The sequence below is a fragment of the Natrialba sp. INN-245 genome (genome assembly GCF_009807105.1).
Classification (GTDB): domain Archaea; phylum Halobacteriota; class Halobacteria; order Halobacteriales; family Natrialbaceae; genus Natrarchaeobius; species Natrarchaeobius swarupiae.
In genome coordinates, this window is sequence record NZ_WUBV01000002.1 from 1 (window position 1) to 46376 (window position 46376).

At 64.5% G+C, this 46376-nt stretch carries 39 protein-coding genes, 1 tRNA gene and 1 pseudogene; 19 read left to right on the plus strand and 22 right to left on the minus strand.

The window, feature by feature from the left end; translation table 11 throughout:
• Window positions 1-91: 91 nt before the first annotated feature.
• From GRS80_RS00385 to GRS80_RS00400, 4 genes are all read right to left on the minus strand, one after another.
• Entirely contained in the window at window positions 92-1369 is a 1278-nt protein-coding gene (locus GRS80_RS00385; protein WP_343161390.1) for a transposase, read from the minus strand.
• A gap of 52 nt (window positions 1370-1421) precedes the next feature.
• Complete coding sequence (gene tnpA, locus GRS80_RS00390; protein ID WP_160045820.1) at window positions 1422-1856, minus strand: IS200/IS605 family transposase; 435 nt, start codon at window positions 1854-1856, stop codon at window positions 1422-1424.
• A 191-nt stretch (window positions 1857-2047) separates the two neighbouring features.
• Entirely contained in the window at window positions 2048-2524 is a 477-nt protein-coding gene (locus GRS80_RS00395) for a hypothetical protein (protein WP_149081142.1), read from the minus strand.
• 438 nt (window positions 2525-2962) lie between these two features.
• Window positions 2963-3958 (minus strand): radical SAM protein, encoded by a 996-nt coding sequence (locus GRS80_RS00400; protein WP_160045821.1) that lies wholly within the window; start codon window positions 3956-3958, stop codon window positions 2963-2965.
• Window positions 3959-4113: 155 nt separating this feature from the next.
• Here GRS80_RS00400 and GRS80_RS00405 point away from each other — a divergent pair, with 155 nt between their 5' ends.
• Window positions 4114-5226: a DUF373 family protein gene (locus GRS80_RS00405; RefSeq protein WP_160045856.1), complete on the plus strand. Its 1113-nt coding sequence runs from the start codon at window positions 4114-4116 to the stop codon at window positions 5224-5226.
• A gap of 3 nt (window positions 5227-5229) precedes the next feature.
• Here the strand turns inward: GRS80_RS00405 and GRS80_RS00410 are convergent, their stop codons facing one another.
• The 5 genes from GRS80_RS00410 to GRS80_RS00430 all read right to left on the minus strand — a co-directional run bounded on the left by GRS80_RS00410 (window position 5230) and on the right by GRS80_RS00430 (window position 11888).
• On the minus strand, window positions 5230-6072 hold the full coding sequence (locus tag GRS80_RS00410; RefSeq protein WP_160045822.1) for a polyprenyl synthetase family protein: 843 nt from the start codon (window positions 6070-6072) through the stop codon (window positions 5230-5232).
• 49 nt (window positions 6073-6121) lie between these two features.
• Window positions 6122-8572 carry a methyl-accepting chemotaxis protein gene (locus GRS80_RS00415; RefSeq protein ID WP_160045823.1) on the minus strand — a complete coding sequence of 817 codons (2451 nt, stop codon included), beginning with the start codon at window positions 8570-8572 and terminating at the stop codon, window positions 6122-6124.
• 1 nt (window position 8573) lies between these two features.
• The gene (locus GRS80_RS00420) at window positions 8574-9845 is read right to left on the minus strand and encodes an ABC transporter substrate-binding protein (protein ID WP_160045824.1); all 1272 of its coding nucleotides are present in this window, start codon (window positions 9843-9845) and stop codon (window positions 8574-8576) included.
• Window positions 9846-10152: 307 nt separating this feature from the next.
• Window positions 10153-11106 (minus strand): electron transfer flavoprotein subunit alpha/FixB family protein, encoded by a 954-nt coding sequence (locus GRS80_RS00425; RefSeq protein WP_160045825.1) that lies wholly within the window; start codon window positions 11104-11106, stop codon window positions 10153-10155.
• Window positions 11103-11888, minus strand: coding sequence for an electron transfer flavoprotein subunit beta/FixA family protein (locus tag GRS80_RS00430; protein WP_160045826.1), 786 nt, complete (start codon window positions 11886-11888; stop codon window positions 11103-11105). Before GRS80_RS00430 ends, GRS80_RS00425 begins: the two co-directional genes overlap by 4 nt.
• Before the next feature lie 270 nt (window positions 11889-12158).
• Here GRS80_RS00430 and GRS80_RS00435 point away from each other — a divergent pair, with 270 nt between their 5' ends.
• From GRS80_RS00435 to GRS80_RS00455, 5 genes are all read left to right on the plus strand, one after another.
• Window positions 12159-12614, plus strand: a complete 456-nt coding sequence (locus GRS80_RS00435) for a TRAM domain-containing protein (protein WP_149081149.1) — start codon at window positions 12159-12161, stop codon at window positions 12612-12614.
• A gap of 134 nt (window positions 12615-12748) precedes the next feature.
• Window positions 12749-14614 (plus strand): DUF4129 domain-containing protein, encoded by a 1866-nt coding sequence (locus GRS80_RS00440; RefSeq protein WP_160045827.1) that lies wholly within the window; start codon window positions 12749-12751, stop codon window positions 14612-14614.
• Window positions 14611-15402 (plus strand): hypothetical protein, encoded by a 792-nt coding sequence (locus GRS80_RS00445; RefSeq protein WP_160045828.1) that lies wholly within the window; start codon window positions 14611-14613, stop codon window positions 15400-15402. The genes GRS80_RS00440 and GRS80_RS00445 overlap by 4 nt, the downstream gene beginning before the upstream one ends.
• On the plus strand, window positions 15399-16811 hold the full coding sequence (locus tag GRS80_RS00450) for a DUF58 domain-containing protein (protein WP_160045829.1): 1413 nt from the start codon (window positions 15399-15401) through the stop codon (window positions 16809-16811). The genes GRS80_RS00445 and GRS80_RS00450 overlap by 4 nt, the downstream gene beginning before the upstream one ends.
• Window positions 16808-18409 (plus strand): hypothetical protein, encoded by a 1602-nt coding sequence (locus GRS80_RS00455; protein ID WP_160045830.1) that lies wholly within the window; start codon window positions 16808-16810, stop codon window positions 18407-18409. The genes GRS80_RS00450 and GRS80_RS00455 overlap by 4 nt, the downstream gene beginning before the upstream one ends.
• A gap of 105 nt (window positions 18410-18514) precedes the next feature.
• Here the strand turns inward: GRS80_RS00455 and GRS80_RS00460 are convergent, their stop codons facing one another.
• Complete coding sequence (locus GRS80_RS00460; RefSeq protein ID WP_160045831.1) at window positions 18515-19468, minus strand: AAA family ATPase; 954 nt, start codon at window positions 19466-19468, stop codon at window positions 18515-18517.
• A gap of 238 nt (window positions 19469-19706) precedes the next feature.
• On the opposite strand from GRS80_RS00460, the gene GRS80_RS00465 reads away from it, so the two are divergent.
• Window positions 19707-20207 carry a gamma carbonic anhydrase family protein gene (locus GRS80_RS00465; protein WP_160045832.1) on the plus strand — a complete coding sequence of 167 codons (501 nt, stop codon included), beginning with the start codon at window positions 19707-19709 and terminating at the stop codon, window positions 20205-20207.
• A gap of 61 nt (window positions 20208-20268) precedes the next feature.
• On the opposite strand, the gene GRS80_RS00470 is transcribed toward GRS80_RS00465, so the two are convergent.
• On the minus strand, window positions 20269-21132 hold the full coding sequence (locus GRS80_RS00470) for a hypothetical protein (RefSeq protein ID WP_160045833.1): 864 nt from the start codon (window positions 21130-21132) through the stop codon (window positions 20269-20271).
• Window positions 21133-21257: 125 nt separating this feature from the next.
• Here GRS80_RS00470 and GRS80_RS00475 point away from each other — a divergent pair, with 125 nt between their 5' ends.
• Window positions 21258-21710, plus strand: coding sequence for a DUF5799 family protein (locus GRS80_RS00475; protein ID WP_149081161.1), 453 nt, complete (start codon window positions 21258-21260; stop codon window positions 21708-21710).
• A gap of 122 nt (window positions 21711-21832) precedes the next feature.
• Window positions 21833-22120: a hypothetical protein gene (locus tag GRS80_RS00480; protein WP_149081162.1), complete on the plus strand. Its 288-nt coding sequence runs from the start codon at window positions 21833-21835 to the stop codon at window positions 22118-22120.
• A 51-nt stretch (window positions 22121-22171) separates the two neighbouring features.
• On the opposite strand, the gene GRS80_RS00485 is transcribed toward GRS80_RS00480, so the two are convergent.
• The gene (locus GRS80_RS00485) at window positions 22172-26467 is read right to left on the minus strand and encodes a CARDB domain-containing protein (RefSeq protein ID WP_160045834.1); all 4296 of its coding nucleotides are present in this window, start codon (window positions 26465-26467) and stop codon (window positions 22172-22174) included.
• Between the two features lie 449 nt (window positions 26468-26916).
• Here GRS80_RS00485 and GRS80_RS00490 point away from each other — a divergent pair, with 449 nt between their 5' ends.
• Genes GRS80_RS00490 through GRS80_RS00500 form a run of 3 tightly spaced genes read left to right on the plus strand, consistent with a single transcriptional unit; the run spans window position 26917 to window position 28912 of the window.
• Window positions 26917-27501, plus strand: coding sequence for a biotin transporter BioY (locus GRS80_RS00490; RefSeq protein WP_160045835.1), 585 nt, complete (start codon window positions 26917-26919; stop codon window positions 27499-27501).
• A gap of 8 nt (window positions 27502-27509) precedes the next feature.
• The gene (locus GRS80_RS00495; protein WP_160045836.1) at window positions 27510-28208 is read left to right on the plus strand and encodes an ABC transporter ATP-binding protein; all 699 of its coding nucleotides are present in this window, start codon (window positions 27510-27512) and stop codon (window positions 28206-28208) included.
• Complete coding sequence (locus GRS80_RS00500) at window positions 28208-28912, plus strand: energy-coupling factor transporter transmembrane component T (RefSeq protein WP_160045837.1); 705 nt, start codon at window positions 28208-28210, stop codon at window positions 28910-28912. Before GRS80_RS00495 ends, GRS80_RS00500 begins: the two co-directional genes overlap by 1 nt.
• A 72-nt stretch (window positions 28913-28984) precedes the next feature.
• Here GRS80_RS00500 and GRS80_RS00505 read toward each other — a convergent pair whose 3' ends face one another.
• The 3 genes from GRS80_RS00505 to GRS80_RS00515 all read right to left on the minus strand — a co-directional run bounded on the left by GRS80_RS00505 (window position 28985) and on the right by GRS80_RS00515 (window position 31317).
• Window positions 28985-29161, minus strand: coding sequence for a hypothetical protein (locus tag GRS80_RS00505; protein ID WP_160045838.1), 177 nt, complete (start codon window positions 29159-29161; stop codon window positions 28985-28987).
• A 924-nt stretch (window positions 29162-30085) separates the two neighbouring features.
• Window positions 30086-30159, minus strand: a tRNA-Thr gene (locus GRS80_RS00510).
• Window positions 30160-30333: 174 nt separating this feature from the next.
• Window positions 30334-31317, minus strand: coding sequence for a class I SAM-dependent methyltransferase family protein (locus GRS80_RS00515; RefSeq protein ID WP_160045839.1), 984 nt, complete (start codon window positions 31315-31317; stop codon window positions 30334-30336).
• A gap of 137 nt (window positions 31318-31454) precedes the next feature.
• Here GRS80_RS00515 and GRS80_RS00520 point away from each other — a divergent pair, with 137 nt between their 5' ends.
• Both GRS80_RS00520 and GRS80_RS00525 read left to right on the plus strand, forming a co-directional pair.
• Entirely contained in the window at window positions 31455-31883 is a 429-nt protein-coding gene (locus tag GRS80_RS00520; protein ID WP_160045840.1) for a Rieske 2Fe-2S domain-containing protein, read from the plus strand.
• 34 nt (window positions 31884-31917) lie between these two features.
• Window positions 31918-32316 (plus strand): RidA family protein, encoded by a 399-nt coding sequence (locus GRS80_RS00525; RefSeq protein ID WP_160045841.1) that lies wholly within the window; start codon window positions 31918-31920, stop codon window positions 32314-32316.
• Window positions 32317-32961: 645 nt separating this feature from the next.
• Here the strand turns inward: GRS80_RS00525 and GRS80_RS00530 are convergent.
• The 5 genes and pseudogenes from GRS80_RS00530 to GRS80_RS00555 form a co-directional block, all read right to left on the minus strand.
• A pseudogene (locus tag GRS80_RS00530) lies at window positions 32962-33201 on the minus strand (metal ABC transporter permease); the annotation flags it as partial.
• Between the two features lie 331 nt (window positions 33202-33532).
• Complete coding sequence (locus GRS80_RS00540) at window positions 33533-34498, minus strand: metal ABC transporter permease (protein ID WP_160045843.1); 966 nt, start codon at window positions 34496-34498, stop codon at window positions 33533-33535.
• A gap of 1 nt (window position 34499) precedes the next feature.
• A complete protein-coding gene (locus tag GRS80_RS00545) occupies window positions 34500-35252 on the minus strand; it encodes a metal ABC transporter ATP-binding protein (RefSeq protein ID WP_160045857.1) in 753 nt (250 codons plus the stop codon).
• Between the two features lie 69 nt (window positions 35253-35321).
• Entirely contained in the window at window positions 35322-36338 is a 1017-nt protein-coding gene (locus GRS80_RS00550; RefSeq protein ID WP_160045844.1) for a metal ABC transporter substrate-binding protein, read from the minus strand.
• Window positions 36339-36406: 68 nt separating this feature from the next.
• The gene (locus tag GRS80_RS00555; RefSeq protein ID WP_160045845.1) at window positions 36407-37087 is read right to left on the minus strand and encodes a metal-dependent transcriptional regulator; all 681 of its coding nucleotides are present in this window, start codon (window positions 37085-37087) and stop codon (window positions 36407-36409) included.
• A 386-nt stretch (window positions 37088-37473) separates the two neighbouring features.
• On the opposite strand from GRS80_RS00555, the gene dph5 reads away from it, so the two are divergent.
• The 3 genes from dph5 (at window position 37474) to gnd (ending at window position 39987) form a co-directional block, all read left to right on the plus strand.
• Entirely contained in the window at window positions 37474-38313 is an 840-nt protein-coding gene (gene dph5 / locus GRS80_RS00560) for a diphthine synthase (RefSeq protein ID WP_160045846.1), read from the plus strand.
• A 209-nt stretch (window positions 38314-38522) separates the two neighbouring features.
• Entirely contained in the window at window positions 38523-38960 is a 438-nt protein-coding gene (locus GRS80_RS00565) for a hypothetical protein (RefSeq protein WP_160045847.1), read from the plus strand.
• Between the two features lie 130 nt (window positions 38961-39090).
• Entirely contained in the window at window positions 39091-39987 is an 897-nt protein-coding gene (gnd, locus tag GRS80_RS00570; RefSeq protein ID WP_160045848.1) for a phosphogluconate dehydrogenase (NAD(+)-dependent, decarboxylating), read from the plus strand.
• An 84-nt stretch (window positions 39988-40071) separates the two neighbouring features.
• On the opposite strand, the gene GRS80_RS00575 is transcribed toward gnd, so the two are convergent.
• Both GRS80_RS00575 and GRS80_RS00580 read right to left on the minus strand, forming a co-directional pair.
• Window positions 40072-41754: an ATP-binding protein gene (locus GRS80_RS00575; protein WP_160045849.1), complete on the minus strand. Its 1683-nt coding sequence runs from the start codon at window positions 41752-41754 to the stop codon at window positions 40072-40074.
• Between the two features lie 188 nt (window positions 41755-41942).
• Entirely contained in the window at window positions 41943-42446 is a 504-nt protein-coding gene (locus tag GRS80_RS00580) for a hypothetical protein (protein ID WP_160045850.1), read from the minus strand.
• A gap of 200 nt (window positions 42447-42646) precedes the next feature.
• On the opposite strand from GRS80_RS00580, the gene uvrA reads away from it, so the two are divergent.
• Both uvrA and GRS80_RS00590 read left to right on the plus strand, forming a co-directional pair.
• Window positions 42647-45607 carry an excinuclease ABC subunit UvrA gene (gene uvrA / locus GRS80_RS00585; protein ID WP_160045851.1) on the plus strand — a complete coding sequence of 987 codons (2961 nt, stop codon included), beginning with the start codon at window positions 42647-42649 and terminating at the stop codon, window positions 45605-45607.
• A 237-nt stretch (window positions 45608-45844) separates the two neighbouring features.
• Entirely contained in the window at window positions 45845-46258 is a 414-nt protein-coding gene (locus tag GRS80_RS00590; protein ID WP_160045852.1) for a hypothetical protein, read from the plus strand.
• The last annotated feature ends 118 nt before the right edge of the window (window positions 46259-46376 follow it).

A 46376-nucleotide genomic window follows, 5' to 3' on the forward strand; every position in this document is an offset into this window, starting at 1 on the left:
GATCGTCCTCACTGAGGTGACGGACGATCTCTTTTTCTTGTCCCGCCATTACCCTACCAACTCAAAGCATACCTAAATCTTCTGTGAACCACTATCGCGCCTTTCGTGATGACGAGAGAGCTCCGCTCTCTCGAACCACCCCATCCGTAGCCGAGTCATCGTCACCAGCCTTCTGCCGGTAAATCCGGTCGCTTCGGCGGTGACTCTCTCCACTACGGTAGCGGTCTGCAATGTTTATTGCCCCGTTCACGTCGGCTTGATACTCACCGAGCCAGCAGTCGTCGTTCGAGCATCTGAACGTCGCCTGTCGTGGCCGGTAGCCGTGTTCACCGCACGCGTGGCACGCCTTCGACGTGTTCCGGGGATTCACCGTCTCGACAGGAATCCCCTTCTCGGCGGCTTTGTAGCGAATCTGTGCGTGGAGCTTGGCAAAGCCCCACCCGTGCAACCGCCGATTCATGTACTCGCCGTAGTCCATGTTCTCGCGGATGTACGTCAGGTCTTCCAGCACCAACACTGGGTTCTCGACAAACTCGGCGTACTCGACGACCTCGCTGGTCACACGGTGGAACACATCGTCAATCTGGTCCCACAGCGCGTCACCGTAGGACTCTGCGATTCGCTCACTGCCACGCTTCTGAAGGCGTCTCTTGGCGCTGAAGTAGGTTTTGCGGAGCCGCCGAACGGCTTTGCCGTCGTCGGCCCACAGTCGGGGGCGAACCGGAGAACCGCTCTCGTCGCGGTGACACACCGTGACGAGACTCGCTTCTCCGATGTCCACACCAACCGGCGTCCTGTCGAGCCCGGCGAGACAGGGCTCGTCAGACTCGTCTGGCGGCGTCCGCTCGTCGGCGGACGCCTCAGATTTGTCCTCCACGTCGCGGGTAGCGGTGACGTGGAGATACCACGCCCCGTCCCGCTCAAACAGCCGACTTTCACCCATCTCGGCGTCGTCTGCGTCTAACGCTTCGAGCCAATCCCGCTGGTCGGGATTGGCGCATGCCGGTATCCAGAGGTGGTAATCCTCGTGGTGCGGGATTTTGGCGTACCACTCGATAGCGTTCTGTGGCTGGTGGTCGAGTTGCAGTCCCTCGTTGGTGAACCGCACCGGGTGGTCGTCGTGAAGCTCGCCGGCGTCGTAGCTGTTTCCACAGAGTTGTGGGACGTACTTCTTGAGGGCGTTTTTGGCGTAGCCACTCAGGTCGTACTTGACAACCACGTCGTTGGCCGCTGACTGTGTGTCACAGCCAGCGGCGAAGGCGGCTTGTAGTGCCTGCTGGTAGGCGTCCTGCGTCTCACGAAGCTTCTGACGCTTGTGGACGTTCGGGTCCACAAGCTTCAGTTCAAGCGTTTTTGTGAGTTCGGTCACGCTTCGGCCTCCTTGTGTCGTCGCCAGATTACATCTGGCGGGCTGCCAGAACTCATGAGTTCTGACAACGGTCGATGTAGTTCTCGACAGTTTCGGTGGAGACGTGCCCGGCTGTTCCGGCGTAGTAGCCGCGTGCCCACCGGATTTTCTCGCCGTCGTGGTCGGCATGGCGGTGGTTGTACTTCCGCGAGGAAATGCCCTTGAACCAGTTGGTAAGCAGTGCCGGACTGTGCTTGGGCGGGCTACTGACGAACAGGTGAACGTGGTCGGGCTGAGCAGTCAGGTTTTGAATTTCTAACCCCTTCTCGTCGGCAATTTCGTGGAGGATGGATTCCACACGGTCGGCAACCTCTCCCGTCAGTACCGCGTTGCGGTATTGAGCGGACCCTTGGTCCGCGATATCCGCAGAACCGTCGGTTCTGCGAGACTTCGCGAGCCACACGAGGTGGTAATTGAGGTTGTAGGTTGCGTGCCGTGTGGTCTTCATCCGTGCTACACACTATGATCATGTAATGGCAAATATATTGCGAAATCGGTGGGAAATCCAGCCTTGCAATAGAACTGTGGATTATCACACTATCTGTCTGCTCGACCCCCGCCTGTTCGTTCCTCGGTTCCGACAGAGCGTCGGAACAATCGTCACTCACGGGAAGGCGGGGGTATGCGCTCGTATCTCTATCACGTGAACGTCGCGAGGACGACACTCCCGACGACGAGAACCAGATACAGACCGAGAACTGTCCGCGAGGACGGATAGACGTCGAAGCGCCTCTCGAGTCGTCGACGGATTGCTGGAATCGCCACGATGCCAGCCGCGGTCCACGAAACTCCGATAATCCACCCACCGAGGAGCAACGTTCCATAGTGGAAGCCACCGAGTACCAGCAACGACGACCCTCCGAGAAACGTGAGCGTGCCCACGACGTATGCGAGCACGCCCAGCCCCGTGATCCCGCGGTTGGCATCGCGGACGATCTGCCACGACTCTCGCTCGTCGATCTCCTGGCTGTCCGCGACGTCCTCGACCGCCGACAAACGCATCGAGCCACAGTCGTTACACGGTGGATTGTTCCGGTTGTGGACCCGACCGCAGTCCTCGCAGACGAACGAAACGCTCGTCGCACTCTCGACCTCCACTTCCTCAGCGAGACTCACACAGACCTCCTGACCGGTTTCGTATCAGACATCTATACGCACCCACTAGAATTAATGTTTTAACGGAAGATAATAATTTATCGATTCCATCAAATGATAAATCACTCGTCGTTCGACTCTGCTGACTCGAGACAGAACGACAAAACACCCCTCACTCGCTTCGCTCGCTCGCGGTCGAACCACTAGGCCAACGGCGTCCGCTTGACCACTTGCCACGTGCACCTTTTTCCGCTCCGGTTCGTTCCCGCCGGTCACTCACCCCTCGCACAACAATCTGCACCAAAAAGGCCGCTCGCTTCGCTCGCGGCACTTATGCTAGTGGCGTCCGCTCGACCACTTGCCACGTGCACCTTTTTCCGCTCCGGTTCGTTCCCGCCGGTCACTCACCCCTCGCGCAAAAATCTGCACCAAAAAGGCCGCTCGCTTCGCTCGCGGCACTTATGCTAGTGGCGTCCGCTCGACCACTTGCCCGTCGTAACTCGGATACTGTTCGACGATTTCACCCTCCTCGAGATCGCCCTCCTCGATCATCTCCTCTAGGAGCCACCAGGCGACCTCGACGTGGTTCGTCTTGACGGTGTAAAACTCCTCGGGGACACCGAGTTCGGCGAATCGCTCGGGGTCCACAGAGGTCTTCCCGTAGACGAGCGTGCCGTCGTCGGTGACGTCGTCGAACTCTCGACGGACGTTGCGAGCCATGCGTTTGAGTCGGCGGCGGTGTTGGGCTGCGTCTTTGAAGACCGAGGTACAGAAGTAGACGCGCTCGTGATCGCCCATTACCTCGAGGATCTCCTCGCGGGTGCCGCCGACCGCGCTCATGTGGTCCTCTTTGAGTTCGAACCCGTTTTCCTGCATCCGGCGGTAGTTCCCCTGGGACATCTCGAACTCGTTGACGTTACAGAACTCCGCTGCACCCTCGTCTAAGAACTCGAGAAACTCCTCTTCGGCGCGGATACCCGGTATCTCGAAGGCGGGGGTCAGCCCCTCCTCGCGGGCGATATAGAGGATCTCCTCCCACTCGGTGCCGTGGAGCTCTCCCCACTGCTCGAGCGGCGGGTGGAACCGGATCTCGTCGAGGCCGGCCTCCGAGAGCCGGCGCATGTTCTCCCGGCCGCCCGTGATGCCGGTGTAGAGGTGCGTGTGATGGTCCTCACCGAACTCGTCTTTGAGCAGCGAGAGGTAGTGACAGGTCCGGTCCAGCGCCTCCTGGGGCTCGCCACCGGTGATCGAGGTGCCGAGAGCGTCCATCCGGTGAGCCTCGGTGAGGACGTCGTCGTCGGTCTCGACGAGGCGTTCGTTCGCGTAGACGTCGGTGACGTTCTTGCGATTCTCGCCGAGCGGGCAGTAAAAGCAGTCGCGCTGGTCGCAGTAGCCGTAGACGAACAGAACCATCTTCCCGCCTTTCGCACACTGCTCACAGCCCCTGGAGATCATTCGAGCAGACGTAGCCGGCCAAGCCTCAAAAGCCGTGCGAAACGAGGATGGCCATCCGTTTGGACCGATCGGTCGATCAGGCAAAACCGATCGACCGCGGCATCGACTTTCGGTCTCCAGAAGACGGAAATACCGTCGAGTGCAACCACGAACCGATGCTGCTGGTCCTCTGTGTCGACCTCGACGACGACCTCGGCCGGAAGACCGGCTTCTCGACCCCGGTTATCGGTCGCGAACCGGTCAAGGAGGCCGCGGTCGCGCTCGCGACCGCCGACCCCGAGGACTCCGACGTCAACGTCATCTTCCAGGGCTTGCACGTCTACGACGACCTCTCGGCCCGCGACGAGAGCGTCGAGGTCGCGGTCGTCACCGGCAACGAGGAAGACGACGTCAGCGCCAACCGCGAGGTCGGCGACGAGGTCGACACCGTCCTCGCGAGCCTCTCGACCAGCGAGGACGTCACTGCGCTGGTTATCACCGACGGCGCACAGGACGAGTCCGTCATCCCGATCATCAGATCGCGGGTTCCGATCGACGGCGTCCGCCGGGTCGTCGTCCGGCAGGCCCAGAATCTCGAGTCGATGTACTACACGATCAAGCAGGTACTCGACGACCCCGAAACCCGCGGGACGGTGCTCATTCCGCTCGGCATCTTGCTGTTGATCTACCCGCTCGCGCTGATCGGGAGCGCACTCGAGATGCCCGGCTTCGTTCTGGGGACGACCTCCGCGTTGCTCGGGCTCTATCTCATCTCTCGAGGACTCGGACTGGGCAACCGCCTCGATACCGCCGTCGAGCGCGGCCGACGGCTGCTGTACGCCGGCCGGACGACCCTGCTCGCGTACGTCGTCGCCGCCGCGCTGGTCGTCCTCGGCGGCGTCCACGGGCTGAACGAACTCGAGGCCGTCCGAGAGACGACGACCGGCGACGTCGGCGCACTCGCCGTGGCGGCCGCGATCGTCTACGGCTCGGTCCAGTGGGTCGCCGCAGCCGGCGTGACGACGAGCCTCGGGCAGATCACCGACGAGTACATCGCCGATACCCTCGAGTGGCGCTATCTCAACGCCCCGTTTTACGTGCTCTCGATGGCGATCGTCCTCCACGCGGTGAGCGCTTTCTTCCTCGATCGTGTCGACGTCACCTACCTCGCGACGGCGCTGACCGCCGGGACGTTACTCGGGATCGTGAGCACGCTGACGTTCGCCGTCGTCGAATCCCGGTTCTCGGAGCCGGAGAACCGTGAAGCGCGTCCGTCCGAGAGCGCGTAGCGTCTATCGCTCGCGTTCGACGACGAACTCCGCCAGGTCGAGGAGATACGATCTCGTCTCGGGGTCAGCGACATCGACTCGTTCGAGCGCGTCGATGGCTCGGTCGGCTTCGGTTCGGGCACGCCGGTTCGCTTCCTCGGGCGTGAGGTCGGTTACCTGGACGACCGACGGGCGTTTGAGCGCGGCGTCGTGTCCGGTGGGCTTGCCGAGTTCCTCGGGGTCGGCGACCGCGTCGAGCACGTCGTCTCTGATCTGGAAGGCGACCCCGACCCGTTCGGCGTACTCCCCGAGCGCTTCGACGGTGAACGGATCGGAGTCGGCAGCGATCGCACCGAGTTCGGCCGCTGCCCGGAAGAGTGCCCCGGTCTTTCGTCTGGCAAGGGTCATGTACTCCGCCTCGTTCGCCGGTTTGGCGGCGAGTTCGGTCGCCTCGCCGACGCCGAGTTCGACCATTGCCTCGGCGACGACGCGGGTCGCGTCCGGATCAGCAGAAAAGAGCGCGAACGCTTCGCCGAGTAACCCGTCACTGGTGACGATCGCCGGCCCGTGGCCGAACTCGGCCCAGGCGCTTTCCGTTCCTCGCCGGAGCTCCGATCGATCGATGATGTCGTCGATGACCAGCGAGGCGTTGTGGACGAGTTCGATTCCGACACCGAAATCGACCGCGTCTTCAGGGGACCCCCCGACGGTCTCGCAGGCCAGCACGGTAATCATCGGTCGCACGCGTTTTCCCCCCGAGAGGGCCACGTGGCGAACTTCCTCGTTGAGCGTCTCGGGGTCGACTCCGTCGACGACGTCGACGAGACGCTCCTCAATCAGCGCCCGACGGCGCTCCAGAAGTTCCATTGACGGTCTTTAGGAGGGGGTCAAAAAGTAGGTGACGGTTCGTCGAGCCTTACGTTTCGTCGTCGACCTGCTCGAACGTGAACGTCTCGTCGAATGGATCGTCTCCGACGGATCGGTCGGTCGAGTCCGCGGTGTCGCTACCGTCGCTTCTCGCGTCGGCGGGATCGTCGTCCGCCCCGCCGTCGACCTCGCCGTCGTCACCGTTCGGGTTGGCGCCTTCGTCGACGTCGCCGGCATCCGCTCCACCGCCGACCTCGAGCGCAGGGACCGGTTCCTCGTCAACCGTCTCGCCGGTGTCGAACTCCTCGAGGGTGGCCGAGAGATGTCCAGCACGGCCGGCGAGGTCGTCGGCGCTCTGTGAGACTTCGGTGAGTGCGGTCGTCTGTTCCTCGGCGGCCGCGGCGACGGTCTCGCTTTCGGCGCTCGTCTCTTCGGCGATCGCCGCGACGTCGTCGACCATCGCGACGACCTCCTGGGTCAAGTTCGCCTGCTCGTCGCTGGCCTCGGAAATCTCCTGAATCCCGCCGTTCGTTTCGACGGCGTAATCCGCGATCTCTTCGAGTGCGTCAGCGGCCCGTTCGACCGAGTCGGTGTGTTCCATGACTCGGTCGCTGGTCTGCTGGACCTCCTCGGCGGCCCGATCGGTCTGGGATTTGATCCGCTCGAGGCGCCGCTCGATGTCGGCGGCCGCGTTCTTGGTCTCCTCGGCGAGATCCTTGACCTCGCCGGCGACGACCGAAAAGCCCTCACTCGAGTCGGCGGATCGGGAGGCTTCGATGTTGGCGTTCAGCGCCAGCATGTTCGTCTGCTCGGCGACCTCGCCGATGAACTCGAGGAGTTCGTCGATCTGCTCCATCTCGCGTTCGAGTCGGGCGATCTCCTCGACGGCGGCTTCGGATTCGGTCTCGATCTCGGTCATCCCCTCGAGGGCTTCCTGGGCCGCTTCCCGGCCGCGTTCGCCGGTCTCAGCTGTTCGAGCCGCGAGGTCGGCAACCTCGTTCGAGGAGGCGGCGATCTCCTCGGTCGTCGTCGAGAGCCCGTTCATCTCGCGGGTGACCGACTGGAGGTTCTCGTTTTGTCGGTCAGCGCCCTCGGAGATCTCCTGGACCGACTCGGTGACCTGTTCGGAGGCCGATCGGACTTCCTCGCTCGAGGCGGTGACCTGTTCGGAGGCCGTCGCCACCTCGGTCGCGAACGATTTGACCGTCGCCGTCGTTTCCTCGATCTCCGCGATCATCTCGTTGAACTCCGTCGCGATCGACGCCATTGCCTCGCTCTCGCTTTCGGGATCCATTCGGGCAGTCAGATCGCCCTCGGCACACACCTGCATCACCTCACTGTACTCGTCGGCTTTCGTCTCGAGATGTTCGTTCATCGCCTCCGATTCGGCGCGAGCCTGTTCGGCCTCGGTTCGCGCCGACTCGGCCTGGTGGATCTGCATCTTCAGCGACTCGCGCATGCTGTCGAGACCATTGTACAGCCGGCCGATCTCGTCCGTTCGAGACGTCTCGAGGTCGACGTCGAGGTTTCCGGCTTCGATCTCGCCGACCCGGTCGCGAAGTTGGCCGAGAGGGACGACGGTCTGTCGACCGATGACGACGCCGACGACGCCGAGTGCGATCAGACTGGCAAGTACCATCTGGAGGACGTTCGATCTGACGTCGTCTGCGACCCCGTAGGCCTGGTCGGTCGGCACGCTCGTCACCGCGACCCACTGCGTGTCGGGGATCGCGACGTACGCCTGAACGTACTCCTCGCCGTGGACCTGCGTCGCGCGACCGCCGAGTGCAGCGTCGACGGCGTCGTCCTCGAACGAACCGTCCTCGAGTGTGACGCCATCCGCCTGCAACACCTGGGTTCCGTCACCGTCGACGATCGTCGTCGACATCGCCGCTTCCTCCTGGTGGAGTTGATCGACGCGGTGTTCGAGCGTCGTGACGACGACGACGACCCGATCGTCGCGTTCGGTAACCGGACTGGCAAACGCCATCACCTGATCGTCGAGCGTCGACGACTCGTAGGCCTGCTCGGAGTACCAGACCGCTTCACTGAACGGGAACTCCTCGTCGAAATCCGTCTCCGTCCACGGCTCGTCGAGATTCCCGAGGTCCGTCTCCCGGTGTTGTGCGTCGGTGCTCGTGACGACCGTTCCCTCCGCGGTGTCGACGTAGTGTATCGCCCGAACGTCCGCGCTCATCCTGGCTTGCTCTTCGACGAGTTGGCCCTGAATGGCCGGCGGGTTATCCTCCTGGAGCGTCGGTGACGACGACACCGTCCGCGTCTGGATACGCATGTTTTCGATCCAGTCGCCGATCGCATCCGCCTGCAGTTCTGCCGTCGATTCGATCTGTTCGTCCGAATCGGTTCGGACCGTTTCGTCGATCTCGGCGTAGCTCACGGCGCCGACAGCGCCGATAACGAGAACTACCGCCAGAATCGAGATCACGAACTTCACCAGATATCGCCGTCTGATAAACGATGGAACTAGTTTTTCGAACATATTACGTACTCACCCTGTCGATTTCGGTTATACCGCTTCCCGCCGTGTCGTCGAATCGCCAGTACTCGAACGTCGCATCCGTCACGTCTCCGTTCTCGTCGAATCCGAGCGGACTCGAGGCACCCTGATACTCGACGTGCTCGCCGCGAGCCGCGAGATCGATGCCCTCCGCGAGCGTCTCCGGTCCGACCAGTTCGCCCGGCCCCTCGGTGACGATCCGCATGGCGTTGCCGACTGCCGCTCCGTCGTTCTCGCCGGCGAAGGCGTTCGCGAGCAACATGACCGCCGTCGCGTCGTACGCGTGGGCGGTAAACACCCCCGGCTCGGCGTCGTACTGTTCCTCGTACAATTCGGCGAAGACGTCTTCGCCCGGTCCGCCGACGAGCGGTGCGGTTCCACGGATGTGGTTGATCGTGTTCTCGGTCATCTCGTGGAGGGAGCCATCGCGCAACCCGTCCGTCGCCAGAATGTAGATGCCCGGATCATGGTCGATCAGCCCGTCGAACAGCCCCGCGCTCGTCTCGGGATAGCCGATCACGACGACGAGATCGGGATCGTCAGCAGTCACCGCCTCGATCACCTCCTCGTCGTCGGCTCCCCCCTCGTCGAAGGAAACCTGTTCGGTCACCGTCCCGTCGTGATTGCCACGGAACGCGCGGGCGAACGCCCGGCTCAGCTGCCAGCCGTAGTCGTTGTTCACGTACAACGTCGCCGCACGCTGGGCGTTGCGTTCGGTCGCTGCCCGTTCCGCGAGAACGACCGCCTGCAGCGAGTCCGATACTGCGGTTCGGAACAGCAATCCGGCGTCGTTCACCGTCGAAATCGTCGGCGTCGTCGACGCCGGCGAGCAACAGACCGTTCGGTGGGGGACGAGCACCTGCTGGGCGACCTGTAACGTGACGTCCGAGGCCGACGCCCCGTTGACCATCGGGTAGCCGGCGTCGACCAGCCGTGAGGCAGCCTGAACGCCCACCGACGGAGAGGTTTCCGTATCCACCACTTCGTACTCGAGTTCGGGGTCGATCTCGTCTGCGACCTGTTCGATCGGTAACAGTGCACCGTCCTTGATCGGTTCGCCCACCGACCCGAGATCGCCGGTGAGCGGATGCATGACCCCGAGTCTGATCGTCCGGTCGGTCGGACGGGTCTCCACCTCGCTTTCGACGTCGCCCGTCTCCGACCCGGGATCCTCCTCGAGACACCCTGCGAGGCCGCCGACACCAGCGGCGACGCCACCTGAGAGGAGTTCCCGTCGTTTCATTCGATACGGCATACGCGTTTCCTCTCAGTACTGGCGTATAATTATATTGCTACGTTACTAAGTAATTATATGAGAGTATTATAAAAATGCGTGAAACGAGTGACGGAATCCTATGACTGCCCACGTGAACGGTTTCCTCGAGTCGAGGATCGATCGTCGGAGGAGCCGACGGGGCGTTGCCGTTACTGGAACTGCTCGGTCAGCGCCGGAACGACGTCAGAACGACCTTTTTTCCGCTCGGGTTCGCGTCGCTCACCACTCGCGCAAAAAATCTCGACCAAAAAAACCCGCTCACTCACTTCGTTCGCTCTCGGAACGATTACGCGAACTCCGCGGTCAGCGCCGGAACGACGTCGAAGAGGTCGTCGTGGATGGCGTAGTCGGCGATGTCCATGATCGGCGCGTTCGGATCGGTGTTGATGGCGACGATAGTCTCCGAGCCCTTCATCCCAGCGACGTGCTGGACCGCGCCCGAAATCCCGATCGCGATGTAGACGTCCGGCGTGACGACCTTTCCGGACTGACCGACCTGCCGGTTTTTGGGGAGCCAGCCGTTGTCGACGATCGGACGCGACGAGGAGACGGTGGCGTCGAGTGCGTCCGCGAGGTCGTGGATAATCTCGAGATTCGCCTCTTCGTCGATACCGCGGCCGACCGAGACGAGAACGTCCGCGTCGGCGATGTCGACGTCGCCGCCGGCGACCTCCTCGAAGCCGTTGACGGTCGAACCGAGCGCCGCGTCGTCGATCTCGACATCGAACGACCTGATCTCGGCGTCACCGGTCCCCTCCGCGTTCGGCCACTCGGCTCCGCGGATCGTGACGACCGCCGGCCCCTCGAGTTCGACGGTGGTCTCGACTTTGCCGCCGTACATCTCGCGGGTGGCGACGAGCGTCTCGCCGTCGCTCTCGAGGCCGATCGTGTCGGTGACGATGGGGCGCTCGAGGCGTCCGGCGAGGGCAGGGGCGTAGTCGAGGCCGTTGACGCTGTTCGGGACGAGGACGTACTGGGGGTCGATGTCGGCGGCGAGCTGTTCGATCGCCTGGATGTAGATATCGTGGTTGTACTCTTCGCCGTGATCGACGGTGTGGACGACGTCGACGCCGTCGCGGTCGAGCTTTTCGGCGAAGTCGTCGACGGTGCCGCTGATGACGGCGAGGTGGAGGTCGCCGCCGACGTCGTCGGCGAGTTCGCGACCGGCGGTGGCGATCTCGTAGCTGACGTCGCGAAGCTCACCGCGGCGGTGGTCGGCAATCGCGAGGACGCCGGTCATTGTGCCACCCCCTTCTCGCGGAGCAGTGCAGCGAGATCGGCCGCCGTCTGGTCGGCACCACCCTCCCAGACGGTGACGTCGGTCTCGCTTTCGGGTTCGTACATCTCCGTTAACGCGAGCGCGGAGTCGACACCCTCGATGCCGAGGTCGTCGAGCGTCTGCACCTCGAGGGGTTTGCGCTGAGCCTGCCGAATGCCTCGGAGGCTGGCGTAGCGCGGTTCGTTGATACCGGTCTGGATGGTGAGGACGGCGGGGAGGTCGACGTCGGTGAGCTCCTCGACGCCACCCTCGAGTTCGCGGCGAACCGAGGCCGTATCGTCCGCGAAGTCGTGCTCGAGGTGGTTGACCACGGCGGCCCACTGGTAGCCGACGCGGTCAGCGAGGGCGACGCCGGTGGCACCGAAGCTGTCGTCGCCGGTCTGGACGCCCGAGAGGACGAGATCCGGCTGCTCGTCGTCGACGACGGCGGCGAGGAGGTCGGCTTTGGTGCCGGGGTCGAGAAGCCCGACGTCGGCGATGTCGTCGTCCCAGACGCGGAGGGCCCGGTCTGCACCCTTGGCGAGGGCCTGACGGATGGTCTGTTCGGCGTCCTCGGGGCCGATAGTGACCGTGACGACCTCGTCGGCGAGGTCGCCCTCCTTGAGTTGGACGGCCTCCTCGACGGCGTAGTCGTCCCACTCGTTCAGGTCGGCGCCGAGGTACTGGTCGGCGATTGTTGTCCCGTCGATCTCGAACTCGTCTTCGACGGTGGCGACTTCGGAAACCGTAACGAGGATCTTCATCGGTATCACTGCAACCTCCTGGCCGTAAACGTTTTCGAAACCTCGAGTCCCTCGTTTGCCGTTCATTCTCCGATCTGTGGTCGATCAGTTCCGGTGCAACCGTGACCGCCGGTGGGTGTACCGGTGGGTGGGGAGTATCGTCGCCGGTCATACCGTCTGCTGTCCGTATTGACGACAGTCAGTCTCGTGTCCGCCATTCGGATCCATCCGGCACGCTCGAGGCCCGTACCGAGACGGAAACGGTTTAACGACGCCTCCGGTACTACGGGTATGGCAGACTGTCCACTCGCCGACGACTGTCCGAGCTTTTCCGAACGGATCTCCGGAATGGGGTGTAACCACTACGGAGACCGGGGTGGCAAGGAGTGGTGTAACCACTACAGCCAGCCGATCGAGGATCTGAAGACCCAGCCCGTCAAATCCGGCGAGGAGGTCGTCATCGACGTCGTCGACATGCACGAAAGCGGTGCCGGCGTCGGTCGCACCGAGGACGGGTTCATCGTCATGGTCGACGGCGTCCTCCCGGAGGCCAGAGCCCGCGTCGAGATCACCCGCGTCCACAGCAATCACGCTCGCGCAGAAGAACTCGAGATCCTTCCGATGCCCGACGACGAGGACGACGAGGAGACGGACTCCGGTGTCGACGCGGGGGGCGAGACGGACGATGACACCCAGTCGGACCAGCGAGAACAGTTGGGCAGTCGAGAGAACTTCTGGGGCTCCTGAACACCCCCTCGAATCGAGGAATCGTAATCCGCTCGAACAGTCGACGGTGGACAGTCGAACCGACGTGTGGTCGTGACGGTCATCGACGGTGCAACAAGAGGTAAGTGCGTGTTTCGTCTAGTATAACGCGATTAATGGCAGGCGGATCGAACGCCGGACGGCGTCTTCTCGCGGTGATCGCGGTGATCTGTGCCGTCGGTGGGCTCGTACTGGCGGCGAGTGCGATGCCGATGCTCGCGGCGGACTCTCCTGTGAGCGGACTGACGACGGAAGAGGGTGGCATCGACGACCGTCACGGTCCCGACGCAGGCGATGCAGACGGCCAGACCGCACATCCAGATTCCGGCAACGGCCCGGACGCTGGCAGTGCTCACGCTGACTCCGTTTCGGAGACGCCGACTGATGGACCACAAATCGACGGATCGCCTGTGGACGATCGGGATCTCGGTCCGGCCGAGACGGTCGCCGGCGGTATTCTGTACGGACTCGGAACGCTGTTTTCCGCACTCGGCGGTGACGGCGGAGCCGACGATCTAACCGGTGGAGACGAGTCGCTCGAGGACGGTGCCGTCGCCGACACAGACGCCGACAGCGCGGCCGCGGAGTCACCCGACGTCGACACAGACGGGTCCGCCGAGGACCCAACACCCGCCGACAGCGGGATGGGCGGCGAGTTCGGCGAGCTACTGACCGGCGGGGACGAGCCCGACGGGCCAGCCGCGAGCGCGGACGGTGCGGAGTCAACGATCGAAGACGCCGGCGACGAGGCGGTTCCGGCCGACGACGTCGATCCCGACTCGAGCGACGACCTCGCGGCTGGCGACGAGGTCGCCTCGGACGCCGACCGTGAAGATGGCCCGGCGATCGACGACGACGTCACCACAGCGGATGGCGAACACGCAGACGGGCTCGAGCCGGAAATCGAAGACGAAGACGGGCTCGAGTCGGTCGGCGACGACACAGACACCGAGTCCACTGGCGGACTCGAATCTCCCGACGACCTCGAATCCGACGGAGACGCGGGTGACGGCGTCGACTCGAGTGACGCGATCGATTCCGCCGAGACGGTCGATTCGGACGACCCTGACGGGCTCGAGCACGACGGCGACCTCGGCGACGAGGAGCGGAGCGACGGAGACGTCGGTGGTGGAGAACCCGGTGACGTCGACGAGGAGCTGAGCGACGTCGACGCCGAGGATGCTTCCGCTGGGTCGACCGATACCGAGGACGACCTCTCCGCTGCGTCGACCGACGCGACAGACGAGAGGGCGGACACGTCCCTCGACGAGGACTCGGCTGCGGCGGGTGACGCGAGCGGCGACGGCGGCAGTGACGGAGACTCGGCGCTCGAGGACGGAACGCCCGACGTATCGGGAACGGTGCTCCTCCTCGTCGGGCTCGCGTTCGCGGTGGCGATCGTCGGCTATCTCCTCTATCGGTCGGACGATCCGATCGGGACCGTGCTGTCGATTCCCAGTCGGATCGCGTCGTTCGTCGTGGCTGGCGTCGTCGCCTGCTCGCAGGCCCTCGAGCGCGCGATCGCTGCGCTTCGGAGAGTCGGCTCGATCCGGGAGCTTCCGGCGCTCGTGCTCGCGACGATCGGTGGGCTACTCGAGTCGGCGCGGACGCGGACCCGGAACGTGGGATCCTCGATCGGGCTGTTCGACGAGCCGGAGCCCGACGCCGCCGACACTCGGGGGGACGACGAGCACGCGAGCGCTCGAGAACGGATCGAACGCGCCTTCGGGACGGTGATCTCCGCATCGACCTTCTATCGGACGCGAGTCGCGACCGCGACCCCCACCGACGTCGCCCGAAGCGCGAAGCGTGCGGGTGCACCCGCCGGCCCGGTCGAGACGATCACCGACGCGTTCCGCGACGTCGAGTACGGCGAGCGCGATCCCGAACCCTACGTCGATTCGGCCGACGCGGCTCGCGAACGGCTTCGAAACGAACTCGAGTCGACCGGTGACGACACGGCCTCGGAGGACGACGAATGAGTCGGACGCCGTCCCGTCGCGGACTCTCCGTCGCGACGCTCCTCGCAGGTACGTTCCTCGCTGTCGGTCTCGTCTTCGCACTCGACCCGACGGTGGCCACCGAGACCGTACCGGCACTCGAGGCGGTACTCGCGTCGCTCGATCCCGGTCTGATCGTCCTCGTCGCGACCCTGTTGCTCGTGGTGTTCGCTCCGGCGCTCGGTATCGCGGGCAAACTCCGTTCGCGCCCGGTGGACCCACTCGTCGGTTCGGGGGAGCGAACCGCAGCCGACCGATCCGACGGTGAAGCGAACGCTCGCAGTCGGTCACCGGGCAGGCGGGGATGGGACGTCGTCGGCGACTCGTTCGAGCGGGACGTCGAGCGCGCGACCGACTACGACGGCGACCGCGAGGTTCGCTTGGCGGCGCGCAAGGAGGTCGTCGATACGCTCCGGCCGATCGCGACACGGGCGTACGCGAACCGCGCCGGCGTCGCTCGCTCTGCCGCCACGCGAGCGATCGAACGCGGAAGCTGGACCGACGACGACCGCGCGGCGGCGTTTCTCGCGGGCGAATCGGGCCCGTCGACGCCGGTCTGGCTCTGGCTGTTCGATCTCGTCACCGCGACCGACCCCTTCTCTCGGAGCCTCGAGCGGACGATCGACGAGATCGAGTCGCTACAGGCGACGGCGACGATCGATCTCGGAGACGAAGAGCCCACCAGCGAGAACGGAACCGACGAAAACGACAACAGCGACGGGAGCCGAACCGACGGCGACGCTCGCGCCGACCTCGGGGGTGCGCGATGACGCGGACGAGCCGCCGCGCCAGGTGGCAGGGCGCGCTCGTGGTCGCAGCGATCTCGGCGCTTCTGGGTGTCGCAGTCGGCGTCTCCGAACTGTTCTTTCTCGCCGTGGTCGCGCTCGGGTTCGTCCTCGTCGGCCAGTTGAGCGCCGAACCCGACGCCGATCTCCGCGTCGAACGCCACCTCGAGGAGACGCGGGTGCGACCGGGGAAGCCGGTGACGGTGACGCTGTCGGTGACGAACGAGGGCGACCGCGTCGTCTCCGACGTCCGACTCGCGGACGAGCCGCCGGCGGACGTCCCCGTCACGGACGGCTCGCCGGCGTTCGCGACGGCCGTCAGGCCGGAGGAGACGGTCAGTCACGAGTACGAACTGACGCCGCCGCGGGGGGAGTTCTCGTTCGGGCCGGTACGGCACCGGACCCGCTCGCTCGCGGCGACGAGCGTCGCGACCGACGAACGCGACCCCGACGGCGACGCCGAACTCAGCTGTGAGACGCTGCTCGATACCTTCCCCGTCCTGGATCAGACGATCCAGTTCGTCGGTCGGACGCCCACCGACGACGGTGGGAGCGGTATCGAATTCTTCTCGACCCGAGAGTACCGCCGCGGCGATCCGATAAACCGGATCGACTGGCATCGCTTCGCCCGGACCGGTGAACTCGCGACCGTCGAGTACCGCGAGGAGCGGGCGGTGACGGTCGTCTTCGTCGTCGACGACCGCGACGGCGTCCACCGCAAACCACTCGAGGGCGGTCCCGACTCGTACGACCTCACGCTGTACGCCGCCTCGCGAGGCGTCGTCGCCTCCCTCGAGGACGGAAACCGAACCGGCGTGGCGACCCTCTCGGGGCGAACCTGGATCGAACCGTCGGCCGAGACCGACGTCCGGACGCGGATGGACGACGAACTCGGCGACGCGACTGCCGACCGGCCGGTCACCGACGGGGGATCGCCGGGCGCGTCGCTCGCGGCCGACCTCGAGCGCCGGCTCCCGCGCCGAGCACAGGTCGTCCTCTGTACGCCGCTTTCGGACGCCGGGGCGGTGGATCTGGTCGAGACGTTGCGAAGCCGCGGACGCGACGTCACGGTCGTCACGCCGGATCTGACGACCGGCGTCGCGTCGGCGTCGATTCCGACGGGTGCGCGGATCGCCGGCCTCCGGCGGACGAACCGGATCGACGCCCTCCGGGGCGTCGGCGCGACGGTCGTCGACTGGCACCTCGAGGATCCGATCTCGGTCGACCTCGCGCGGGCGTTTCGCGGCTCGCGATCCGGCCGGTCCTCGCCGGCGCGTCGGTCCTCGGGGACAGGGACAGCGGCGACGCCGGGAGCCGACACAGCGGACCCCGACCGGTCGGCGACCAGCGAACCGGACGGTCGACGAACGGTAACTGGAGGTGCCAGCAGATGAGACAGGGGATCTCGGATGTCGGCAGCTCGGCGTTCTCGTCGGCGTTCGTCGAGGTTCGCCGGGCGTTATCTCGGCCGACGGCGAGCGACGTCGCGACGATCGGCTGTACGCTTCTGGTCGCCGTCGTCGTCGGCTCGGCGCTCGTCGGCGTCGGTCTCGCACTGTTCGCGACGGTCGCGGGACTCGCCGCCGCGTTGGCGACGGTCCTGCTCGCGAGCGACCGGCCCCTCGTTCGGGCGGTCGGGGGGGCCGTCGCGATTCCCACGGCGCTCGTCGTCGTTCTACCGGCCGTCCTCGCCGCGGCGCTGGTCGCCTCGAGCAGCGCCGGACGCTTTGCCGGCGTCACCGTCTGGGCGCTCGTCGTCGCGGGGCTGTCATCCGGGCTCGTCTCCTGGAAACGGCTCGGAGACGGCGGTGCCGCACGCGGCGCGACGGGATCGATGCTCGCCGCGATGGGCGTGATCGCCCTCGTCGTCGTCAGGATCCTCCCCGAATCGACGGTCCGGGAGCGGGCAGGCGCGGCCGCCTCGGACCTCGTGGGGACGCTCTGGAGCGTCTTCGTCGTCGCCGACGGCTCGTGGGCGATCGTCTCGTTCGCCGTCCTCCTGTTCGCGACCGCCTTCGCCGTGAGCCGCGCGATTGCCGCTGTCCCCTTCGAACGGCTCGTCCCGCCGGACCGCGAGCCTCGCCTCTCGGCGGTCACCGACGCGATCCAGCGTGCGTGTTCGTACGGCCTGCGGTTCGCCGTCCTCCTCGCGCTCCTCGCGTTCGTCGCACCGGCGGTCAGCGACCGCCTCGAGGAGATTCCGACGACGCCGCTCGAGGTCGCGACCCAGCTTCCGTGGTCGATCGGATACGTTCCTGCACTGATCGTGACCGCACCCGGACTTCGACTCCTGTTCGTCTCGGGTCTCGTCGCTGGCGTCGCGCTCGTCGTCCTCGAGTGGACGCGCCGGACCCTGCGTCACAACGCCGCGCTGGCGTTCACGCGCATCGTCGCCCCCGGCGTCGGCGCGGCGTTGATCGCCGTCGTCGCCGCCGTCGCGCTCTCGGCGCTTGCGCCCGGTCTCGACCCCGCGGCGGCACTCGAGGGGAGCGCCCCGCCGTCGGTCGTAGAACTGGTCGAGTCGTTGCCGCCGTTCGCGCTCGCGGCGTCGATCCTCGTGGTCGCGTTGAGCGTTCTCTCGCTGGTGCTCTACAGCGTGACGCTCCTGCGTTCGCTCAGAATCCTCCCGGGGCGGGCGATCGGCGGCGCGCTCGCGGCTGGCTCGATCTTCCTCCTCGCGGTTGGGCTCGCCGTCGTCGGCCGAGCGGAACTCGCGATCGTGACCGGTGCCGGCGCGTTCGTCCTCTGGGACGTTGGCGAGTACGCCGACGGCGTTCGGGCCGAACTGGGTCGGGACGCAGAGACGCTGCGCGCCGAACTCGTCCACGTCGGCGGGACCCTGTTGACGGGGGCCGTCGTCGCGGGCGCGACGGTCGTGCTCTACCGCTGGATCGGAACCGACACGCCGGTCTCCGATCCGATCTCGGCGGCGATCGCACTCGTAACCGGCCTGCTCGCGGTCGTGTTCGTGGCGTGGTCGCTTCGAGGCTGACGATCGACTCGAGGTGGGATCGAATTTGCTGATCGTCGGTCGATCGCCGGACGATGGTCCGTGGACGATCGGACGACCGCCGACGGACAGGCGAGGCCGTGGCGATCAGTCACCCATCGACGGCACCGCCACGCCGTTCAGCGCGCTCTCGACGACGGCGTAGGGATCGACGTCGCGGACGTCGGCCTCCGTGGTGAGGACGATCCGGTGGTCGAGCACCGGGTGGACGACCACGTGGACGTCCTCCGGAGCGACGTAGTCACGACCGACGATCGCCGCGCGGGCCCGCGCCGCCTCGAACAGCCGCTGGATGCCCCGCGGGGAGACGCCGACGTCGACGCGCTCGTCCTCACGGGTCGCCCGACAGACGTCGACGACGTACGCCCGGATCTCGGGGTCGACGGTCACCGTCTCCGGCACCGACTGCAGCGCCAGGACGGTCTCGCGGTCGACGATACGGGAAGCTTCGGGCGTCCGGGACTCGCGGCTCGCACGCCGGTCGACCAGTTCGAGTTCGCCGTCGCGGTCGGGATACCCCATCGCGGTCTTGACCATGAAGCGGTCGACCTGAGCCTCCGGCAGGGGGAAGGTCCCCTCCTGCTCGACGGGGTTTTGCGTCGCAATCACGAAAAACGGCTCCGGCAGCGGACGGGTCTCGCCGCCGATCGAGACCTGCTTTTCGCCCATCGCCTCGAGCAAGGCGGCCTGGGTCTTCGGCGGCGCGCGGTTGATCTCGTCGGCGAGGACGACGTTCGCGAAGATCGGGCCGGCCTCGAACTCGAACTGGCCCGCCTGTTCGTCGTAGACGTGCGTTCCCGTGATGTCCGCGGGCAATAGGTCCGGCGTGAACTGGATCCGGCTGAACTCGAGGTCGAGCGCCCGCGCCAGCGTCCGCGCGGTCAGCGTCTTGCCGGTGCCGGGGACGTCCTCGAGTAAGACGTGTCCCTCCCCGACGACGGCCGTCAGGATCGTCTCGAACAGCGTCGGATCGCCGATAACCGCCGTCCGGATCTCCTCGAAGACCGCCCCGCAGACCCGTTCGGCTTCCGTGACGTTCATGACAGCGACCAGTTTCCCGACACCCATATACGGTTTGGCCTGTCCTCGAGAACGCTGATACGGATTGCTGTCCCTGTGTACCGTCGCGCCCGGAATCCGTTCCCCGAGAGCAGCGATACTGACTGACAGTAAACCGTATGAGTATACGGCTCGTGTCCCATCGGGTCGGACCGGAGTCGACCGCGGACGGGTCGCCTCGAGGGGTACGTTCAAGACCCTCCTCGAGCCACCGGTTGATATGTTACGTTCGTTCGACGGAACGGAACCACGGATCGCCGACTCGGCGTACATCGACGAGACAGCGGTCGTCATCGGCGACGTAATCGTCGAAGACGAAGCGAGCATCTGGCCGAACACCACGCTTCGCGGCGATCACGGACCGATCGTCGTCGGGGCGCGCGCGAACGTCCAGGACAACGCGGTGTTACACGAGGACGCCACGCTCGAGACCGGAGCGACGGTCGGCCACAGCGCGATCGTCCACGACGCGACCGTCGCCAAGGGCGCGCTGGTCGGGATGAACGCGGTCGTTCTGGACGGCGCACACGTCGGCGAGAATGCGGTCGTCGCGGCCGGCAGCGTCGTCACCGAGGGAACCGAGATTCCGCCCTCGACGCTCGTCGCCGGCACACCTGCCGAGGAGAAAGGCGACGTCGACGATCCGCGTCTCGAGGAGACGGCCGATCGGTACGCCGAACTGGCAAAGCGGCATGCCCGATCCGCCGAACGGATCGAGTGAGGCGGATAAGCGTCATCGATTCGGAGGGAACCGGACAACTGCGGCTTTCCATCGTTCCGGTTCAGCGTTCCGCGGATGATTCCTCTCGTCGTTTCGCGGATGATTCCTCTCGTCGTTTCGCGGGTATGCTCTCCGATCCGCTCGCGCCGGCGATCACCCTCGAGAGGCGACGCCGCCACTCGCGTTGTTGCTCGAGTTCCGCTTCGACCGTCTCGAGGCGGTTTTCGAGGGCCTCGATCGTGCGTCGAAGGTCGTCCGAAGAGCTGTCAGCGGGGTCGACGCCGGCAGGGTCGGTTCGGGGATCGACTCCCCCGTCGGGTGCGGGGGACAACTCCGAGCGCACCTCGTCGACGTCGATGCGCATCTCCTCGAGGACGTATCGCGCCGTCTGTTCCTCACCCAGGCGCTCCTCGAGGGCCCCGATGGCCGTCTCGAGGCTGTGTATTCGGGATCTAACCCGTGCGACCCGCGGATCGGTGCGAGCGTCGGGCCGAGTGTCGTCCACCGACTCTCGAGGGATCGAACCGGTTCGTGATTCGCGTCTCGACTCGAGTTCCGCCACAAGCGCGTCGATCGGGGGTTTCGGCCAGGGCGTCGACTCCGTCGACTCGAGACCGTCCGTCTCGATCTTCCAGTAGTCGACGCCGCGAATGAACTCGTGATCGAGTGCGCCCACGATCGCCGAGGCGGGAACGGCCGTCTCGAACGCGAGTTCGACGAGCGAAACGGACGGATCGGCGTCCGCGAGAGGTGGGTAACTGTCCCGGACGTCGAGGGCGTTTCCCAGTTCGCGAAACAGCCGCCGTTTCCGGTCGTCGTACGCCTCGTCGGAATCGAAGTGGATGCGAGCGTAGTACAGGTGTCTCGTCGGAGCGGCCTCCGTCGACGGTTCACGGTCGATCGCCGCCTCGACGTCTCGGTCCATGATCCACTCCTCACTGACGAAACAGTTCGGGGAGAAAATATATCTTGCTGTCAATTTCGAGGGAGGGAACCGCTCGTCGCCCGACGAGGGAAACCCTGATACGGTCACCGATCCAATCGCTCGCCATGAGCGAATCGTCGTGGACCGACCGGATCGTCGGAGAGCGAATGACGGTCGACCAGGAGTTCTCCTCGCGAATCCAGGGCTCTGAGTTCTCGAATCAGCAGTGGAGCCTGATCATGACCGCCACCGAGTTCGAGATCGAACACCCCGGCGATCCGGAACGGGCTCAGATCGTCGCCAACACCGACAACGTCGATCAGATCATCCCCGAACTCGAGAACGTCGACGCCCGAATGGGCGCGGCTGGAGCCGGCGGCTCCGGATCCGGCTCGTCGAGCGGGCTCATCGACTCCATCAAAGGGTCGCTCGGCCTCGGCGGTGGCGGCGACGATCACGCAGACCAACTGGCAGCGGCCGAACGGCTCACCCAGGAGTACGCCGAGGAGTTACAGTCACACCTCGAGGCGAAGGGACGCTGGGACTCCGTCCGGGAGTCGGTCGTCGACCAGGAGTAACGGCTCGACCGGAGAAACGGTACAAACACGAGGCCGTCATCGGTCGGAAAGTCGGTACCCACGCGAGCAGGCCGCCGTCGCAAGCCACAGCATCTTTACGCGCGCTTCCCGACCGTAGAGGTATGTCCGACGACGTAGAGACGATGACGTTCTCGATCGAATCCGAAGACGACGCCGACGAAGTCACGGTACCAGCGGGTCTCGTCGACCTCGTCGCCGAAGGCGAACAGAGCGACGTCGAGACCGTCGGCGACGTCGTCTTGCTCTCGTTTGCGAGTCGCGCTCACCACCTCGTCCACCACGGCCAGGGTGCCGACGAAGAACTCGAGGCCCAGGAAGAACGCGTGATGGACCTCTTCGAGGAGCGCTTCGGCGTCACGTTCGGCGAAGCGACCGGTCACCAGCACTGATCACGGTCCCCTCGATCCTCGAGTCGCGACGCGAGTCCGATAGCGAACCTGTTAGCTAGCGACGGGGACCGATCCTTGCGGAGCGCCGTCCGCACTGTCGCCCTCGCCGCCCGCATTCTCCTCACTACCGGCAGCGGCCTCGTCTGAATCGACTCCGTTATCGACAGCGCTGTCGTCCGAATCCGCATCGTCGCCGACAGCGGCATCGCTCGCAGCAGTCCCATCGTTCATCTCGAGACCGTCGCCACTCGCGTCGGGCCCGTTACCGGTGACGGTATCCTGTTCGGATTCGCCACCCGGATCGGGCCCGGTTTCGCCGTCACCGGTGGGATCCTCTTCGAACGGCCCGTCGTCGGTCGCCTCGTCCGTTTCCGGCGCGTCCGCCGAAACGGTCGTCGAGAGTTCGCTGTCGCCGATCGCGACCGAGTGTGTCGACTCGCCTTCGGGAAGCGTCGGCGTGAACGTCACGTCCGTCGACTCGCCGCCCTCGAGTTGGACGGTCTGATCCGCGATCGTCTGTCCGTCGACGGTGTAGGTCGCCGTCTCCGTTCCCCCGAGGTCGCCGTCGTTAGCGATCGTCGCGACGACCTCCACCTCCTGACCCGCTTCTCCGGTGTCGGGCGCGAACAGATCGGTGACGACGAACTCGGCTGGAGCGTCGATCGTTACGATCGTCTCGGCGGTCTCGTTCTCGCTCGAGACGACAGCCGTGTACTCGCCGGACTCGACGCCCTCCGTCTCGTACTCGAGGTCGACCGTCGTCGTCTCGTCGGGTCCGAGATCGACAGTCGCGGCGTCGACGACGTCGTCGTCGATCGACAGTTCGATCTCCTGGGTGCCGTCCGCGTCGCCAGCGTTTTCGATCGCCGCGACGATCTCGAGTGTCTCACCCACCTCGACGGGCGAGTTCGTCTCGAGGATCGAAACGGCGAAGAACGGTGCGCCGGGATCGATCTCGCCGGCAGTCTCCGTTTCGGCGGTGGGCCACTCGTCCTCGTCGTAATCGTAGCGGTCCATGCCGGCCCGCCAGACGAGCCGTTCGTCGTCGTCTTCTGGTGTCCACTCGACGGTGAACTCACCGCCGTCGGCCGAGAGTTCGTCGATCGGCTCGTCCTCGGTCGTCCCCTCGAGGAACTCGCTGTCGACGAACAGTTCGGCGTCGTTCGGGTTCTCGTAGGAGAACGTCACGTCGATCCCATCCTCCGTGGGAGCTGTCTCGGCGACGTCGAGATCGGGCACCTCGGGTCGGACCTCCTCGAGACAGTCCGCAGCGTCCGGATTCGGATGGTCGATCTCGCCGGGAATCGCCGCCGGCGAACTGATCCCGGTGATGGCCGCACCGAACTCACCCGGCGGTACCTCGACCGTCGCCCCCTCATCCGTTTCGAGAATGTCGAACTCCTCGCCGATTTCGAAGACGATCGTTCCCTCGAGAGGTGCCTCGACGTCGTCACCGACGGTGATCGCGTACTCGCCCATCGTGTTGCCAAAGCCACTCGACTCGTAGAAACTGGTCGCAACGATGACCGTCTCGCCGTCCTCGAAGGTGCCGGTTATCTCCGCGCGCTGGCAGTCGACGAACTCGACGTCGTACTCGGGCGGCACGTCCACGACGGAGTACTCGATCGTCTCGCTCTCGAGAACCGGCGCGTCGTCTAGGTCGAGGGTCTCGAGAGTCGTCGGCCGATCCTCGGCAGAGAACGTTTCGAAGGCATCGTTACCGACCGATTCCTGGCTCGCGTCGTCGCCGCCGTTCGCCGATTCATCGCCACCGTCGTCGACGTCCTCCAGCGACACGATCGACACCTCGACCGTCTCGTCGTCCTCGAGTGGCGGATCGATCCCGATGCTCTCGTTCTCGACCGTCTCGCCGGCGTCGAACGGGACGCTCTCGCCCCGTTGCTCGCCGTCTTCGTCGGTGACGACGATGGCGAATCGGACGTCGGCGCTCACCTCCTCGACGACGACCGACTCGCCGTCACCCTCCTGGTCGCTCACCACCAGAGTCGCGTCGGGATCGTCCGGCGGCGCGTCGACGATCGTGTACTCGATCGACTCGTTCGCCAGCTCGTCGTCGTCCGCGAGCGCCCGCACGGAAACGTCGACGGTCGTGTTCTCCTCGATCGGCGGTTCGAGATCGAGTTCGAGCGAGTCGACGGCGTCACCCGCCTCGAAGGGGTCGCTGTCGGCCCGTTCGCCGTCGTACTCGGCCGTGACGACGTAGTCGACCGACGCGTTCGCCTCGTCGACGACAAGCGTCTCGCCGTCACCCTCCTGGTCGCTCACCACCAGAGTCGCCTCGGGCTCCGTCGGCTCTTCTATCGTCACGAACGCCGCGTCGAGCACCGGTCCACCGCCGTCGGCGACGTACGGCTCGTCTTCCTCGCCGTCGGTCTCGGCGTACTGGAACGTCTCGTCGCCCGTCGTATCGTGGTGGACGACCGCCACCAGCGGTCCGCTCTCGGTCAGCGGATCGTCGAGGGCAATTTCGAGATCCTCGTGTTCGCCGGACTCGAGATAGTCCGAGACCCCGACGACACCCTCGGGATCCGCGCCGACGTCCATCCCGTCGTAGACCGCGACGAATCCACCCTCGGAGAGATCGACGGCGTCGACGACGACTGTCTCGCCGTCTGACTCCTGGTCGGAGAACGTGATCGTCGCCGTTCCCACGAGTTCGTCGATCTCTTCGATCTTCTGGACGACCTCGACCTCGACGAACTGGACGAGTTGGGCTTCGTCGTCGGTATCCTCGGCCACCGCGTAGGCGGTCGCGTCGGCTGCGGTCTCCTGTGTCAACACCTGCAGTTGCGTGACGCTGATCCGCTGGTACTGGATCGCGCGAGCAGTCTCCTGGGCCGCGCTCTGTGCGCCGATCTGGATCTGTGTGATCGTCGCCTCCTGGTGCTGGACGAGCGCGCCGCTCGAGGCGCCGGTGGCGAGGCGTTGAACCTGCGTGACGTCGACGACCTGCTTCTGGAGCACCGCTCCCTGGCCGGCCCCGCGGGCGGCCGCCTGGATCTGTTCGACCTCAACGATCTGGTACTGGATCGCCGACTCGACCGCTCCCTTCGAGGCCCCGGTCGCCGCGTACTGGATCTGGGTGATTGACACCTCCTGGCGCTGGACGAGCGTCCCCTGTGCGGCGCCGTCGGCGGCGGCCTGGATCTGTTCGACGGTCGCCTCCTGGCTCCCCTCGATCGATCCCTTCGCCGCGCCGAAGGAGGCCTCCTGGATCATCGTAATCGAGATCCGCTGAACCTGCTCGATTCGAACCGACTGGGCCTGTTTCAGCGCCCCCTTACCGGCCCCGCGTGCGGCGAACTGGGTCTGTTCGACCGTCACCTCCTGTTTCTGGACGAGCGCCCCCTTCGCCGCCCCCGTGGCCGCCTTCTGGACCTGCTTGATGTCGACCCGCTGGTGCTGTTCGACCTCGAGATTGAGTTCCTGCTCGAGGACCTCCTCGCTTGCCCCCTCGAGTGCGCCCCCGGCCGCCCCGGCCGCGGCATGTTGGACGTGCTCGAGGGTCACCTGCTGGCGCTGCTCGACGGTGATCCGCTGGTACTGATCGAGAACGCCGTACGCCGCACCCTGGGCGGCCTCCTGAATCTTCGGTTTCCGGTCGATTTCCTTCTCGCCGGCCTCGCTTGCGGCACCCGCCGCGGCACCGAACGTCGCGACCTGGACCTGTTCGACGGTGACGCGCTGTTCCTGTGCGAGCGCGCCGTGGGCACCGCCCCAGGCCGCACTCTGCAACTGGCTCGCCTCGACGGTCTGGTGCTGGGAGAGCGCACCGCCGGCCGCACCACCGACCGCGGACTGGACCTGCTCCACCTCGACCGCCTGGGCCTGCATCAACGAACCGTGGACCGCGCCCGCGGTCGCCTGCTGCACCTGTTCGACGTCGGCTTCCTGATACTGGGCGACGGCGTCGGTCGCGCCCTCGAGGGCCGCCGTTCGTTGCTCCTGGCTCACCTCGACGCCCTGTGACTGGGCGAGTTCGATCCCGTCGTCGACGCCCTCGGCGACGGCGTCCTCGTGTTCTTGACTGATCGACAGACCGCTCGCCGACACCGGCGTCTCCATCGAGAGCGGTCGAACGTCGCCGGTCTGTGAACCGTCTGCTCTGATGCCATCAGCCGGAGCACTCGAGGCGACCGGTTCGTTCCCCGAACTGCCCGCCGTGGTCGACTCGAGGTCGACGTCTCCCGCCGGCGACGCACCCTCTACCGTGGTGCCCCCCTCGAGAAGACCTCCGAGGCCGCCGCCGAGCAACGGCAGGGCGACGACGCTCGTGGTCATCAGAATCGCAACCGCGACGACGGCGGGCCCCGAACGACGACCCATCTACGCCACCTCCGGGCGACCGGCGAACCCCGGAGCGTCAGGATGGACAAGCAGCCACTCTCTCGCTCCGAGACCACGAGTCCAGCCGCCCGCACCGGCGGTGTCACCCGGTCGAGTCACTCCCGTCGATCGATTCCCCCTCGGTTCGAACCGCACGCTTGCGAAGTACATCCGTCCCACGTGAACGAACCGAATCCGACCATAAACGCCTCGGTCGTTCCAGTTGCTCGCATGAGACAATCGTCCGTTACTCCTCGCCGTCGAGAGCAACACCCAGTCGTCGACGTCTCGAGTATTCTGGACCGCTTCGGTGAACACGTCAGTTTACGCGACCGTCACCGGCACCGAGAGGAACCCGCGGTTTCGAACGGTTATCGCTCGAGCGGGACGACTACAGACCACACGTCGTAAACCAAAATTTTAATTCTGGTTTACGAGAGAGTGGAGGTATGGAAACCCACCGAGAGTCGGTCGATCCTGTCGCCGACGACGTGATCAAATCGTTCGCTCGAGCCGCGGTGCTCGCGGCGTTGCTGGGGGCGACCGCGTTCGTCTCCATTCCGATTCCGTTCTCACCGGTCCCGGTTACGCTTCAGACCCTGTTCGTCTTCCTGGCGGGACTGTACCTGGGGCCCGTCTGGGGAACCGTTTCGATCCTGCTCTATCTCGCCGCGGGAGCGATCGGTCTCCCCGTCTTCTCCGGAATGACTGGCGGGCTCGGCGTTCTGGTCGGCGAAACGGGCGGCTACCTCTGGGCGTACGCGATCGCGGCGGGCGTGGTCGGTCTCATAGTTCATCGGGGGAGGGAGCTCCGCGACCCGGCCGAGGAACCACTCCCGATCCTCGTCGGGAGTCTGGTCGTCGCCACGTTGCTCATCTACGCGATCGGAACCGGCTACATGGCCTGGCTGCTCGAACTCGAACTCGGAGAAGCCATCGCCATCGGCGTCCTCCCGTTCATTCCCGGCGGAGTGTTCAAGCTCGTCGCCGCGATCGCTATCGTCAAGAGCAAACGGATCACACAGATCCGATAGCCCTGCCGATGATCGAGTTTCGTTCCGTCTCGTACGCCTTCGAGGACGTTCCGGTTCTCGAGGAGCTGTCGCTGTCGATCGGCGACGGCGAGTTCGTCGTCCTCGCCGGTGCCAACGGGAGCGGGAAGACGACCCTCATGCGCCACTGCAACGGGCTGCTCTCGCCCGACGAGGGAACGGTTCTCGTCGACGACCGTCCAGTCTGTGACGACCTGATCGCCGCCCGCTCGAGCGTCGGAATGGTCTTTCAACATCCCCGCGATCAGTTCGTCGCCGCCACCGTCGGGGCCGACGTCGCCTTCGGTCCGGAGAACCTCGGACTCCCGCGCGAGGAGATCGACCACCGGGTCGACGCCGCACTCAAGGCCGTGAACATGACCGGACGGGCCGACGACCGGATCGACGCGCTCTCGGGCGGCGAGCAGGCCCGCGTCGCGATCGCCGGCGCGCTCGCGATGGAGCCGACCCACCTCGTTCTCGACGAGCCGTTCACCGGACTCGACGATCCCGCCCGTCGGTCGGTACTCTCCCGCCTCGAGTCGCTGTCGGCCGACGGCACCGGCGTCGTCCTCGCCACACACGACCTTCGGGACGTTCTCTCCCTCGCGGATCGTGTGATCGCGATGGACGACGGTCGACTCGTCGCCGACGATCCGCCAGAGCGGGCGCGTGACCGACTCGAGAACGTCGCGGTTCGTGTCCCCTGATGCTCACCTACGAACCGGCCGAGACGATCGCCCACCGGCTCGATCCACGGTCGAAGCTGGCGGTCCAGATCGGCTTCGCCGCCACCGCGCTTGCACACACGAGTCCGCGGGCGCTGATCGCACTCACTGTCGTCGCCGGAATCGTCCTCGCCGCGACGCAGGTGCCGCCACTCGAGACGCTCTACGCCTACCGGTTCGCGCTCGTCATCCTGGCGATCGCGCCACTGGTCGCCGCGGCGACGCTCGGCCCACCCTGGATCGACGTCGAGCGTGGAAGTACCTCCGCGCGCGCAAGTTACCGCGTCCTCCTCATCTTGCTCGTCAGCGCGGCGTACGTCAGATCGACGCCCGTTCGTCACTCGCGAGCCGCGATACAGCGAACGATCCCCGGAAAACCGGGACAGGTACTCGGCGTCGGCGTCGCACTCGTCTTCAGGTTCCTCCCCGTCCTCCGGGGAGACCTCCAGACCATTCGCGAGGCGATGGCGGCCCGACTCGGAACCGAGCGCAACGCAGCCGAACGCATCCACCTCGTCGGCGTGCTGGCGCTGACGCGGGCGTTCGACCGGGCCGACCGCCTCAGCCTCGCCCTCCAGGCGCGGTGTTTCGCCTGGAACCCAACCCTCCCGCCGCTCTCGTTCTCGAGAGACGATCTCCCCGCCTTCGGCGTCGCAGTCGCCTTGCTCCTGTCGGCGTTCCTGTAGCGGCCACGCACCGTTCGTCGGATTCGAAACGAGGGGGCGACGGCCGACGGCTCGAGGCGACCATCCACGGCGTTAGTCACGGGACGAAGCCGACAGCGTGGCCGACGGGTACGCGTCGGGATCGATCCCGTCGGCCCCTTCGCAGGGAACGTCCAATGTGGCACCCGCACCGACGACGGCCCCGTCACCGATCGGCAACCAGATCGCAGTTGGGCTCGAGGTTCGTCCGCCGGCCGATCGTGACGTCACCGTTTAGCACGCAGCCGCGGCTCAGTCTCGCCCGTGGTCGAAGATCCACCGCACCTCGCAGCAAACACCCTTTGGAGATTCGAGCCGTCGACGCGATCGAGAACGACATCGGGTCCGAGATCCGACCGACGAGTTCGCACGCTACGGGCGGGTATCCGAGGATCGAAAGCGAACGATCCAGGACGGTAGCGAGGGTCACTGTACTCCACCGTCGACCTCACTCGACAGATAGCTCATCGACTGGCGGTGAACACTCGCCGAATCCGACCGGTTACAGGGACGGAGCACTCGAGACTGACGCGCGGTCGACGGCAAATAAGCCACCCCTATGCCGGCTCTGTGAACGAACCTCGGAGAAAGTGGGATCGAGAGGGGGGGAACAGATCCCTCGGTGACTGCTTCCCCGGCCGCGGGCGATTCTGGGGGGAGGGGAATGGCACACGGCTGGGGAACTGCCTCCAGACGAACCGTCTGGATGGGCGGTTAGTTATTAATGACCATTACTAATAACGTTTTTGGAGCGGACGGTTATTGGTGGGATACTACACAATGTCCGTGACTACGGTCTCCGACAGGCCGGACGAGCCAGTCTCGAGCCACCGACCTCCCGTGATTGGCTCCTATCGACTACCACTCGGCTCGAGTACGTCTAATTCGAATCCGAACTCAGTGTGCAGTGCTCTGGATGTGGTTTCGTCGCAAAAGGCAAGCCGGTGGAGGGATTGTGAACGACGCCGAGATGCTCGCTTCGCTGCGCGCCTCGTCTATTTCAAATCCTCCAGAACGTATTTTCGGCGAGCAGATTTGCGATCCGAAGCGTGAGCCGGTGGAGGGATTGTGAACCACGGTCGGAGCGACGCTCCTCCCTGGTTCAAATCCTCCACAGCTTGCTTTGCTCCTCACGAATGTTCGTCGCAAAAGGCAAGCCGGTGGAGGGATTTGAACCCTCGACCTAATCCTTACGAAGGATTCGCTCTGCCAGTCTGAGCTACACCGGCGCGCACCCACACCCCGGTTGGGATGTGGAGCGAGTGTACTCATTCATACGCTCGATACCGGGCATAAGGGTTGCGAATCGTTCCGATCGTGAGAGGAGTTGTGCGGTCTCCGCAGACGGCTCGTTCGGATTCGGAAAGACAGTTCCTTCGACCTCCCAGACAACCAGTGTCCGGTCACGCCCGCTCGAGGCGGACGTCGAGACAGACGTTGAGTTCGTGAGGGGCGTACGAGCGGACGGTTCGACGGGTCTCGACAGTGACGTCGTAGGTCGGCTCGGCAGTCTCGCGAATCGCGCGTTCACCCGGTCCGAACGGGTCGTCTTCGTGCTGGATGTCGTAGTAGTGAACGACGCAGTCCTCGCCCGCAATCGTCACGGCCGACTCGAGGAACTCGTCGGCGCTGTGTGGGAGATTCATCACGATTCGGTCGGCCCAGTCCTCGTACTCGGGTGCGACTGCTCGCACGTCGTCGTGGACGGCGGTCACCCGGTCGGCGACGCCGTTTCGATCCGCGTTCTCGCGGAGATACTCGATCGCCTCGCCGTTGACGTCGACCCCGACACACGTCCCACCGCGTTTCGCGAACGGGATCACGAACGGACCGACGCCCGCGAACATGTCGAACGCGTGCTCGCCGTCTGCAACCTGACTGGCGACACGGTGGCGCTCCGTGGCGAGTCGCGGGGAGAAATAGACGGCGGCGAGGTCGAGGGCGAACTCACAGCCGTACTCCCGGTGGACGACCTCGGTGTTCTCGCCGGCGAGTAGCTCCCAGTCGCGAACTCGAGTTTCGCCTTTGACCTTCGAGGCCTTGTTCAACACCGTATCGACGGGGAGATCGGACTCGATGACCGCCGCGGCGATCTCGTCTGCGCGTTCCTCGTCGTCTTCGTCGAGCAACACCGCCCGCCCCAATCGCTCGTAGGACGGATCGAATCCCAGGAGGTCGGCCGGCGTCGTCTGGGTGTCGCGCTCGACGGCGCTCCGGGTGCACACCTCGAGGTCGCCACTCACGGCGTCGGGGTCGACGACGGGGATGTAGAGATCCTCCCCGTCGACGTCGATCTCGTAGTCGTCGTCGATCAGGTCGGCCTCCGCGAGTTCCCGGCGCGTCGTCTCACCCTGCTCGCGGGACACGCGCACGAACGGGACGTCCATACACGTACTCGCCGACGGGGTGTCGTAACGCTGGCGTTTTCGTCGGCCCGCAGCGATGGTAGGCACGAACGTACGACGTTTCGACCGCATTCATCGAGGGTCGAAGCGCTTTCGGCGTTCCGGTGAGAGCGATCGGTATGGGCGTTCGAATGCGGCTGACGACCGTCGAGACGGTCCACGACGAGGGGTCGTGGCTGTTCACGGTTCGCGACCGCCACGGCACACTCGAAGAGATACTCCTCGTCCCCTGCGAGGACGGCGTCGAAGCGTGGATCAACCGCTGTACGCACGAGTCTCAGCGCTTCGACACCGGCAACGGGGCCGCAATGCGAGAGGGGCAAATCATCTGTCCGAAACACGGCTCGATGTTCGACTCCTGTAGCGGCTACTGCGACAACGGCGAGGCCGCAGAGACGACGCTACCCTCGGTCGACGTGGCGGTCGACGACGGGACGGTCTACCTGACCGACGACGACGTCAACTACCTCCACGACGGAGGCATCGACGAGGACGAGAACGAGGACGAGGACGACGGCCCCGCCTCGACCTCCCACCTCTCGTTTTGAGCGGCTTTATGGCCCTTCACTGACTGGTCGTCGCATGGAACGACGAACCGTCTCGAGTGGAACCGAGTGGGAACCGAGAGTCGGCTACTCGCGGGCCGTCCGTGCCGGGTCGCAGGTCCACGTGGCCGGAACGACCGCAACCGACGAAGACGGGAACGTCGTCGGCGTCGACGATCCGTACCGCCAGACCGAGCGGGCACTCGAGATCGTTCGCGAGGCGCTCGAAGCGGCGGGAGCCACGGTCGATGACGTCGTCAGAACTCGCCTCTACGTGACGAATATCGACCACTGGGAGGAGATCGGGCGAGCACACGGCGAGGTCTTCGGCGAGGTTCGCCCGGCGGCGAGCATGGTCGAGGTCGAACGCCTGATCGATCCCGATCACCTGGTCGAACTCGAGGCGGTCGCGATCGTCGACGATAACGGCGAGTGACGAACGCGCTCGATTCACTCGCATCGAGGTCCGTCGAACGCCGTCTCGAATCGAGTCGACGGCGTTGCGGTCGTCGCTAATGAACCCGTCGTTCACGTCAGAGGATGGGGCGCGACCGACTCGCGCCACGATAAGATGACAGCGGACTGCGTTTCTCACACACCGATTCGTCTCGATGGCTGCGAGTGCTCGAGGCCGGTTCGGACGTCGGCGCTCGCGTGTGTCGTCGACCGGTGGGGGTCCGGTCGTCAGTCGTCGCGTCCGCGAGCTTCGGGGAGGGCGTCCGCCGGCCGACACGGTGTGTGGACGATCGGTGCTCGCAGTCGGTGGCATGACACGAGAGCGGAGACTGACCACGAACGCTCTCGTTCCATCTTGCAGGAACTCACCTGGGCTTTCAGTGTTCCGAGCTGGAACACGAACCGATTCCACGCCCCGGTCGTCCCGGGACGCAGTCGATGTTACGACGCACCGATACTTAAAATTGACTGACCTAGAATATATTTTAGATTAGTCTAATTCAACGGATGGATGCGGTGTCACGAGTGAGTGCTTCCGAGTGAGCGTCGTTCGACCGACGCCCCGATCACCAGACGAACACGTGTTCGTGAGAATCGAAACGACCGGACGACGTGGTCGAACGCTCTATGTGGTCGATAACAGAACGGAGAGGAGAAGAGCCAGTACGTAGAGGGCAATCGCGACGAGGATAATCATCGCACCGGTCGCGATGTCCCACGAGTACGAGAGGAAGATACCCCTGAAGACGGCCGTCTGTCCGAGCAGTACCGACAGGAGGAGGCCGTGATCGAAGCTGTTGGTGAGCACCATCGCGGCCGCGACCGGAATAACGAGCATTCCGGCAACGAGAATCGCACCGAGGACTATCTCGGTGGGTGGTGGCTGGATAGTCCTCGGTGACGGTCGGTCTCAGACGCGTCGGACTAGATGGTCGCGAACGACGCGCTGGCGGTCGAGACAGCACCGGTAGAGTGCAGTGATCGCCGCCAACACCGGATAGGAAACAGAAAGATCGCTGTACAGGAACCCGCCGAGTTCGTGCCTGGACAGTCGACCGGTCCGTCGTCGGTACGATCCCGTTTCGGTGCATCCGGGTTGCGGTCGATCCGCCGCTGTCGGCGATCGTTCGGAACGGTTGTGAATGATCGGTAGTAGTGACCGTGCGTATGTCATCGATAGGACGACATCTCGAGAGCTACCAGATCGGCTCGCCGAGTACGGACCAGATGTAGAGGACGATCGCGACGAGGATGATCATCGCACCGGTTGCGACGTTCCAGTAGTACGAGAGGAAGATCCCGCCGAAGACCGCGACCTGTCCGAGTACTACGGAGAGGACGAGCCCGCGGTTGAAGCCGGTTGTCAGCTGCATCGCCGCGGCAACGGGGATGACGAGCATCCCAGCTACCAGAATCGCGCCGAGGACCTGCATCGCCGCGACGACGACCAGCGCCGTCAGCACGATCAACAGCGTATCGTAGAACCAGACGTTGATCCGTGCGAGCCGTGCGGCCTCGCGATCGAACGTGATGAGCAGGAGCTGTTTGTGTGTGAGCGCGACGGTCACGAGGACGAGCATCGTGAGCGCGACCATGAGCTGGACGTTCTCGAAGGGAACGAACAGAATATCGCCGAAGAGGTAGCTCTCGACGGTCGCGCTGAAGACGACGCCGTAGGAGATCACGGCGATCCCGACGGCGAAGCCGCCGGTGAGCATGATCGCGATCGGGATGTCGGCGTAGCCGTCGGTCTTGACGGCGATATACTGCATTCCGAGTGCAGCGACGGCTGCGGCGACGAGCGCGAACAGGAGGGGATAGTCAAATCGCGGGACGGCCGCACCGACGAACAGACCGATCGCAACGCCGCCGAAGGCCGTATGTGCGAGGGCTTCACCGATAAGTGCCATCTGCCGGTTGACGAGATACGTCCCGACGATCGGTGCGGTGATTCCGATGAGGACTCCGGCGGTGAACCCCCGCTGGAGGAAGCCACTACAGACCAGCCACGTGTTGGTTGCCGAACATGCCGTCCCCCAGAACCGCTCGAACAGGAGTGGGAACACCCAGATAATGAAGCCAGCGAACGCGAGCAAGACGAGCGGGAGCGCGAGGGCAAGCGTGGCTCCCTCCCGTTTCGAGGTAGTGGTCGAGATAGCCATCTCAATCCCCACTGGTGCTCGCCGCCGTTCCAACCGCTCGAGTCGAACTGAACGCTCGATCCAGCGCGTCGCTCTCGAGGAACCGCTCAGTTTCACAGTGTTCGTACAGTTCCCCGTCGAGACAGGCGATCGTATCGGCGTGTTCAGTGACGACGCCGATATCGTGTTCGATCAGGACGATCGTGATACCGTCCTCGTTGAGGTCGTTGAGCAGGTCGTAGAACTGGTCGACCGACTCGGCGTCGACGCCCACGGTAGGCTCGTCGAGTGCAAGTAGATCGGCCTCAGAGGCGAGCGCTCGGGCGATGTACGTCCGCTGTCGCTGGCCACCCGAGAGCCGATTGAGACGCCTGTCGGCAAGATCGGTGATCCCGACTTTCTCCAGTGCGTCGTCGACGATCTCGCGATCCTCGTCGCTCAGCCGACGAATCCCGGCATGGGGATATCGACCCATTGTTACAACCTCGCGGACGGTCACTGGCATCATCGTCCCGGCCTCGGTGGATTGCTGTGAGACGTATCCGAGCCGCGTCCCCTCGGAAAATTTCCTGGCTGGCGTGCCAAACAGCTCGACGCGTCCGGTGTCGGGCGTTTGCAGACCGAGCATGATCTTGAGTAGCGTCGTCTTGCCCGAACCGTTCGGGCCGATCAGTCCGACAAATTCACCCTCCTCGACCGACATCGTGATGTCTTTCAACACCGGCCGATCGTCGTAGGCGAAGGTGACGTGTTCGACGTTGATTGCGTGAGTCATCATAGCGTTGTTCGAGGAGTTAGAATACTATATTCGTCCCTACTATCCAAGTCTTTCGACTTCTCTAATTCAGTCTGCTCTGAGGGCTGTCTCGAGCGTCGGCAGGTTCAGCTCCCGGAAGTGGTCGATGTATCCCCAGTCTGGCTCCATCTCGACGGTGGGATCGACCTCAGGACTGCCGTCGATCTGGGTTTCGATCGGCGAGAGGGGCAGGATCTCCGCATCGACTTCGTCGGCGAGTGAATCTGCAAGTGGGGCGGGTTCGCCGACGTCGTAGAGGACGTGCTCGATGCCGAGGTCCTCGATAAGCGTCTCGACTTCCTCGACGTCCGCCGCCGAGGCAGCGTCGTCGGGAGAGGTTCCGACCGGCGAGTGGATGTTGATGTCGTACCGACGATGCCACCACTGGAAGGAGTCGTGGGTAGCGACGACGATGTCCTCGAGTTCCGCCCGGTCGACGATGTCGTGGATGTCGTCGTTGAGGTCCTCGAGTTCGTCGTTGAACACCGCTGCGTTTGCCTGGTAGTCGTCGGCGTTGTCAGGGTCGATGTCGGCGAGACCGTCGGCGACGTTCAGGACGCCTTCTTGGCACGCGATGGGATCCATCCAGAAGTGTTCGTCGTCGTCTTCCGCCGGGCTATCGAAGAATTCGATCCCTTCCGTCGCTTCGATTACGACGACATCGTCGCGTTCTGCGAGCTGGTCTGCGGCGTCGTCTTGCCAGGCCGCGAAGTCACGGAGGTAGACGAAGCCAGCTGCGCCGTCGAGTTCCTCGACCATCCCGGGCTCGGGCGTCCAGTCGTGGCCGTGCTCGCCGATCGGGACGAGATCGATTGCTTCCATGTGCTCGCCGGCGACCTGGCGGACGAAATCCCAGACGGCAGGCATTGACGCAAAGACGGTGTACTCTTCGTCGGCGTTGCCGTTGCCTCCACTCCCGTCGTCCTGCGTGCCGTTGCCGTTGCCCCCGTTGTCCTGTGGATCGTCTCCGACACAGCCGGCTAACCCGGTTGCGAAGGTGCCCGCGGTGATTGCAGTAAAGTTTCTGCGCGAAACGATACGTGAACCATTTTCGTCTGATTTCATCACTCCCATATTCGGGGAACCCCCATTTGAGTTTTTGGTATCTAATCTATAGATTAGCCTCGCCTAATTCAGCTCGTCCCATTTCCTGACATCGGTTGAACACCGACACGTTGGGCGACCTGGGTCGGAATTGCCACCAAGTTGTCGTCGTCGGGCACGACTTCGACGGTCCCGACCGGCGTCACCGCCTCGAGGGAGAGTTCCGTCCCCGGCTCGAGCCCGTGCTCGAACAGGTACTCACGAACGTCGTGATCGCGGTCGGGGACCCGTTCGACAACGACGGTCTCGCCGACGTCGTACGCGGTCAGTGGGGTGTACGATCGTTCGTCGGCGACGGTCAGATCTGCATCCGGGATCGGATCCCCGTGAGGATCGGTAACCGGATCGTCGAGAAAGTCGGCGAGTCGTTCGGCCAGTTCGTCACTGAGGTGGTGTTCGAGGCGGTCAGCCTCCCGGTGGACGTCGGTCCAGGGAACATCGAGACACTCCGTCAGGAAGGTCTCGAGCAGCCGATGTTTTCTGACGAGATTTAAAACGAGTGCCTCCCCTTCTTCGGTCAGTTCGACGCCCTTGTACGGGATGTACTCGACGAGACCGTGTTCGTCAAGCGTTTCTACCATGTTCGTCACGGACGGTGAGGTAACGCCGACGGCGTCGGCTATCTCCACAGTTCGGACGGATCGGGCGTGCTCTTGCTCGAGATAATAGATCGCCTTTAGGTAGTCTTGTGCAACCGAACTAATCTCCATCCAGCTGTTTTTACTACAGAAACCGCATAAGTTTGTTGGGGGTAAGAATCAGATTAGAGATGGCTAAAGAATTGTGTTTGGGCTTTGTGAAATAGCGTTGTCTCTCATTTCGGCGGCTACACTCGTTTCCTAGCGTCTACGTCGAGTTACATCGTGAGTCCGCGCCCAACTACGAGTCTCTCCAGCACCCGAGTTCACCTTACGTATTCGCCGGGGCGAACGGGCTCGAGTTGGACGGTCTTCTGTGACGCCCACAGTTTCGACCGAGGCCGGCATCTGTGTGACGATCACAAGCGCCAGGATCGAACATACTCACGGGCGATGGGCTGTAGCGGTCGGCCGTGACGACACGTAACGTTATAACCGCGCTACCGACTACGGCGAGTATGCTCACGTTCATCGGACTCGGCCTCTACGACGAGCGGTCGATTACCGTCGAGGGACAGCGAGCCCTGCGAGACGCGGACCGGGCGTACGCCGAGTTTTATACCAGCAAGCTGATCGGAGCGTCCGTCCCGGACCTCGAGGAGGCCCACGGCATCGAAATCGACGTACGCGACCGCGCCGGTGTCGAGCAACATCCCGAGGACGTACTCGAGGCGGCCGAAGACGAGGACGTGGTCTTTCTGACCGCCGGCGATACGATGATCTCGACGACCCACGTCGATCTGCGGCTTCGCGCCCACGAGCGCGGGATCGACACGCAGGTGATCCACGGCGTCACCGCCCAGACGGCGACGAGTTCGCTGACCGGGCTCCAGAACTACCGGTTCGGAAAGGCGACGACGCTCCCGTTTCCCTACGCCCACGGCGCGGACGGACTGCCGGCCAGCGTGACCGACACGATCGACGACAACCGCGCCGACGGACTGCACACGGTCGTCTACCTCGACATCAAGGTTGGATACGATCCAACCAACAGTCAGACCGCGAACCGGCCTGAGGATACGGTCGGATACGACCGCGCCGACGGCGACCAGTACATGACCGCCGACGTCGGAGCGGCCCTGCTCGCCGAGGTGTACCCCGAACTCGTGGGGGTCGTCGTCGCACGCGCCGGCAGTCCCGACCCCCTGGTCGACGCCGCCACGATGACCGAACTCGCCGAGCGGTCGTTCGGCGACCCGCTGCACCTCCTCGTGATCCCCGGTGAGTGTCACCTCCTCGAGGCCGATGCACTGGTCGAACTCGCCGGTGTCGATCGGGAAGCGCTCGACATTGTCTGATACGGATTGCTGTAGCGATTTACCGGTGAGACCGCCGTCCGGGTCGCGGTCTCACCGGAAATGATCTACAGTAAACCGTCTGAGACGGTTCACCGGGTAGCGGCGACGATCCGGCGTTTTGGGACGAACGTAGCGGTTTCCGTCAGAAACCTGCCGAGAACCGGATATTCTTGCGAAAGATACTTAGTCGGTTGCTGTAACGTACTCCCATGATAAACAGGGGGAAACGACTGGCGGTCCCGCTGCTCGCGGTCGGGACGGCCGCACTCGTCGGCTACGCACTACGCTCGAGCCGATCCCGCGATGAACGATCCCGTTCGAAGGCGGACCTCGGGGCTCGACTCGTCGGCCCCGACGAGATTCCGGTCGACGCAACCGTCGTCGACGCCTCGTCGCGACGCCTCGACGAGATCCCGGGCGCTCGGCGAGCGATCAGGCGAGCCGTGCGAAACAGCGCGCGCGAGGAGTGGGAACACGTCACTCTCGACCGCGACGGCGCGTGGTCGGTCGTCGACGCGATCCGCGGCTCGCTACCCTACTACGACGGGAACAACAGCTCGTACAACGGCGTCTACGTCCACTACGACGACCGGTTCGTCGTCCTCGACGCGATCGGCTGGGCCCGTCTCGAGGATCCGCTCTACTGATCACAACCCTCGGTAGCGACCCCGGTTCGGTGAGACACAGCGTTCGCCACGTCCGTCGGCGTTTTTGTTCCACGACAGAACAGATACGGGAATCACAATTACTACCACCCACCGACCCGGAGCTACCGACATGCATCTTGGCGTAATCGGACTCGGACGGATGGGGCAGATCGTCGTCGACCGCGTTCTCGAGGCGGGTCACGACGTCGTCGCCTTCGATCTGGAGCCGGAAGCCGTCGCGACGGCGGCCGACGCCGGCGCGGAACCGGCCGACTCCGTCCCCGATCTGGCCGACCGACTCGGCGAAGCGAAGCGAATCTGGTTGATGGTCCCCGCCGGCGAAGCGGTCGACGTGACCCTCGAGGAACTCGAGCCCCACCTCGACGGTGACGACGTGGTCGTCGACGGCGGCAACTCCTACTTCGAGGACTCGGTTCGGCGGGCGGAGGCCTGTTCTGCGGCGTATCTCGACTGTGGTACCTCCGGCGGCCCGGCGGGTGCGGAACTCGGATTCTCCTTGATGGTCGGCGGTCCGGAGTGGGCCTACGACGAACTCGAGCCGGCGTTCGACGCCGTCGCCACCGGCCCCGACGGCCACGAACGGATGGGGCCGGCGGGGTCGGGCCACTACGTGAAGATGGTTCACAACGGCGTCGAGTACGCGCTGATGCAGGCCTACGGCGAGGGGTTCGAGTTGCTCCACGAGGGACGGTACGATCTCGACCTCGAGTCGGTCGCGTCGGTCTGGAACAACGGGGCCGTCATCCGCTCGTGGCTGCTCGAACTCTGCGAGGAGGCATTCCGCGAGGAGGGCACCGACCTCGGCGACGTCGCCGACCGCATCGAGGGTGGCTCGACCGGTACCTGGACCGTCCAGGAAGCCTTAGAACAGGAGGTGCCGTTACCACTGATCTACACCTCGCTCGCGGAGCGGTTCGGCTCACGAGCCGACGACGGCCGCTTCTCGCGTCGACTCGCCAGCCGACTCCGGTACGGCTTCGGTCGACACGAGGTTCCGCGTCGGTAGCCGACAGGCGATCGATCGGATTACCCGACGTCTACACCGATCAGATCTATTCTACGTCGGGACGTCTCTCCCGGTCGGACAGCGTCACGTCTCCTCGGACGGGGGCGACGTCGATCTAGCTACAGTTCTCGAATCGGGCGGGACCGCCACCTCGAACCGAGCACCACCGTCACGTCCCGCCGTCGCTCGAACGGTCCAGCCGTGGCCGGTGGCGATCTCTTCAACGATCGGGAGACCGAACCCCGTTCCGTTCGATGCGGTCGTATAGCCGGTGTCGAAGACCTCCGATCGTCGCTCCGGCGCGATTCCAGTACCGTCGTCCTCGACGAAGAATCCTGCGCCGTCGGGTAACTCACCGACGACGACAGTTACATCTCGTCCGCCGTGCTCGAGTGCGTTCCGGTAGAGGTTCTCGAACAGCTGTCGGAGCCGCTCGGGGTCGGCCTCGATCGCCACCTCTCGGTCGGTTTCGAGAACGAGCTCGGCCCTCCCCGCGTCGATCATCTCCCAGGATCGGCGAGCGACAGTCGAGAGATCGAGTCGCTCCACCTCGTCGATCGAGTTCCCCTCTCGAGCGAGCGAGAGCAACTCGTCGATGAGGACTTCCATTCGGTCGTGGGCGTCGACGACGGCATCGAGGTGATCGGTGTCCGCTTCCGCGATGGCGAGTTGTGTCCGACCCTGTGCGATCGTGAGCGGATTCCGCAGGTCGTGGGAGACGACGCCTGCGAACTCCTCGAGTCGCTCGTTCTTTGCCTCCAGTTTCCGTCGGTACCGCTCTCGGGACGTGACGTCGGTAAACGAGATGGCCCGCCCGATCCGGGTTCGATCCGCCGAGAAGGGGTTTACAGAAACCCGGTAAAACGTCGGTTCCGTGGCGTCCACTGTCTCCAGTAGTGGGTCCGAAGATTCGATCGTCGAACTGACCGTCGGGAGCTGTTCCTCGAGTGGCGTCCCGATGCTATCGACGAGTGAGGGGAACGACTCGAGCGCCGCTGCGTTGTAATCCCGTACTCTGTCTCGATCGTCGAGAATGATGACTGGATCGTCCGTCTCACCAGCCATCCTGACGAGTTGGAGCCGATCGAAATGGACGTAGCAGACGCCGACGGCGAACGCGGCGACTCCGACCGGGGAGTACGTGATGTCGACGAGAACCGTCGAGACGGCACCGAATACGTCGAACACGACGGGGACTCCGGTGAGTGCGACGAGGGCGAAGAGGGGACGCGTATCGAAGCTGACGCGAACGAACAGCTCCAAGAGCATGAAAAACCCGACGAACGAGAGCGCGTACGCGAACGCCATCACGACCCAGTGTAACGGCTCGTGGTGGATCTCGAGGTAGGGGAACGGGAACGTGGCAGGTTCGGCGGAGAAGTACCAGCCGTGAATCGGATTCGTCACCTTCAGCGCGACGATCACGAGGAAGACGCCGATCGCGACCCGGCGCACCGTTCCGTTTCGGTGTAGCGATCGACCGGTGTACGCCGAACAGAAGTACAACCAGGGACCGACCGCCGCGATCCCGATGCAGAGTCCTATCACGAAAAACGCGTACTGGAGCCCCATCGTCGGAGCGGCGAGGTAGCCGACATGAGACACAGCCCATCCGCCACTCGCGAGCAACAGCCAGTAGAGCCCGCGTCGAGTGTCGTCGTGTTCGATGCTCGCCACCCGGTGTAAACTTACGAAACAACACAGTGCTGAGATACCGAAGAGAAGGAGGTAGGCAAATTCCGGCAGCGACTGTGACTGTTCGAGCATGTCCGGTCGACATCCCCACTTCTCGAACGTCCCTCATCGCTCTTGTGGCAGTAGCGCCACCGGCCGCCGCGGTTCGCCCGTTCGTAGTCGGCCGTTATCACGACGGGAATCAGACTCCGCCGAGCGCGACGACGGCGGTAGATAGTTACAGCAATCCGTACGAGGCGCTGTGCTGTCCGTACGAGACGTCACTCGACCTCCGGGGACGACCCGCTCGAGTCGTCGGACTCCGCGGCCGCCTCGTACACCGTCTGGCGCTCGTCGAAGTACGCCGGCGCGTCGTGGTCGGCCTCGAAACGGACGACCCGTTCCATCGCGTCGCGACCGTCCTCGGCGGCGTCTAACTCCGTCGCGAGGTCGGTGTAGCCCGCCGCGAGGTCCTGGAAGGCCTGCATTCGCGCCTGTTTCGCCTCGACGAGTAGCTGTTTCTCCTCTAAATCGCGCTGTAGCTCCTCGATCGCCTCGAGGTCGACCTCGTCGCCGGTCGGCCGCTCCGTCGAGGAGGGTCTCGCTGGACCGACGCCGCGCTCCCCGAGTCGGGTGCGGATCTCGGCCATCTCCTCGTCGATCTCGTCGAGCAACTCGTCGGCCTCGTCGCCCATCGTCTGTACCTGTCCGGAGAGGAGCCCCGCCTGGGTCCGACAGTAGTCGACGAATTCGTCGACCGACAGCGATGGGCCGTCGTCGCTCATACCCGTCGGTTCGGGTTCCCGACCGAAGTCACTTTGGACGTATCGACCCGCGTTCGTCGTCGACCACTCCCGGATACAGCGTTAACACGTAACACACTGTTACGCTTTCAGACGTGTTAAGTTCCTCCGGCCACTGACGCAATTACGATGAATCGGGTACCGCGACGCGAAACAGGCCGGTTTCCAGTCACACCCAGTCTATGACGAAAGAGTACATCGAGGTGCGGGGTGCACAAGAGCACAACCTGAAGGATCTCGACGTCACTATCCCCCGCGAGTCGTTTACCGTCGTCACCGGACTCTCGGGCTCGGGCAAGTCCTCGCTCGCGTTCGAGACGGTGTACGCGGAGGGCCAGCGCCGGTACATCGAGAGCCTCTCGGCGTACGCCCGGAACTTCCTCGGCCAGATGGACAAACCGCAGGTCGAGACCGTCGAGGGTCTCTCCCCGGCGATCTCGATCGATCAAAAAAACGCCGCGAACAACCCCCGATCGACGGTCGGGACGGTCACGGAACTCCACGACTACCTCCGACTGCTCTACGCCCGCGTCGGCACACCCCACTGTCCAGACTGCGGTCGTGAGGTCGGCGAGCAGTCGGCCCAAAACATGGTCGAGCGCATCCTCGAGTTACCCGAGGGAACACGTGCCAAAATCGCCGCGCCGGTCGTCCGCGACCAGAAGGGAGCCTTCGAGAACCTCTTCGAGGAACTCGTCTCCGAGGGCTACTCCCGCGTCGAGGTCGACGGGGAGGAGTACGACCTCACGCTCGATGACCTCAACTTAGACGAGAACTTCGATCACACCGTCGACGTCGTCGTCGACCGGATTCGCGTCTCGACTGAGGATCGCCCACGAATCGTCGACAGCGTCGAGACCGCACTCGAGGAGGCCGACGGCGTCCTGAAGCTCATCCTCCCCGATCCGCCGGAAGAAACCGTCACAGATCTCGGCGAGGAGGCCCGCCGGACGGGTGCGCTGGGTGACGAGGTCGAAACGGACGACCGCTTCGTCGTCGAGTTCTCGAAGGACCTGGCGTGTACCCACTGTGGGATCGACGTCCCAGAGATCGAGACACGCTCCTTTTCGTTCAACTCGCCTCACGGCGCCTGCCCCGAGTGTGAGGGGTTAGGCGAGACGAAAGAGGTCGACGAGAACCTGGTGGTCCAGGACGAATCCAAGCCGCTGAAGGAGGTCTTCGAACCCTGGAGCTACAACCGATCGTACTACCAAACGCGACTCGATGCGGTCGCCGAACACTTCGACGTCTCCCTGTCGACACCACTCGAGGACGTCGACGACGGGATCCGCGAGGCGTTTCTCTATGGCACCAGCGAGCAGGTGCTGTTCAAGCGCAACACGAAGAACGGAATCCGGCGCAAGCGCAAGCGCTTCGAGGGAATCGTTCCGAATCTCGATCGGCGCTACCTCGAGACCGACTCGGACTCGACGCGCGAACACATCGAGGACTACATGTCCGTGACCGAGTGTCCCGCCTGTGACGGCACTCGGCTCAAACCCGCCTCACGGGCCGTCCTCGTCGACGGTACGTCGATCACCGAGATCAACGCGATGAGCATCGGCGACGCGCTGGCACACTTCGAGTCGCTCGAGGCGAACTTCACCGAACGCGAGAAGGTGATCGCCGAGGAGATCCTAAAAGAGATCCGCGCTCGCCTGAGCTTCATGGTCGAGGTCGGCCTCGAGTACCTCACGCTCGACCGCGAGGCCTCCACCCTCTCGGGTGGGGAGAGCCAGCGCATCCGGCTCGCGACGCAGATCGGCTCCGGCCTCGTCGGCGTCCTCTACGTGTTAGACGAGCCCTCGATCGGGCTCCACCAGCGGGACAACGATCGCCTGCTCGACACCTTGGAGGAGCTTCGCGACCTCGGGAACACGCTCCTCGTGGTCGAACACGACGAGGAGACGATGCGCCGTGCGGACAACGTCATCGACATGGGACCCGGCCCCGGCAAACGCGGCGGCGAGGTCGTCGTCAACGGCCCCGTCGACGAGGTCAAAGCCTGCGAGGACTCCATCACGGGCGATTACCTCTCCGGTCGCCGCCAGATCCCGGTCCCCGACGAGCGACGCGATCCGGAGGGTGCGCTGACGATCCTCGGTGCCCGCCAGCACAACCTCGACGATCTGGACGTCGACATCCCGCTCGGCTGTTTCACCGCGATCACGGGCGTCTCGGGATCCGGAAAATCCACGCTCATGCACGAGGTACTCTACAAGGGACTGGCCCGCGAGATGAACGACAACACGAGCGTCGTTCCGGGCGACCACGATGCCCTCGAGGGCATAGAGGAGATCGAGACGGTCAGGCTGATCGACCAGTCGCCGATCGGGCGCACGCCACGGTCGAATCCGGCGACGTACACGAACGTCTTCGATTACGTCCGGGAGCTGTTCGCCCAGACGAAGCTCTCGAAACAGCGCGGTTACGAGAAGGGGCGCTTCTCGTTCAACGTCAAGGGCGGGCGCTGTGAGGAGTGTGGCGGGCAGGGTACGGTGAAAATCGAGATGAACTTTCTCTCGGACGTCTACGTCCCCTGCGAGGAGTGTGACGGCGCACGGTACAACGACGCCACGCTCGACGTCACCTACAAGGGGAAGACGATCGCCGACGTCCTCGAGATGGAAGTCGGCGAAGCCTACGACTTCTTCGAGTCGAACTCCCAGATCCGACGGCGGCTCAAACTGCTGAAAGACGTCGGGCTCGACTACATGACCCTCGGACAGCCCTCGACGACGCTCTCCGGTGGCGAGGCCCAGCGAATCAAGCTCGCCGAAGAGTTAGGAAAGAAAGATTCCGGGGAGACGCTCTATCTGCTCGACGAGCCCACCACCGGCTTACACCACGAGGACGAGCGAAAGCTCATCGAGGTGCTCCACCGCCTGACCGACGACGGCAACACCGTCGTCGTCATCGAACACGAACTCGACCTCGTGAAAAACGCCGACCACATTATCGACCTCGGCCCCGAGGGCGGCGAACACGGCGGCGAGGTCGTCGCGACTGGCACGCCCGAAGAGGTCGCCCGACTCGAGGAGTCGCACACCGGCCAGTACCTGCGGGATCTCTTGCCCGATGTCGACCTCGAGGGACCGCGCAGCGAACGCGTCGAACCGGCGACGCCGCCGACGAACGACTAATACGGATTCCGTACCGATGTACCGGCGGTGAGTCGAACCGTGTGAGACGAGTCTCGGTGGAGGAGTGTAGCGAGTCCACCGTTGCAACCGCCGCCCAGGTCACGGGTGCGCCGGAACTGACTCGAGAAGTTCGTCCCGTACATGTGATAGCAGCCCGTACGAGCACCGACCCGTTCACCGGTCGATTCTCGGGTCGAAACCCGAACGATTACCGGCCGGTAGCCGAAACCGGAGGACATGACCGACACGGAAGACGTCCGACGACGGCTGGTCGGTGGCGGCGTGATCGCCGCGGGGAGTGTCGTCGTACTCGTCGTACTCGCTGGCATCCCGACGACGCTGGCGGAAGCGGTTCCGGTCGTCTGGATCGCCGTTGGCGGAGGTATGCTGATCCTCGCCGGACGCCTCGAGCGCCTGTCGCTCGGCGTGACGGCCGTCGGCTGGCCCCGCATCGGCGCCGTCGGGCTGGCGATCCTCGCACTCGGCTCGAGTACGGTTGGGTTCGTCCAGTTACTCGAGGCGTCCGGATGGGGCGGACTGCTCAACGCCGTCTTCGCACTGGGGGTTGCACTGATTCTCGCCTTCGGTGCCCTCGAGTGCTGGTTCGGCGGCCTGCAGATCGACGAGGATGCGTTCGTAGTCGAGGCGTAGTCGTCGCGTAGGCGAGGCGAAGTTTACAGGCGGTCGAGGCGAATGCCCCGGGGCTTGACCCCGGGGTTGAAGCCGACAACCCGTGACATAAACCATTAAGTAAACATGTCTCTAATCA

Coding starts and splice junctions, on each gene's coding strand:
- tnpA (WP_160045820.1), bottom strand. CDS start 1,856: ATGAAGACCACACGGCACGCAACCTACAACCTCAATTACCACCTCGTG.
- GRS80_RS00400 (WP_160045821.1), bottom strand. CDS start 3,958: ATGATCTCCAGGGGCTGTGAGCAGTGTGCGAAAGGCGGGAAGATGGTT.
- GRS80_RS00405 (WP_160045856.1), top strand. CDS start 4,114: ATGCTGCTGGTCCTCTGTGTCGACCTCGACGACGACCTCGGCCGGAAG.
- GRS80_RS00410 (WP_160045822.1), bottom strand. CDS start 6,072: ATGGAACTTCTGGAGCGCCGTCGGGCGCTGATTGAGGAGCGTCTCGTC.
- GRS80_RS00415 (WP_160045823.1), bottom strand. CDS start 8,572: ATGTTCGAAAAACTAGTTCCATCGTTTATCAGACGGCGATATCTGGTG.
- GRS80_RS00420 (WP_160045824.1), bottom strand. CDS start 9,845: ATGCCGTATCGAATGAAACGACGGGAACTCCTCTCAGGTGGCGTCGCC.
- GRS80_RS00425 (WP_160045825.1), bottom strand. CDS start 11,106: ATGACCGGCGTCCTCGCGATTGCCGACCACCGCCGCGGTGAGCTTCGC.
- GRS80_RS00430 (WP_160045826.1), bottom strand. CDS start 11,888: ATGAAGATCCTCGTTACGGTTTCCGAAGTCGCCACCGTCGAAGACGAG.
- GRS80_RS00435 (WP_149081149.1), top strand. CDS start 12,159: ATGGCAGACTGTCCACTCGCCGACGACTGTCCGAGCTTTTCCGAACGG.
- GRS80_RS00440 (WP_160045827.1), top strand. CDS start 12,749: ATGGCAGGCGGATCGAACGCCGGACGGCGTCTTCTCGCGGTGATCGCG.
- GRS80_RS00445 (WP_160045828.1), top strand. CDS start 14,611: ATGAGTCGGACGCCGTCCCGTCGCGGACTCTCCGTCGCGACGCTCCTC.
- GRS80_RS00450 (WP_160045829.1), top strand. CDS start 15,399: ATGACGCGGACGAGCCGCCGCGCCAGGTGGCAGGGCGCGCTCGTGGTC.
- GRS80_RS00455 (WP_160045830.1), top strand. CDS start 16,808: ATGAGACAGGGGATCTCGGATGTCGGCAGCTCGGCGTTCTCGTCGGCG.
- GRS80_RS00460 (WP_160045831.1), bottom strand. CDS start 19,468: ATGAACGTCACGGAAGCCGAACGGGTCTGCGGGGCGGTCTTCGAGGAG.
- GRS80_RS00465 (WP_160045832.1), top strand. CDS start 19,707: ATGTTACGTTCGTTCGACGGAACGGAACCACGGATCGCCGACTCGGCG.
- GRS80_RS00470 (WP_160045833.1), bottom strand. CDS start 21,132: ATGGACCGAGACGTCGAGGCGGCGATCGACCGTGAACCGTCGACGGAG.
- GRS80_RS00475 (WP_149081161.1), top strand. CDS start 21,258: ATGAGCGAATCGTCGTGGACCGACCGGATCGTCGGAGAGCGAATGACG.
- GRS80_RS00480 (WP_149081162.1), top strand. CDS start 21,833: ATGTCCGACGACGTAGAGACGATGACGTTCTCGATCGAATCCGAAGAC.
- GRS80_RS00485 (WP_160045834.1), bottom strand. CDS start 26,467: ATGGGTCGTCGTTCGGGGCCCGCCGTCGTCGCGGTTGCGATTCTGATG.
- GRS80_RS00490 (WP_160045835.1), top strand. CDS start 26,917: ATGGAAACCCACCGAGAGTCGGTCGATCCTGTCGCCGACGACGTGATC.
- GRS80_RS00495 (WP_160045836.1), top strand. CDS start 27,510: ATGATCGAGTTTCGTTCCGTCTCGTACGCCTTCGAGGACGTTCCGGTT.
- GRS80_RS00500 (WP_160045837.1), top strand. CDS start 28,208: ATGCTCACCTACGAACCGGCCGAGACGATCGCCCACCGGCTCGATCCA.
- GRS80_RS00515 (WP_160045839.1), bottom strand. CDS start 31,317: ATGGACGTCCCGTTCGTGCGCGTGTCCCGCGAGCAGGGTGAGACGACG.
- GRS80_RS00520 (WP_160045840.1), top strand. CDS start 31,455: ATGGGCGTTCGAATGCGGCTGACGACCGTCGAGACGGTCCACGACGAG.
- GRS80_RS00525 (WP_160045841.1), top strand. CDS start 31,918: ATGGAACGACGAACCGTCTCGAGTGGAACCGAGTGGGAACCGAGAGTC.
- GRS80_RS00540 (WP_160045843.1), bottom strand. CDS start 34,498: ATGGCTATCTCGACCACTACCTCGAAACGGGAGGGAGCCACGCTTGCC.
- GRS80_RS00545 (WP_160045857.1), bottom strand. CDS start 35,252: ATGACTCACGCAATCAACGTCGAACACGTCACCTTCGCCTACGACGAT.
- GRS80_RS00550 (WP_160045844.1), bottom strand. CDS start 36,338: ATGAAATCAGACGAAAATGGTTCACGTATCGTTTCGCGCAGAAACTTT.
- GRS80_RS00555 (WP_160045845.1), bottom strand. CDS start 37,087: ATGGAGATTAGTTCGGTTGCACAAGACTACCTAAAGGCGATCTATTAT.
- dph5 (WP_160045846.1), top strand. CDS start 37,474: ATGCTCACGTTCATCGGACTCGGCCTCTACGACGAGCGGTCGATTACC.
- GRS80_RS00565 (WP_160045847.1), top strand. CDS start 38,523: ATGATAAACAGGGGGAAACGACTGGCGGTCCCGCTGCTCGCGGTCGGG.
- gnd (WP_160045848.1), top strand. CDS start 39,091: ATGCATCTTGGCGTAATCGGACTCGGACGGATGGGGCAGATCGTCGTC.
- GRS80_RS00575 (WP_160045849.1), bottom strand. CDS start 41,754: ATGCTCGAACAGTCACAGTCGCTGCCGGAATTTGCCTACCTCCTTCTC.
- GRS80_RS00580 (WP_160045850.1), bottom strand. CDS start 42,446: ATGAGCGACGACGGCCCATCGCTGTCGGTCGACGAATTCGTCGACTAC.
- uvrA (WP_160045851.1), top strand. CDS start 42,647: ATGACGAAAGAGTACATCGAGGTGCGGGGTGCACAAGAGCACAACCTG.
- GRS80_RS00590 (WP_160045852.1), top strand. CDS start 45,845: ATGACCGACACGGAAGACGTCCGACGACGGCTGGTCGGTGGCGGCGTG.